Here is a 56,478-nt window from a genome sequence, read left to right as displayed (position 1 = left end):
GGCAACTCGCGCGCTGGATCATAAATGGTCACCGGCAACGAGAAGGTGGTGGTGATGCTCCCCCACCCCTTGAAACCATCCTCCGCGGGCAGACCATCGTCCTTGACCTGGTACTGGGCCACATAGCTGCCCGGCACTTGGGTATTGACCGTGCTTTTCTGGCTGATACGAGCCGTGAGATCGCCATCCTCGGCATCCCAGGCCGTCAGCAGGGGGGAAAAGGTCGCCCCCAGTGGCAGCATCTGGGCAAAATTGTTGACCAGCCCCTCCTGGCTGTAGATCTGGGGCGCGCTGTTGTCCTTGCGAAATGCCCCCGTGGTACTGCTCTGCTGGGCCATCGCCAGCGGCGCAAGCAGCACCCAGCCGAGCAGGGGAACACTCGCCCGCAACAGGGTGTGATGATTCTTCATGGGGTCTGTCCTTCATAGGGAATAAATGCTGAGGCATTCTTGTTGCGATGGCAGGGCCGTTGGCCCTGTCAGTGAAAAAGGGTGAGAAGGGATGGGGCCAGGCCCCATCCCGGATGGCTTGTCAGTTACAGCTGGCCACCCCCTGATCCACCCAGACCGCGGCCTTGCCGGGTTCATCGCCCTTGGTCCAGTACTGGGCCTTCCACTTGCGCCCGTTGTGGTTGGTGAGGTCACCGGCGTTGTAGGCCACACCCGCGTTCCAGCCGAGCTGCACCGGGCTTATCAGCTTCCACTGATCCGCCGTCTGGCTTGGCTCGTTGCCCTGGGTCCAGTACTTGGCCTGCCACACCAGCTGGTTGTGGCTCACCTTGGTCTCGGCGTTGTAGACGGTGCTGGCGTTCCAGGCCGGCCAGTTGGCCGCCTCCGGATCGCTTGCCTCACAACCGCCACCGGTGCTGACCGGCTTGACGGTGAGGCGGGTAGCGGCACTGGCGTCAAGGGAACCGTCTGTGACCACCAGGGTCAGGTCATAAGCGGTGTCGCTGGTGACGCTCGGACCCGTGACCACCAGGGTGGCACTGTCCTGGCCGGTGGCGGTAAGACCCGCTGGCAGGCTCCACTGATAGCTCAGGGTGTCACCGTTCGGATCGGATGCCGTGGCCTGGATGGTCACCTGCTTGCCGGACTCGACGCTGGCACTGGCCGGGACGCTGACCACGGGCGGCAGGTTGGGCTGCGGCGCCTTGTTGGTCACCACCACCTGATCCTTGGCGGTGAGGCCCTGATCGTCGGTGACGGTCAGCTCGAACACCAGGTTGACGTCGGCACTGACGGCGTCCAGCACCACGCGGGCCTTGGCCTGGGTGGCATCGAGCAGGCTGGCCTGGGGGCCAGAGACCTGCTTCCAGCTGTGGGTCAGCACCCCGTTTTCAGGATCATGGGAGGCGGAGCCGTTGAGAGTCACCTCGGTCGGGCCGGTGACACTCAGATCGCTGCCGGCATTGGCCAGTGGCGGCTTGTTCGCCGGTGGCAGGGTGCCCTCGCCATGGCCCAATCCCTCGTGCATGGCGTTGAGGATGTCGCCGTTGTCCGCATCTATCTCCCAGGCAAACAGGCCGCCGAGCTGGTTCGCCAGCACGTACTGCCCCTTGGCCTTGACCGAGCGATCGTTGTCGAAACTGATGAGATCGCCGCTGCTGGCCTTGAAGACATAGGGGGCCTCGGCCACCTCGTCATAGCCCTGCTCCCAGCCAGCGCCCATGCGGTTGTTGACGATGTCGCGGTAATCCACCACGCCGTTCTCCCAGGTGCCGGTTACCGGCCCGGTGGCGGTGCCGGTGAAGGGGTTGCCAGCCTGATAGCCGTTCACCCCGGTCCAGCCACGACCATACATGGCGGCGCCCACCACTATCTTGCCCGGCGTAACACCCTGATCCAGCAGTGCCCTGACGCCCTTGTCGGTGGTGTACTTGGTGGCCGGATCCCAGCTGGAGGCAAAGAGGTTGGTCTGGTGGGCCAGGTTGTTCAGGTCGAAGGCGCCACTGAAGTCGTAGCTCATCAGGAAGATGTGGTCCATGTACTGTTGGGCCGCCTGATAATCCACCTTGGCAATCTTGTCACCGCCGGCGCTGATGGCCGAAGTGAGCTCATACTGACGTCCGGTCTCGGCCTCCAGTTCGTCGAGCATGGCGCGCAGTTCCTGCATCAGCACCACATAGGTGGCGCCATCGCTCGGACCGCCCAGGCTGGGGTTGGCGCCCTGGCCGCCCGGGAACTCCCAGTCGATGTCCACGCCGTCGAAGAACTTCCAGGTCTGCAGGAACTCCTTGACCGAGGTGACGAAGGTGTCGCGCTTGGTCTTGTCCCCCAGGAAGTAGAAGGGATCGGAGAGGGTCCAACCCCCGACCGAGGGCAGGATCTTGAGGTCAGGACGGGCCTGCTTGAGCGCCATCAGGTTGCCGAAGTTGCCCTTGTAGGGCTCATCCCAGGCGCTGAGGTTGCCTTGGGACATCTGGATCGCCGCCCAGGGATCGTGGATGGAGACCTTGAAGTCCTCGCGACCGGCACAGGAGCGCTGCAGCGCCTCGAAGCTACCAGAGATCTCTTTGAGGCTGTCGTTGATGCCGTTGCCGCCGCAGATGGGGGTGAAGCCGTAGAGGATGTGAGTCAGGTTCTGGGCCGGGATCTTGTCCACGGTGAACTTGCGACCGTAGACGCCCCACTCCACGTAGTAGGCCCCCACCACCTTGCCGGACTTGTTGGCGTAGGGCTTGTTGTGCTCCTTGAGGGACGCATTGAGCGGCGCCAGGTGGCTGCCGTCGGTGTCGGCCACCACTATCTCTTTCTTGTCGGAGAGGGTGCAGCCGTCGGCGTTGCACAGAGCCACCTGCATCTGATAGCGGCCGCCCTTGGTCACCTTGAAGTTGGCGGTACCCGCGGCGGACGCCGGGCCGGACCACACCTCATTGCCATCGAGCAGCACCTTGGCGGTCTGACCCACGTCGCCGGACCAGAGGTTCCAGGTCACGCTGACCGGGGCACCATCCTTGTGGACGGTCACCAGCTGGTTGTAGGCCGAGGCGGATTGATTGACTTCGACGATGGCGAACTTGGTGGGGCCCGAGCCTATGGTGGGTTTGCCCGGGGCAGCGGCGAAGGCGGAGGTAGCACAGAGCCCCCCGACAAGGAGCGCCAGCAGGGAAAGTCTTGGACTTAACATATTTGAACTTCCTTATTTCGTTATTGGAATTAACAACGAAAAAGGCAACGCAACCTGACAGGTAACGCAGACATCATCGCAACCATGGCTTGGCCCATGGACGATACAACCTGTGGTGGCCCCGCTATCCTAGGCACTTTGACCCTTAGACCGGAGGCTTTGCGTCCCGGACTTTCATCCGGTTTGCCTTTTTGCACAACTTGATTTGCGACAAAAATAATCGCCGAATGACTATAGGTGGGAGCAGGAAGGGATGCTACCTAGTAAAAATGACAGCAAACAGGACTCACTTTTCGCAATTGTTCGCGAACATGCCGGCAAGCTGGCGCCAACATCGGTGATGCTGGCGCCTGATGATCATTCATGAACGAACCTATCAATGATTGATTGTGTGAAGCCTGTCACTGTATTGGCAACAGCAGGCTGTTCATCAATGCCCGCAGCTTGAGCGGCTTGACCGGTTTGCTGACGTAGCCAAAGCCGTGCTCGCGGATCTGCGTCTGCAGCTCGCTCTTGCGATCCGCACTGATGATGATGCCGCCGATGCCATTGCCGTGGGCCAGCCGGATCATGTGCAGCGCCTGCAGTCCCGTCTTGCCATCGTCCAGGTGATAATCCGACAGCACCAGTTGCGGCAGGAAGCCGTCGCCGATGAGGGATAGCGCCTGCTCCTGGTTCTGGGCGCAGCGCACCTCGCAACCCCAGCGCCCCAGCAGGGAGGCCATGGCGATGAGGATCTCCTCCTCGTTGTCGATGCAGAGCACCCGGATCCCCTCCAGCTGGCTGTCCCGCACCACGGGGGCCGCCACCTGGCTCGGCATCACGGGCCGGGTCGCGAGGTTGAGGGTGATGGCAAACACCGAGCCCGCCCCCGGCCAGCTGCGCAGGGAGAGCTGGTGGCCCAGCACCTGGGAGATGCCGCGGGCGATGGCGAGCCCGAGGCCGAGCCCCTGCTCCCTCGCGGTGCGGGAGTGATCGAGGCGGGAGAATTCGTCAAAGATAGCCTCCTGCTTGTCCAGCGGGATGCCGGGGCCGTTGTCCCACACCTCGATGCGCACCTTGTCCCCCAGTCGACGGCAACCGAGCAGCACCCGGCCACCGGGGTTGTAGCGAAACGCATTGGTGAGGAAGTTCTGCAGCACCCTCCGCAGCAGGCGCACGTCGCTGTAGACGGCGAGGCGACTCTCCACCACGGAGAACTGGATCTCTCCCGCCTGGGCCAGCACCCCAAACTCGGCCTTGAGGTTGTCGAACATGTCGCGCAGGGCGAAATCGAGCTTCTTCGCCTTGAACTTGCCCGCCTCCAACCGTGAGATATCCAGCAGATCCGTGATGAGATCTTCGGTCGCCCCCAGGGCATCGTCGATGTGGCGGGCAATGCGGGCCGGCTCGTCTTCCGGCGGCAGCATCTCCAGCAGGGAGGAGGTAAACAGCTTAGCCGCGTTCAGCGGCTGGGTCAGATCGTGGCTCACCGCCGCCAGGAAACGGCTCTTGGAGTGGTTCGCCCGCTCCACCTGCTGGTTCACCAGCAGCAGTTGGCGGTTGAGCTCGGAGAGTTCATGGGTACGCTCGGCCACCCTGGCTTCCAGATGCTCATTGGCTTCGCGCAGCACCCGCTCCGCCGCCCGGAAGGGGGTGATGTCGGTGAAGGTCATCACGAAGCCCCCCGCCGGCATGGGATTGCCCTGCATCTCGATCACCCGGCCATCCGGCCGCTCCCGCGCCGAGACATGGGGGCTGCCCCGCTTCATGAAGGCGACCCGCCGCGCCACCTGGGCCTCGATGTCTCCCGGGCCGCACAGCCCCTGCTGCGCGTTGTAGCGGATGATCTCCTCGATGGCGCGCCCCACCTGGATGAGCCCGTGCGGATAGTGGAACAGCTCGATGTAGCGCCGGTTCCAGGCCACCAGCCTGAGTTCCCGGTCCACCACCGAGATCCCCTGCCCCATGTGCTCTATGGCCCCCTGCAGCAGGCCACGGTTGAAGCGAAACACGTCGGAGGCCTCGTCCACTATGGTGGCGATCTCCTCGAGCTGCATGTTGCGCCCCTGCAGGGCAGAGGCCAGCACCAACCGGGCGGACGAGGTGCCAAACACCCCGGCCAGCAGCCGCTCTGTGTGGGCGATCAGATCGGCCGACGCCTGCATCTGGGGTGCCAGGGTGCCGCCCCGCTCGCCCGCGAAGCGGCCGAAGGCGCGCTTGACCCGGCTCGAGCCGACGAAGCGGGCCGCCAGCATCTCCAGCTCCTTGACCGAGACCCGCGCCTGATAGAGCGCCGTGGTATCGCGGCTCGGCTTGCCGACGAAGTTGGCGGCCTGCAACCGCTCGCTCACCGCCGCCCGCGACAGCAGCGAACCCGCCACGTAACCTGCGAGGTTGAGCGAGAGGCTCAGGAAGATGCACCAGGCCCCCAGGCTCAGATCGCGAAAGGCAGGCCAGTCGGGGGGGGCCAACAGTGCCTCCAGCGGCGAGCCCGCCAGCAGGCCGCTCTCGGCCAGCAGGGTCACGAACCAGAGGCTGACCCCGAGGGAGAGCCCGAGGTAGACCCCCTTGCGATTGCCGTGCCGCCAGTAGAGGCCGAGCAGCAGGGCCGGGGCGAACTGGGCCACGGCGCCGAACGACAGGTAGCCGATGCGCGACAGGCTGGTGAGATCCCCGAGCCAGAGATAGAGCACCCAGGCCGCCAGCAGGATTAGCAGTATGGCGCCCCGGCGCACCTGCAGCAGCAGCCGCATCAGCCGTTCATCCCGCCCCTGCTGCCAGAAGCGGCGCAGCAGCACCGGCAGCACCAGATCGTTGCTGACCATGATGGCCAGGGCGATGGTGCAGACGATCACCATGCCGGTGGCCGCCGAGGTGCCGCCGAGAAACGCCAGCATCGCCATGCCGTCGAAGCCCAGCGACATGGGCAGGCTTATCACATAGGTGTCCGAGGCCATGTCGGCCCCGACCCACTGCTTGCCCGCCAGTGCCAGCGGCCAGATGAAGAGCCCCATCAGGAACAGGTAGAGCGGGAACAACCAGCGCGCCCAGTGAAGATCCTGACCCTGGTTGTTCTCCACCACAGTCACGTGGAACTGGCGTGGCAGGCAGATGACGGCGCACATGGCCACCAGGGTATAGATGGCGAGCTCCAGCAGGCTGCCCGGCGACACCGCCACCACCGCATCGAGAAAGTCCCCAGCTACCAGGGTGCGGGCCTCGCTCGGCCTGGCAATGATGAGCCAGAGCGCGAAGCCCCCCACCGCCATGAAGGCGAGCAGCTTGACCACGGACTCGAAGGCGATGGCTACCACCATGCCGCGATGGTGCTCGGTGGCGTCCAGGTTGCGGGTGCCGAACAGGATGCTGAACAGCGCCAGCAACAGGGCGACGCCGAGGGCCAGCTCGGCCGTGTTGCCCGTGGGCCCCGCCGGTACAGAGTTGGCCATCAACAGATCCAGCCCTGTGACTATGGCCTTGAGCTGCAGCACCAGGTAGGGAAGTATCCCCATGACGGCGATCAGGGTGATCACCATGGCCAGGCGCTGGGACTTGCCATAGCGGGCGGCGATGAAGTCGGCGATGGAGGTGATGTGCTCGCGCTTGGCCACCAGGATGAGGCGGGCCAGCAGGCGCCAGCCAAACAGGAACACCAGCATGGGCCCCAGGTAGATGGGCACCGGCGACCAGGGGGATTCGCTGGCCTGGCCCACTGTGCCGAAGAAGGTCCAGGAGGTGCAATAGACCGCGAGCGACAGGCTGTAGAGCAGGGGCTGGCCCTTGAGCCGACGGCGCTTGCTCTTGTCCGCCACATAAGCGATGAGGAACAGCAAGCCCAGATAGGCGAGCGACAACCCGATCAGCAGCCATCCTTGGTGCATCTACATTCTTCCCTTGTTCAGATGTGTTGAGCGCCGCGCCGGCTCAGCGTGCCGGCGGGCAACCGTCATTGAGTGTGCCCGCTCAGGCGGCGGCGCCCTCATGCTCCCCGCGCAGCCGCAGGACGAAGACCGGCAGCACCACCAGCACCATGATGAAGAAGATTCCCCCACCGAGCGGCTCGAAAAGCACACCGCAGATCGCCATCAGGGCTGCCACCGTCATGCCGAGGCCGAGCGCCGCATAGAGCGCCTGGGTGGGGATCTGCTGCTCGGCGGGCAGCTGGCGGGTCATGAAGCGCACGGCGCCGAGGTGGCTGATGCAGAAGGTGACCCCGTGCAGCAGCTGACCCAGCACCAGCACCGCCAGCTCGGTAGAGGCGCCGAGCAACACCCAGCGCACCACGCAGCCGACGGCCCCCACCAGAAACAGGGTCTGGGCCCCGAAGCGGTGGAAGAAGCGCTTATCCGCGGCAAACATGGCGATCTCCGCCACCACCCCCAGGGCCCACAGGTAGCCGATCAGGGTGCCGCTGTAGCCCGCCCCCTTCCAGTACATGGCGCTGAAGCCGTAGTAGGCGGCATGGCTGCCCTGCAGCAGGGCGGTGATGAGCAGGAAGCGGCGTACCGGGGCCGACTTGAGGGTGACGAGCAGGGAGGCTCGGGCCCGCTCCCCCTTGAGCTCCTGGGGTGCCGGTCGCAGCGGCAGCGCACTCAGCGCCAGCATGGCCAGCAGTCCCGCCACCATGGTATGCAGCACCCAGTCGCTGCCGAAGTTGCTCACCAGGGCGCCCACCAGGGTGGAGGCGACGATAAAGGCGAAGGAGCCGCACAGCCGCACCTTGCCATAGTCGAGGTGCGTCTGCACCACCATGCGGGTGGCGAGCGCCTCCCCCATGGGCATCAGGGTCGGGTAGATGAAGTTCGCTACCAGGGTCAGCACCACCAGCCACCAGAGGCTGTGGCTGAGGTAGAAGCCCAGAAACGCCAGCAGGCTCAGCAGGCAGAGCAGCCGGGTGACGGGCAGCAACTGACCTGCCCCCTTGACCCGCCCCATCACCATCAGGTTGCCGGCAAAACGGATGGCCATGCCGACCCCCAGCAACAAGCCTATCTGCTCGGCGCTCACCCCTATGCCCTCGAGCCACAGGGACCAGAACGGCAGATAGGCGCCGTAGACGAAGTAGAAGGCGCCAAAGAACAGGGCTAACCAGGAGAAGGCGGGCATAGGGGCTCGGCAGCGTGACAAGGGGCACAAATGATAACCGATTTTGGCGCAGGGATCCCCAGGGGCAAGGGCAGATAAAAACGATGAATATCAATAAAGTTGAACCTTTGTCACATCCCTCTGTCTATCTGGATAACACCGCTTCCTGATGAGTGTTGCAATCCTTCTACCCGCCCCTGGCGGGTTTCTTTTTGGGGCCAACTCAGGCCGGCCCGCCAGAAACAGAGAAGGGGCCCTGGGGCCCCTTCATCATCGTCATGGACGAATATCAGAACACGTACTTGACCCTTGCACTCAGGTTGCGGCCCGGCTCGGTCTGGTTGCTGGTGTCCGCGCTGGCGGCAAGGCCCGTGATGCTCTCGTAGCTGACGTACTCCTTGTCGAACAGGTTGAAGACGCCGACGTTGAGCTGCAGATCCTGCATCGGCTTGAACTGGGCGTAGATATCCACCACGCCCCAGCCGGCGCTCTTGATGTTGTCGTTGCCTCTGACATCCTTGCCCACCTTGTCCATGTCGTCGGCGAAGCGCAGGGCGGTGTTGATGTTCCAGTTAGGCTGCTCCAGACGCACCCCAAGGCTGCCATTGAACGGGCTCAGGCTGTTGATGTAGTTGCCGTCGCCGTCCTTGCCCTCGATGTAGGCCAGGTTGCCCCAGACGTTGACCAGCTCGTTCAGCCAGTAGTCCGCCTTAACCTCGGCCCCCTTGGTGGTCGCCCTGTCCAGGTTCTGGTACTGATAGATGGCGGTGCGCCCTTCGGTGCCCACGGCGGTCAGCTCGATGAAGTCGTCAAACTGGTTGTAGAAGGTCGCCACCTCGTAGCTGAAGCCGCCGCTGCTGCCGCGCACCCCGAGATCGATGCCGTCGCTGCTCTCGGGCTTGAGGTTAGGGTTCGGCTCGATGCGATAGCCGTAGGCCTGGTGGTTCAGGGTGGAGAAGGCGTTGTCATACATGGGCGCCTTGAAGCCGTGGCTGTACTGGGCGAACAGGTTGGCCGCCTCGTGCGCCTTGAACACCAGCCCCAGCTTGGGGGAAAACTCCCCTTCGGAGATCTTCTGCATGTTCTCGCCGGTGTAGGCGGGATCCTCGTCCGGGGTCATCTTGTAGTAGTCGTAACGGGCGCCCGGAGTCAGCACCCAGCGCTCGCCAAACTTGATCTCGTCGAAGGCCCAGAGCGCGCTGCGTTCGCTGGTGGTGGACGGGAAGCTCAGCTCGTTGTAGCCGACGAAGTCACCGGGGACGGTCGGCCCCTTGAAGCGGGTACGCTCGTTGTCGGTGTGCTCATACTCGACACCCCAGGCCAGACGCTGGTTGACGAGCGCCTTGCTGAACTTCACCTGAGCCCCCAGGCTCTCCTGCTCGAAGCCGTTGTGATCCAGGGAGTTCTTGGTCACATAGGGATTGCCCGGGTTGACCGGATACTTGGAGGAGGCGTACTGATCCAGGGTCTGCTTGGTGCGGGTGTAGTAAATCTTGCTGTCCATCCGATCCGCCCAGGGGGCGTTCAGGGCCAGGCCGTGATCCAGCACCAGGGAGAGGTTGTCGGTGTCTTTATCAGTGATCGGCTGGTTGAAGACGGAGCCCGCCTTGGTCAGATCGATGGCATCCGGATCCTGCCCCTCGGTGAAGTAGTCGACCGTCAGCTTCAGGAACTGATCATCGGAGAGGTTCCACTTGCTCTTGAGCAGCACCGCCTGGCTGACGATGTCGAACTCGTCCTTGTCGCCGTCATGGTTCTGGGTCACCCCGCCGTCGCGCCAGGTGTAGCGCAACAGGTTCTCGAACTCACCGCTGCGCAGCGCCCCCGTGATGCCAGCCATCTTCTGGTGGCTACTGGAGGCATAGCCGGTGGTCGCGTCCAGGTAGCTCTCCTTCCCCTTGAGGAAGTCGCCGGCATCCTTGGTGGTGATGGCGATGACGCCCCCCAGGGCATCGGAGCCGTAGGCCGCGGACGCCGGCCCCTTGGCCACTTCCACCTGCTTGATCATGTCGGTGTCGAAGTAGGTCTGGCCCACACCGCCATTCTTGTAGGCGTCGTTCTGGCGCACCCCGTCCTGCACCACCTTGACCCGGTTCTCGCTCATGCCGCGAATGGTGAAGGTCTGGGCATCCCCCGCCCCGCCCTGCACGCTCACGCCCGGCTCATAACGGAACAGATCGGCGACATTGCTGACGACCTGCTCTTCGATCTGCTCCGAGGTGATGACGGCGATGGGGCCGGAGACGTCTTCCAGCTTCTGCTCCATGCGAGAGCCGCTGACGACCATGACTTCATCCGTTTTCTTGTCTGCGGCGAAAGCAGGGGATACCAGCCCGGCCGCCACGGCGAGGGCAATCAGAGAGGGGGTGTTGTTGTGCGCCACTGCAAAGTCCTTATTGAGAATTATTATCAACCGAACGGCATCTTACCCAGACAGCCACAAAGATCAATAATAAAGTTAATCATTCTCATTTCCCTTTATTTCTAACCGGTTTTACACTAGCGCCTCTTTTTTCCTGCTCGCCATGCTGCCATCGTATGGTGCTGTACCTTTGCCAATCTCTGCCTTTGTGAGTGAGATGCCATGACTCGACGACTCCCCCTGCTCGCCCTGCCCCTGCTGCTGACCGCCTGTGCCACCCCGCCGCAGAGCGAGGTGCCCCGGACCCTCTATCACTACCAGCTTGGCGAGGGGATGGACGACAGGCCCCTCAGCTTCGCCCAGGCGGTGGACAGGGTCAGGGATGCCGACATAGTGCTGGTGGGCGAGCTCCACAGCCACCCGGCCGTGCACCTGTTGCAGGCAAACCTGCTGGCGGAGCTTGCAGGCATGTCGCGCGTCGATGGCCGGGCCCTCGTGCTCTCCATGGAGCAGTTCACCCGCGCCGAGCAACCCGTGCTGGATGCCTACCTGGCCGGGCGCATCGGCGAATCCACGCTGATCCGGGACGGCCATGCCTGGCCGAACTACCCGAGCGACTACCGCCCCCTGGTGGAATTTGCCAAGGCGCAGCAGCTGACGGTGATCGCCGCCAATGCTCCCAAGCCGCTGGTAAGCTGTGTCGGTCAGGAAGGCCCGGAGTGGCTCGACAAGCTGCCTGCCAGCCGCCGCAGCCAGCTCGCCCGCGAGCTCACCCTGGGGGATGACGGCTACCGCCAGAAGTTCATGGCCTCCATGCATCATGGGGATGCGGACGGCAATGCCCGCCGCTTCGCCGCCCAGACCAGCTGGGACGACACCATGGCCGAGAGCATGGTCGATTATCTCGAGCAGCATCCCGGCCGGCGCATCATGCACATCGCTGGCAACTTCCACGTGGAGGGGGGACTGGGTATCGCGAGCCGCATCGCCAGCCGCAATCCGGCGCTGAGAGTCGCCCTGGTGGTGCCTGAAACTGGCTCCCAAGATGGCAAGGCCGTCCCCGGACGGAGTGCCGACGTGCGGGTGCACATAGCCCCCCTGCCGGAACGCTGGCTAAATGCAGCGGAAATGAAGCAAGATATGGGCGCGCTGCATCAATCCCGCAGCCGTGACTGCAGCCAGTGGCTGCAACCCTAATCTTCCAGGATACGGCGGGTAAAATATGGACGTGTTACTGATCATCGATGTGCAGCAAGGGGTCATGAAAGCGACCCATCACCAACAGCCACAGGTACTGGCCAACATCAACCGGGCCGCTGCCCACGTCAGACAGCAACATGGCCGGGTCATCTACATCCAGCATGACGACTTGCCAGGGGGCGAGCTGGAGCCCGGTACCCCGGGCTGGCAACTGCACCCGGCCCTACAACCCGCCAAGGGGGATAGCCGGGTACGCAAGACGGCGTGCGACAGCTTCCTCGAGACCGAGCTGGCCTTCCTGTTGGCCGAGCAGTCCGTCGACAGGCTGATCCTCTGTGGCAGCAACACCGATTTTTGCGTCGATACCACGGTACGCAGCGCCGCGGCCCATGGCTTTGAGGTGCTGGTGTTGCAGGATGGTCACACCACAGCCGATCGTCCCCACCTGAGCGCCGAGAAGATCATCGAGCACCACAACTGGATGTGGCGGCATCTGGACCTGCCCGAAGGCAGAAGCATAACCCTGCTCACCACGGATCAGCTGCTCGAAGCGGCTCAACCCGCGCTGGCGTGCTAATCTGCCCGCCTTGAAGTGATCACCTGATTGGAGTCTTGCGTGCGTCTATTCTCTGCCGTTGCCCTTGTGCTGTTGTTACCGGCGATCACGGCCTGCTCCGGAATGCCGGGCACCACGCCCGACGGCCCGGCCCCCCTGTTTCATACCAACATCAACGAAGAGGGGAGCAAGCGCTTCACCTTCGAAGCCGCTCCCCTCGACGTCCTGCCGAGTCGGTTGCAGGAGGATGACAGCCAGCTGAGCCGCAACAGCAAGAGCCTGCTGGAGCGCCGCGAGGCCCTGCAGGATGAGCAACTGACCGAGACGCTGGCGGCGCGCAACTATTGCCGCACCGGCTACATAGTCCTCAGCCAGACCTCCTGGAAGATCCGGGGGGAGTGCAACGAGACCGCCACCCAGGCCGATCGCGACGCCTTCCCCAACAAGGCCTCCTGGCAGGAGTGATCCCGATTGGGGGACAGGTAACAAAACGGGCAGCCCAGGCTGCCCGTTTTTCATCTCATGACCCCGCACCTCAGACGGGTGCGTCCGTCTCGCTGGTCAACTCGGCGCCGTTGTCGACGCGCTTGTGCCCTTCCACCAGATGGACGAAGTCCACCAGCTCGTCACCGGAAACCCGGAACGCCTGGCCGAAGCCCTTGACGAACAGACCCTGCTCGGGCTTGAGACGAAACAGCACGAAGTCCTTGAGGTTGGAGAGCCCTTTGACGATGTCGCCGAAACGCCCCTCCAGCGCCGCTATCGCCTTGCCCCAGCGCTCGTCATCCCGCGCCACTACCTCGGCCACGGCGTCAAAGGTGAGTCGCTTGCGGGCGAACAGTTCGCGGGCGCCGGTCTCGTCCTCGATCAGCATCAGGGAGACCTTGGGCACCTGTTGCAGGTTGCGGGCATGGCGGGCTATCTCGGAGATCAGCACATAGTAGCCATCTTCCTGCAGCACGAAGGGGGCGTAGCTGGCATTGGGGTTGCCTTCGCCATCCACGGTCGCGAGCTGCAGGGTACGGCAACCGTCACGAAATTCGCGGATCTCCGGTTGCAGACGGTTCTGCAGACGCTCCTGACGTTCACTCATGCTTTCACTTCCTCTTGATACTGGTGGCGCAGGGCCTTGAAACGCTCCACCTGGTCAGGCAGCAGCTGACGCTGCTCGTCACGGCCCAGGTAGATCTTGAAAATGCAGCGACCGCTGTGGCCGAAGAACTGGAAGGAGTGCCCCTCCTTGCCCATGAACAGCTTGCTGACCAGGGCAATGCCGACCACGTTGTCGAGCTTGAGGTGGCCGTGCATCTCGCCGTCCCGACCCATCAGGTTGTAGTAGCCACGGGCCGTCTTGCCCTTGGGGAAGGGGGCCTTCACCTCGAAGATGGAGCCGTCAGACTCCACAATGGTGGTCACCTGACCCCAACTGGCCAGATCCGCCAGCAGGGCTTCGGCCTGATCGCTCGGCACCAGCGTCATCAGCTCGGCGGGCAGGTGGCGCACCACCTCCCACTCGCTGACGGCCAGCTCGGTGGCGATGCTGGAAGGATGGGCGCTGGGATCTTGTTCCAGCAGCGCATGAATGCGTTGTGCAATGCTCATCGGTTCTCCCTGGATGATCTGGCGATGGTACTCGGTCTCGCGGCGGATACTGTAATAAAGCGGCCCCCTTAACGCAATTGATAATCGCTTTCATTATCAGTGCATTTTTTTCACGAGCTTGATATTCTCGGCGGCAATCCCACTCTCATACACCCTTCGGAGGTTCGCATGGGCCGTCGTTTTGCCCTCGCACTCAGCCTGCTCGGCTGTTCAGCCCTTTCCCTGCCTGCTGCCGCGCAGGAACGTATCGTCAGCATAGGCCCGGCCACCACAGAGCTCATTATGGCCCTGGGGGGCGAGCAGAGCCTGGTCGCCACCGACGTCAGCAGCCCTGAACCCAAGGGGCTGCCGAGAGTCGGCTACTACCGCGCCCTGGCTGCCGAAGGGATACTGAGCCTGGCCCCGACCCGACTGGTCGGCAGCGACGAGATGGGGCCGCCACCGGCCCTGGAACAGCTGCGCCGGGCCGGCGTCGAGGTGACAGTGCTGCCGACGGCACCCACCCTGGCCAACCTCAACGAGCGGATCGACGCCCTGGCCGGCTTGCTGGGCAATCAGGCCGCCAGCACCAGGCTGAAGGCCGAGATCGCCGTCCAGAGCGACAAACTGGCGGCCCAGGCGAAACAGAACAAGCCCCTCAGGGTCGCCTTCCTGCTGCTGCACAAGGGCCAACCCACCAGCATAGCCGGCGGCAATACCACCGCCAGCGCCCTGGTGACCCTGGCCGGCGGCGTCAACCCGGTCGCCCGCTTGCACGACTACAAGCCAGTCTCCACCGAATCCCTGATCGAACTGCAACCGGATCTGGTGCTGGTGAGCGGTCGTGACTGGCAGCAATACCAGAGCGTCGACAGCGTGTTGGCACAGGTGCCGGCCCTGGCCGCCACACCGGCAGGCAAGAACAGGGCTATCCACGCCATCGACGGTCACGCCCTGCAAGGGGGGCTCAGCCTGAGATCCTTGCAGCAGGCCAATCAGATAGCCCAGTGGATCAAGCAGGGTTCATGATGCGTCTGCCGCTGCCCTGGCTGCTCGCACTCACCGGCTGCACGCTCGCCCTGCTGCTGGTCGGCTCCCTTGCCACCGGCCCCATGTCGCTATCCTTCGCCGAGAGTCTGCAGGCCCTGTTCGCCGGCAAAGAGAGCGGGATAGAGGCACACAAGCTGTTGATAGTGCAGGAGATCCGCCTGCCACGCACCCTGCTGTGCATCGCCGTGGGGGGCATTCTCGGCCTCTGCGGCGCCGTGATGCAGGGGCTATTTCGCAACCCCCTGGCCGACCCCGGCATCATAGGGGTCTCCGGTGGTGCGGCGCTCGGGGCCGCCCTGGCCATCGTGCTGCTGGCCCCCCTCGGCCAGCAGTTGCAGAGCCTGCTCGGCCTCGGTCTGCTGCCCCTGCTCGCCTTCCTCGGCGGGGCGCTCACCACCACCCTTGTCTATTTGCTGGGCACCCGTGAGGGGGGCACCTCGGTCACCGTTATGCTGCTGGCGGGCGTTGCCATCACGGCGCTGTCAGGGGCCGTGATCGGGCTCCTCACCTACCTCGCTGACGATCAGATGCTGCGCAACCTGAGCCTGTGGCAGATGGGCTCCCTGGCCGCCGGCAAGCCGGTGGACGTGGGGCTGGCGCTGCTGACCCTGGTCGCCCTGCTGTGGCTTTTCATGCGCGATGCCAACCCCCTCAACGCCCTGCTGCTGGGCGAAGGTGAGGCCCGTCATCTGGGGGTCAATGTGCAATGCCTCAAGCGGCGTCTCATCCTGCTCACTGCCGCCGGGGTCGGCGTGGCGGTGGCGGTGGCCGGCATGATCGGCTTCGTCGGCCTGGTGGTGCCCCACCTGGTGAGGCTGCTGGCCGGACCCAATCATGTCAGGCTGCTGCCGCTCAGTGCCCTGCTCGGCGCAGCCCTGCTGCTTGGGGCCGACATGCTGGCCCGCACCCTGCTGGCACCGGCCGAGATGCCGGTGGGCATCATCACCGCCCTGTTGGGTGCCCCCTTCTTCATCTGGCTCTTGGTCAAGAGTCGCCGGACGCTGTAACAGGAGAACGCCACCTTGCCCGGATCCTTCCTGCTCGCTTGCCGCGGGCTCAACCTCACCCGGGGCAATCGCCTCATCCTGGACAACCTGGATCTCGATCTGCATGGGGGCAGCCTGACCGCTCTGCTCGGCCCGAACGGAGCGGGCAAGAGCTCGCTGATCAAGTGCCTGACCGGCGAACTGGCCTATGACGGCAGCATCTCCCTGTTCGGTCGCAAGCGGCAAGAGTGGGCCGGCGATGTCCTGGCCCACAGAGTCGGGGTGTTGCCCCAGAGCTCGTCCCTGAGTTTCCCTTTCCTGTGCGAGGAAGTGGTGGCCATGGGGCGGCTGCCCCACAGCGAACCCGTCAGCCGCCGCAACCAGATAGTGCGGGCCGCCATGACCCACGCCGGGGTCGAGCACCTGGCTGGCCGCCTCTACCCCGGCCTCTCCGGTGGGGAGCGCCAGCGGGTGCAGTTCGCCCGGGTGCTGGCCCAGATCTGGCAGGAGCCGTCACCGGAACGGCTACCCGATCCCGAGCAACCGCGACTGCTGCTGCTCGACGAGCCCACCTCGGCACTCGATCTCAAGTACCAGCATCAGTTGCTCACCATGGCCCGCGCCCTGGCCGCCCGCAATACCGCCGTACTGGTGGTGCTGCACGACCTCAACCTGGCGGCGCGCTACGCCGACCGGCTGGTGATGCTGGAGCAGGGCAGGTTGATGGCGGACGGATCCCCGGCAGAGGTGCTCACCCCGGCGCTCATCGCCCGCCTCTACGATTACCCCGCCCAGGTGATCCACCACCCCGAGACGGGGCAGCCCATGGTCGTGTAATAACGAGCGCATCGCCCTCCCTTTCCACGATTACCCCGCCCAGGTGATCCATCACCCCGAGACGGGGCAGCCTATGGTCGTGTGATAACGAGCGCATCGCCCTCCCTTTCCACACGATTACCCCGCCCAGGTGATCCATCACCCCGAGACGGGGCAACCCATGGTCGTGTGATAACGAGCACATCGCCCTCCCTTTCCGCGACTATCCCGTCCGGCTCCACCCACCACCCCGAGACGGGACAACCCATGGTGGTGTGAATCAAGCCAGGATCTCGAATAGCAAAAGAGCGCCATCAGGCGCTCTTTTGTATGCAACGTGAAGGGTGACTCAGGCGATCTGGTAGCGGCCCGGTTTGTGATTGAGTGTCAACACCAGGTTACAGATGATGGCCGCGACCACTGAGAGCGCCAGCAGCCAGGGGGAGACCACGAAGAAGGAGGCGATGACGATGGCGCAATCAAGCCCCATTTGCAGCTTGCCGGCACGGACGCCGAACTTGTCCTGAATAAACAGCGCCAGAATATTGAAGCCGCCCAGGCTCGCCTTGTGGCGGAACATGATGAGCAGCCCCATGCCGATCAGGGTACCGCCGATCAGGGCCGCATAGACGGGCTCTATCTTGCCTATCTGCAGCACGGCGTTGAGGTGATCCGTCATGAAGGAGACGGTGGCCACGGCGGCGAAGGTGTTGAGGGTGAAGCGCGACCCCATCCTGAGCCAGGCCAGGGCGTAGAACGGCAGGTTCATGGTGAAGAACAGCAGGCCGAAGCTCAGGCCTGTGACCTGCTGCAACAGCAGCGCCAATCCGGCGGTGCCGCCGGTGAGCAGACCGACCTGATGAAACAGGAAGATGCCGAGGGAAACGAAGCCTGCCGCGGTCAGCAGGGCGAGCACATCCTCATAGAGCGGATGGGCCAAACGGGGGGTGTTGTCCATAACCTTATGTCCAGTAGCGAAGTGAAAAGAGTGTCTGAGGCCCGATGACGGGCGCGAGCCCCGTGAGTCGGGACTTCGTTATGGTCACAGTGTCCATTTTGAGTGACCCGGATCACAAGTACGGGACCGAATGCGCCGAAATGGTGCGCGTCAGCGCCGCGTTACAACCCTTGCACCAAAATATGTCATGCCCTCTCCCCTCCCAGCCTGAAGATAACCTGAAAAACCCAGGGTATCTCGCTGTCAGCGAGTCAGAATCGTTCTAAAATGACCCCCTTGCCACTGGCTGCAGAGCGACAGCAGATGAGAGTCAGCGTATTCGGAATAGGTTATGTGGGACTGGTTCAGGCCGCCGTACTGGCCGAGATGGGCCACAGGGTGACCTGTGTGGATGTGGACGCAGCCAAAGTCGAGCGCCTGAGAGAGGGTATCATCCCCATCTTCGAGCCCTGCCTCGCCCCCCTGGTACAGACCAACCACCAGGCAGGCCGTCTGCTGTTCACCACGGATGTGGCCGAGGGGGTGGGTTTTGCCGAACTCATCTTCATCGCGGTCGGCACCCCGCCGGATGAAGATGGCTCGGCCGATCTCAAGCACGTGCTGGCGGTGGCCGGCACCATAGGCCGGCTGATGCAGGGCGGCAAGGTGGTGATCAACAAGAGCACAGTGCCGGTCGGCACCGCCAACCGGGTGCACCAGCATATCGCCGCCATCCTTGCAGAGCGCGGAGTCGACCTCCCCCTCGAGGTGGTCTCCAACCCGGAATTTCTCAAGGAGGGGGCCGCAGTGGCCGACTGCCTGCGGCCGGATCGCATCATCATCGGCACCGGCTCGGCACACGCCATGTCTCTGCTTGAGGAGCTCTATGCCCCCTTCAACCGCAATCGGGATCGCATCATCCAGATGGACGCCCGCAGCGCCGAGCTGACCAAGTATGCCGCCAACGCCATGCTGGCCACCAAGATCTCCTTCATGAACGAGATGGCCACCCTGGCGGAGAAGCTCGGCGCCGACATCGAAGAAGTACGCAAGGGCATAGGCGCCGACCCGCGCATCGGCCACCACTTCATCTATCCCGGCTGCGGCTATGGCGGCTCCTGCTTCCCCAAGGACGTCAAGGCGCTGATCCACACTGCCAGCGAGGCAGGCTGCGATGCCCCCCTGCTGCATGCGGTGGAACGGGTCAACGACGGCCAGAAGCACAAGCTCATGGCCCGCCTGCAGCAGCACTTCGGCAGCGATCTGACGGGACGGACCTTCGCCCTCTGGGGCCTGGCCTTCAAGCCCAACACCGACGACATGCGCGAGGCACCGAGCCGGGTGCTGATGGAGGCGATCTGGGCCGCTGGCGGCAAGGTGCAGGCGTTCGATCCCGAGGCAATGACCGAGGCCCAGCGTCTCTATGGCCTGCGGGACGATCTGACTCTGTGCGGTACTCAGGAAGCGGCCCTCAAGGGAGCCGACGCCCTGCTCATCTGCACCGAATGGCAGCAGTTCCGCGCCCCGGACTTCGAGCTGATACAGCGTACCTTGAAACAGGCCGTCATCATCGACGGTCGCAACCTCTATGATCCGGCCCGCCTGCACCAGCGCGGCTTTACCTACTACGCCATCGGCCGGGGCGACAGTCTGGCCACCGGACTGCACAAGGAGCAACGGCAATGAAATATCTGGTCACCGGTGCCGCCGGATTCATCGGCTTCCATGTGGCGCAGAGGCTCTGCCACGACGGTCATCAGGTGGTCGGCATCGACAATCTCAACGACTACTACGAGGTGAGCCTGAAGGAGGCACGCCTCGCACGGCTCAGCCCCCTGCCCGGCTTTCGCTTCGAGCGCTTGGATCTCGCCGATCGGGTCGCCATGGCCGAGCTGTTCGCGCGCGAGCGGTTCGAGCGGGTGATCCACCTGGGTGCTCAGGCCGGGGTGCGCTATTCCCTCGACAACCCCTTCGCCTACGCCGACAGCAACCTCACCGGCACTCTCACTGTGTTGGAGGGATGCCACCATCACGGGGTCAAGCATCTGGTCTACGCCTCCTCGAGCTCGGTGTACGGCCTGAACGAGCAGATGCCGTTCAAGACCTCGGACGGGGTGGATCACCCTGTCTCCCTCTACGCGGCGAGCAAGAAGGCTAACGAGCTGATGGCCCACTCCTACTCCCACCTCTACGGCCTGCCCACCACGGGTCTGCGCTTCTTCACCGTCTACGGCCCCTGGGGTCGGCCCGACATGGCGCTGTTCAAGTTCGTGCGCGCCATCCTCAAGGGGGAGCCCATCGATATCTACAATCAGGGCCAGCTCAGTCGGGACTTCACCCATATCGACGACATAGTGGAGGGCATAGTGCGCATCGCGGACCGGCCGCCGGTCGGCGACCCGAACTGGCAGGGGCAGACCGATACCAGCCCGGCCCCCTACCGCCTCTTCAACATCGGCAACGGCAGCCCGGTGCGGCTGCTGGACTTCGTGGAGGCCATCGAGACTGCGCTCGGCAAGCCGGCGATCCGCAACCTGCTGCCCATGCAGCCCGGCGACGTGCTCGCCACCTGGGCCGACACCGAGGCGCTGTTCGAGGCGACCGGTTATAAACCCAAGATGGCGCTGCAAGAAGGGGTAGAGAGCTTCGTCGCTTGGTACAAGGCGTATTACCAAGTCTGACCGCGCCGAGAGATCTGACGATGAAGAGGGGCTGCCAATGGCAGCCCCTCTGTTTATCCGACTTATCCGTCTGCTGTCCGGGCTCAGGGCCCGGGGGTATAGCTGAAGGGCTCTATCTGTGGACTGAGACCGCGGCACTCCGGCTTGAGGGCATCCGCGCCAGCCAGCAGCCAGTCGGTGCGATGACGGTTGCCGAGGTTCGTCATCCGCACCGCATCGAAACACACCGTCATGATGTCGGCCGAGCCCAGCACATGGCGCCTGGGCCCGGCCGCCACCCAGGCCGCCGCCTCCCGGGCCTGCTCCCCGTCCCCCAGCAGGTAAGGATAATGGCGCACGGGTTGTAGAGCGAACAGCAGGTGCTGCTCCTTGAAGCCGGCCAGCAACAGCTCGTCGCCCACAGGCACCTGCTGCGCCGCCAGCGCCATCACCCCCTCCGGGGTGCGCATGTCGTTGAGCTTCACGCAGATCCAGCTGGAGTAGATCAGCCAGCCCACCGCCAGCGAGCAGAAGATGGCTGTGAGCGGTGCCCGGCGCAGCAAGGCGTTGAGCAGCAGCAACGCCGCCCCCATCGCCAGCAGGGGCAGCCAGGGCGCCGGGCCCAGATCCCCCAGCTTGCTCGCCAGCTTGGCGCTGAATGCCAGCGCCCCCGCCCCGCCCAAACAGATGATCCCCAGCAGCCAGCCGAGCCCGCCCAGCAGGCGCGCGGGCCAGACCCGCGCCAGCAGCTCGGCGACGAAGGGAGCCGTCAGCAGGGCCAGCGCCGGCGTGCCCGGCGTGACATAGACGCCGCGCTTGCCCGGCGACACCGAGAAGAAGACGATCACCAGCACCAGGTAGCCGAGCAGCAGGATGATGCGCTTGTCCTGCCCCAGGATGGCCTTGCGCCACGCCACCACCAGCCAGGGCAGCAGCAGGGAGACCGGCAGCCAGAACGGCGGGATCACCGAGGTGAGGTAGTACCAGAACGGTTTGACGTGATGCCAGGCGTTGGCATAGCGGGTCACCGTCTGGCGCAGCAGTATGTTGTCCCGGTAGGCCTGCAGCACGGGATCGCCGCTCTGGGCCACGGCGAGCAACATGGGCACCAGCCACAGGCCGATGGCCAGCAGCATGAACAGCAGCCCCGCCAGCCCCTTGAGCCAGTCGCTCCTGGAGGCGGCACGGATCTTCTCGCGGTGGGTCCAGATCGCAGGGATCAGGATTAGCAAGGCCAGCAGCCCCACCCCCTTGGTGATGATGCCAAGCCCGGCGGCGAACCAGCCGAGCCAGTACCAGCGCCAGCCGCCACCGCAGAGCAGGAAGCGGACGAAGCCGTAGACGCCGAGGGTGATGAAGAAGGTGACCAGCGCATCGATCTGCGCCGTCTTGGCCTGCAGGGTGAACTGGAGGGTAAACAGCAGCAACAGCCCTGCCAGGAAGCCCACCGAGGGGTTCCACAGGCGGCGGCCCATGTCCCACACCAGCGTGATGGTCAGCAGACCCGCCAGCAGGGAGGGCAGCAGAAACGCCACCTTGATGGAACCGGTCAGCAGATACCCCAGTGCTATCCCCCACATAAACATGGGGGGTTTGTCCGGGTAGATCTCGCCACCGCGCATGGGGAAGAGCCATTGCCCGCTCTCCACCATCTCCTTGGCGATCAGGGCGAAGCGCGGCTCGTCGGCGGGCCAGGGATCCCGCAGCCCGAGGCCGGCCCCCAGCACCACCAACGCGATCAGCAGCAGCCAGCCGAGAGATCTTTGATTGAGCAGGAAACGGTCATTTACCATGACGAGCCTCATAGTCGTTGACGACCTTGTCCCGCTTCCAGCCTCTGTGCTGGATATCCAGATAGAGGCTGTAGAGCGCGGTAAAGGTGGGGAAGAGGTTCTGCAACACGCCGACCGAGTCCTGTTTGGGCGAGAAGACGAAGTAGCTCAGGGTCATCAGGCTGCCGAGCACGCTCATGTACCAGAACAGGCGCGGGATCACCGGCTTGCCGGCGCGCTTGGAGGCGACGAACTGCACCAGCCAGCGGCCGCCGAACATCAGCGCCCCTGTGTAGCCGATGATCTTCCAGCCCGTCACATGCAGGCCAGTCCAGTCGAACCAGGTCAGCTCCATGGAGAGCAGGGCATCGATCATCGCCATCCTCCCAGGTGCAACCCGCCGACATGCAGGGCAAGCTCATCCCGGTCCAGCCAGATCGACGGCATCGAAAGCAGGGCATCGATCACTCCAATGTCTCCCTGATCTCGACCACCTTGGAGCGGCGCTGCAACCACCAGACGCCGACCACGTCCACCAACCCGACCCAGAGCCGGTTCCAGACGCCATATTTGGAGACACCCGCCTGCCTGGGTCTGTGGTTGACCGGCCAGGGGGACATGCGGCCACCCTGGGCCTGGATCAGGGCCGGGATGTAGCGGTGCATATGGTTGAAGCCGGGCAGGCGCAGATACCAGTCACGGCGCACCACCTTGAGGCCGCAGCCGGTATCCGGGATGCCATCCCGCAGCAGCAGATCGCGAAAACCGTTCGCGAGTTTGGACGAGAGGCGCTTCACCCAGTCATCGCGCCGATTGACGCGATGGCCGATGAGCCCGACCTGGTGCTTGTCCGAGGCGAAGCGACGCCTGGCCTCCTCCAGCATGGCGGGAATGTCGGCCGGATCGTTCTGACCATCGCCATCCAGCACCACCAGCCAGTCACCGCGGCCGTGGCGCACGCCACTCAGTACCGCCATGCTCTGGCCGACGGCCCTCGCATGACGCACCACCTGCAGCGCGGGGAATTGCGCCTTCAGACCGCAGAGCAGGGCGTAGCTGTCATCCTCGCTGCCATCGTCCACATAGATCAGCTCGTAGCTGTATTTCCCCGCCAACGCGGCATCGATCTCGCCGATGAGGGGGGCCAGATTGTCCCGCTCATCCTTGGCGGGCACCACGACAGAGACCTCGATTGAATCAACCATATGCGCTTCCCAATCATGACGAAGGATGCAATCGGTTCGACTGCGCCCCCCATTTCTATTTTATCGACAAGCTGACTAACATCATGCAAATACAAGGCGTTAGGCAGCAAGATCGGCAGTCTATTGCCACAAAAATAATAAATCTATCAATTTGAATTGTGCCATGGAGAAGAGGATCGCGAAGTGCAGCCACCTGGCGTTCGTCGCCAGAGTCTTTTCCTTCTCTGCCAAAAGTTCCATACCGTTTTCATCTCTGATGGCCGAACACATAACCAGATGTTCCATCTCCTGGCTGGCAACCCCCCCATATCGCACCTATATCTTGCGGATACGAAAGACGAGGTATCCATCATGCAGAGACTCTGCACCTGGAGCTGGGGACTCCTGCTACTGCTTGTCACACCATCCTCCCATGCCGATGCCTTTCGCCAGGCCCCGAAGGCGATGAGCGCCCTGCGTCAGGGCGCCGCCATGGAACAAGGCAACCCGAGGCAGGCCATCGCCCACTACTGCACCGCAGCCAACCTTGGTAACCCGGAGGCCTATTATCGCATCGGCCGCCTGCTGGCTCGCGGGCCTCAGGGGATCCGCAGCGCCCGCCACGCCAACGCCTACCTCGCCATGGCCATGCGCCTCGGCAATCAGCAAGCGGCTCGCTACTACAACGAGCGGGTAGGCAATGCCCCCCTTGGCACTTGCGGTATCGGCGGGGGTGGAGGAGGCACCCCCTGGGTGCGCCCCAGCACGCCCTTCGATCAGGATAGCTATCTGGCCCGGCAATCCCGTACCAAGCAGAAGCTGGCCGTCATGATCCGCCAGGCTGCCCACCGTCACAAGGTCGACCCCCAGCTGGCGCTCGCCATCGCCATCGCCGAGTCGAATCTCAACAGCACCGCCGTCTCCCCCAAGCAGGCGCAAGGGGTCATGCAGCTGATTCCCGAAACCCAGGTACGCTTCGGCGTGACCCGCCCCTTCGATGCACAGCAGAACATCCGCGGTGCCATGATCTACCTGAAGTGGCTGGAGAAACAGTTTGGCACTGACTGGGTCAGGATCAGTGCCGCCTACAACGCCGGTGAGCAGGCCGTGATCCGTTATGGCGGCGTACCGCCCTACCAGGAGACCCAGGAGTATGTACAACGGGTGCTCTACTACTCGGGGCAGGACCCGACCAAGGCGATCAAACGGCCACGCTGACGGCTGGCATAAGCAGAACCCATGGCGCCTCACGGTAACGTGATGAATCCTATCGAGCCAGGCTTAAGGAAGTCTTAAGCCCGCACACCGCGGAATCTGGCCAACCGTTTGTCCTGTGGCGCTCCCTCTTATCTCCCCTCTTCTTTCCCCTCTGCCGAAAGGACTCTCCGCACAACATGCCCCCGGTTGTCTACTTTGCCGCCCCCTTCCCATTGGTTTACAATCGACGGGTTTTTTGGAACCGGGTCGGCCCCTGCCGACCAGGCCCCACCACGACGTCAGTTTGTTAATGTAAAAACATTAAACTACTGAAAAGGAAGAGAATTAGCCAATGGCTCAATTTATTTACACGATGAACCATTGAGGCAAGCTGAAAGCCAGCTAGAGCTAACAAGAGCCGCATAAAGCTGGCAAATTCAGAACCTTACAATCAATATCCGACAGCTAACCTCGGCTTTCCATAGCTCTTTTCGTGGCCCCATTTTGGCCCCAAACCCATCAGTTCTGTATTTTTTGGCCCCAGGATGGCCCCAATTTTGGGAGCCTTTTTGCTGGCGATAGTGGCTCCAATCACCAATAGATAAAGCGCTGTCAGATCTGACAGTTGCCAAGATGGAAAGGGGGGCAATGAGAGAATGGCTCGTTGATTTACCTGAAGCAGTAATGGCCACATTGCGTGGCCATTGTCATATCAGCGGGTGAGGTCTTCTATCTGGGTCACCTTGCCATTGATGATGGTCACGGCCTGAGGAATGTCGCTTTCGCGGGCCTGATATGTCCAGCGCTCCCCGATCTTTGGGGCATCCAGAAGACGCTCGTCAATGATGTCCTCCTTCATCTGCGGTTGACCGCACTTCTTCTGCACGTTGAAAGATGAGTCTCCTTCGCTGATCAATGCGCTCTTACATCGCATGGCTCCGGCCTGGGATGTCAGGGGTACAAGAGCGATCAAACACAGTAGCATCCATTTGTTCATAGCTGATCCTTGTCAGAGGTTTAGTGGTCGATTACAGGCACTTATTGTAGTTCGACCTCACCGATATGGACTCAAACTTCTATCTCATAGGTTGGCAGATCCGGAGCTTCACCCTCCAGCTCTCCCCCACGGTAGAACGCCTTCTGGCCGATGGCCACCCCTCCCCCTCGCACGATCACCACGCCCCCGCCCGGTGTTTCCAGCGTGGTACTGGTGTCCGTCGTTGCGCTGACGGTACCGACCAGCAGCGGGTCAGCACCGGGGATCAGCTCCTGGAACTGCTTGAACAGGTTCATACAAATCGCTCCACACTCAGTTGCTGGCGTACCGTCATGGCCCGGCCCTGCAATTCAACCGCGACCCTGACGCCTCTGTTAAAGCCCTTCCAGCCATCCACCGCGAGCAATGCCCCGGGCAGGATGAGACCCGTATCGGCAGACAACGGCAGCTGTATGGTCTGGGTGCGCCTCGGTATGGTCTTGGCCAACCCCACCACCCCCTGGGCGCGTGCTGCCACCACATCGCACACTAGCGGGTGGGTGATGGCCGGTGCTTGTCGCTCCCCTGCTGTGCCTTGGCGCAGCACCCGGGCACTGATGCCCTGATGACCACCGCTGACATAGATGCCGTTCGCCGCCTGCCCCGGCTGGAAGTCGCTGCCCAGCGTCGTGATGATGGCGCGGGGGATGGCCACGTCGGCCAGCGCCCCGTCGAGCTGCCAGGGCACGGTCGGATAGCGAGGCTTGATGACCAGGTGCCGATCGCGCTGGTGCGGCAGCACGAACCCACCCGCCGCCTCGGCCAGGTACTTGATCGCCTCGATGGGAGTCTGATTGTCCAGGCTGAAGAAACCGCCAGGTACCAGCCAATCCGGCGCCTGCCAGTCCAGGGTCCAGCCGAACGGCAGCAGGGCCTCCGCCAACTGAGCCATGGTGGCCGCAGCGCTCTCGCTCACCGATTGCGCCAATACATGGGTCGGCGACAGGTAGGCGGTGCGAGAGCGCCCGGTGAGGGTGGCCGACTCGCGGGCAAAGCTCTGGCTCGACTGCCAGCCATCACACACGCAGTCCCACTGCTGGCCGTTGACATGGATGCTTACCTCCTCCTCGTCCGTCATTTCGGCCGCCGCGATGCGCGGGATCTGGGCCGTGAACTGCCAGGCCCAGGAGTCGGTATCGAGTTCGATGCTCAGCGAGGTGGCGGGAATGTCGAGCCCGTCCCTGACTCGTACTATCTGTGCTGCGTTGCTCACCAGGTAAACCCTCCGAGTTGGAATAACGATGTGGGCCTGCCCAAACCAGACAAACTCCAGGGAGGCGTCACCCCGGGGGCGGCCGAACGCCAGCGCCTTGGTGCGCTTGTCCGGCCGCTCCGGCTTGATGGGCGGCTTGGGGGGCGGGCTGGTCCCCCAAGGGGGCTGCATCGCCTCCTCCCAGCGCGACAGCCAGCCCTTGTGCAGCTGCAGGCCAAGCTGCCAGCGCTGATCCCCCAGGGTGACGCCGAGCGGGGTGGCCTCCTGCCAGCGGTCGGCTTGCCACACCTTGTCCTGACGCGGGGGGTTGCGAAACCCGCTCACCTGCCAGCGCCCCACCGGCGCCCCCTCTACCCAGAGCGAGCGGGTCACGGCATGGCCGGGTGGCAAGCTGTCGAAGCCATGGCCGTTGCTTGCGCCGAGGGCCTGCCCCTCGTCGAACGGCACCAGCACCGCGCCATCCTCCCGGGGCAGCTGCTCGGTCAGGCCGGTCCACTCGGCCTGCAGGGGGCTGGCCTCCTGCCAGGTGCTGGGGCGGGTCGCCGGGACCAGCTCAGGCCGCTGCCAGTCGCTTTGCACTGCCCGGGTCACCAGAGCTGCCCGCTCGAAATGATCGGTGCTGGTGTGGCTCGGCCCCCGGAACACGTTGATGTCGTGGCCGGCCTCGATGGCAGGCAGCAGGGGGCGGGCCGTGCTGGCCAGGGTCGCCTCGATCACCACGGCGGCGCCTATCTCGACCGCCGGCAGCGGCGCCGTGGCAAGCAGGTCGGCGGGGTAAACCGGCGTCATAACCAGGGTGGCCTGGGGCGCTGGCACGGTCCCCTGCAGTACGCTGGGCAACACCAGCCCAGGCGAACAGGCCAGGCTGGGCGGCAGGCTGGTGCCCTGCAACACGGCCTCATAGCGCACCACCAGGAGCGGATTCAGCTCCAGGGCGGCGGTGGCCTTGCGGGCCTTGCGCAGTTCAAGCCGGGCGTCTGTTCTGGCCATGCTGACCTCGGGGCTCAGGAGGAGCGGTTAGGGTTCTGTGATAATGGCGCTGTTGATGCGCACCATGGCGCCGGTGAACAGCTCGGTGGCGGGGATCTCGATGTCGGCACCGAGGCCGGGCGGCCCCACCTCCAGATCCGCCACAAAGTCGCCGTCCCGGTTGGCGATGCGCCCCCAGGCATGGATACCGCTGGCAGTTGCCATCTGCTCGGCCAGGGGCTTGAGGGTCAGCACCCCGCCCGTCACGCTCTGGGTGCAGGGGTGGGGGAACTGCAGCGCCACCAACAGCACCTGGGTGGTGATGGCCGCCCCGGGGGCGGGTCTGGGGCCGGTGTAGATCTTGAGGGTCGCGACACCCGCGCTGCCCTCGTCGATGGCGGCTGCCAGCAGCTGGGCGCGGCTGGTGCGTAGGGCATCAGAGAAAACGAGCATATCAACCTCCGCAGATAGTGCTGCAGGTAGTGCGTCCCGGTCAGACCAGGCCGACCCCCTCACCGGGGGCGTAAGGGGTGGGGAGCTGGTAGTCGGCCGCCACGGCGTTGTAATCGGCGGGCCCGAAGGCGGGATCGTCCTGGGCGACCAGCATGTAACGGCGGTTGAGCCAGAGCAGATCGAACCGGTATTTGCCGTCACCGGCCCGGCTGTAGGTCTCCCCGATGAGGTTGCCCGCTTGGTCAAAGCAGAGCACCCGCCGCCGGACCCCCTCCCCGTCGATGGTGACCGTGCTCTCGATATAGCCCTGCAACGCGTTTTGGTTGCCATCCCTGACCCAGGCCAGATCCTGGCCTTTGCAGAGCGGGTCTGCCGTCACTGCAGCCGCCAACATGGGGCCAGCGAACAGCGGCGGTCTGCCGCGCCAAGCCACATCCTGCGGCTGGAACTGGCTGCGGGGCTCTTGGTTGGCAGCCACTGCCGTCATGCTGACCGGCATGAACATGGGTGGGGAAATTTTAAACGATGCTCTTGCATCAATTTCTGATTTGGTTAATGGCCGGTTATATGTTGCCACATCGGCCACACAAGATACTCCTGATGTATTTTGTGTGTGATACCTCATTCCTAATACTAGATATGAGTTAGCCACTGGTATGAGTAGGTTGCCAGGTAAAAAAAGTTGAGTTTTAACACCATCAATATAAACAACCGTTTCATTGGTGCCTTGCTCATACTGTATGACCAAGTGCATACCATCACGCAATAGCTCACTTAGAGGAAAAGGCATGTCGGCACTAATAAAACTACCCTGACCATTTTCACAATGTAATCTCAACAACCCTGGGATGGTGTGATTTGAATATACAAACAACCTTCCTAGCGAGCCGCCTATAGTGGCATTAAAGCAAAATGGGCATATATCAAAAAGGGTTTCGCTATATTCACTTGGCCCGGCAAAATACAGCTCCATCGAAACCATTCCTGGCAGCGATGCCATCAGGACTCTGCCATGAATGGACGTATTGACAGCATTGACTCCTGGGTTCGCTGACTGAAAGGTTGGCATCATGTCATTTGACAATATTTTCCCTTGATTAAATCCACCAACAATAGATAGATGTTTACCATTACCACTGTGGTCAACCCCGTCATTCCATAGTGGCCAATACGCCAACAGGCCAGCCGTGTTTTTAATGGTTTGATATAACGTTGCCATCGCTTACCTCCATGGGCCGGTAAGGTCAAAGCCCATCAGGCAAGTCTGCCCAGCGGTATTGTTATCTTCCTGAAACCCCACCCTGACAAACCGCAACAACTTGCCAGGCATGGCAGGCAGGTCTTTGAAGTTCTTCCTGTCCCATGTCCCTATGCTGGCAAACGGGCACACCAAACCGGGCAAATAGCCACGCAGGTGGTTGCCACTCTCGATCACCATGGTGGGATCCTGGGTTACATAAAAGCCATTGTCCGGGCCGTTGGGGATGTTCAAGCCGCTGCCGAATCGACCAAACAGCCCTTTCAAAAACCAGTTGGTGGCACCGAATAGCTGGTGATAAGGCCGGGCAATTACCCGGTGGGTGGCGTTGTCAAAATTGGGGTACAGGTTGCCCCACGCTGAATAGCCACTTGATCCCTGTTGCCAGTTACGCCCCAGCTCATTGGCATTGGTGGTCGGATAGTGGTTAATCACGGCATGATAGCGGTCTCCTGGCCGAACCGAGCGGATATAGCCAAAGCTATACATAAACTGGTAGTTCCCTGCCGCATAAGCAGGCATGAAGTAAAACAGCTGGCTATCGCCCACCAGATCCCAGCGCCGGTTGGAAAAGCGCCCGGTACAAGGCCAGCGCCACTCCCCAATAGTGGTGTAACTGTTGATATCCACCACATCCTCAACCATCGCCACCTTGGCCAGATAGTTGAAATAGGTTGCCCCCATCCACCCCGTAAACGCCGAATTGTCAATGCGCAAGCTGACATTGCCCGATTCGCTGACGTTGGTGGGGCGTACAATAAACACCTTACCGTCACCACTCTCATGGGTGATCGTCCAGCCAAGCGGCGCCACCTTCATCGTCATTGCCGCGCCGGAACCCGCCGCGCCAGGGTTGCCGCCGTCAATCTCGAACCACACCTGGGTGCTGCTGACCTGCATCACCCGATGCTCGCCGTTATAGGCGGCAGGGGATACCCCATCGACCTGGATAACTGAGTCTTGCTGATAGGCATGGCCGCCGCTAAAGGTGGCCACCGCCCACCCCTTGGCAGCATCAAACGACAGGGCATTAATCGTCAGGGTGCCAAAGCCGGTGACCAGTACCGCCTTGAGCAGCGCAGCCAGGGCGCCGTCTGCGGTATCGCCCAGGCTCGGGGCACCTTGCATTTCGCTTGCAAACCATTTGACTTTGTATTCAGCCATGTTGCCGTTCTCCATTGCGGGGCATTTTGCCCCACAGAAAAATAAAGGGCGGGGCACGGTGCCCCACCCGGTTAGCGGTTGACGTTGCCGCGCAGCTGCAGCTCGAACTTGTCGGTCTCTTGCGCCGCCACCGACTGCAGGATGGTGCGAATCACCCAGAGCGGATAGGCGGCCGCCTGGGTGGTGAAGCGCAGCACGTTGCCGCTCGACCAGCCCGCCCCCCAGCCCCGGTGATCCAGCCTGAAATAGGGCTGGCCGTTGTTGGGGTTGATGGGGGCCAAGTCGGTGTTCACGTCCCCCACCGCTATCTGGCCCACATGCTCCCCGACCAGCACAAAGCTGGTGCTGGAGTTGAAGATGATGGCCCAGCGCTCCTGCAGGGTGGCGCGGTTGGTGACCTGGATCGGGTAGTCGGTGTCGTTGTACTGCGCCGTGGACTGGTCGCCGATGAGGTAATCAGACCAGACATTGGTCCAACTCTTCTGATCGAACAGCCCGGTATAGCGCGCCCACAAGTCGCCGATGATGAGCGCGCTGGACACCAGGGTGTCGGCGGCGTCATAGGCGTGAGACAGCGGTCTGGCCAGGGTGAGCCTGCCCGAGATCTCCACGTCGCTGACCAGGCTCATGTCCTCGATGCGGTGCACCACGTAGAGGGGTTCGACGTAACCGGTCAGGTTCAAGGGGCTGGCCAAGGTGACCACACCGCTGTCCAGGTTGACGCTGTAGAGCGCCTGGGCGAGCTGCTTGCCGTCCTTGTCCTCCACATGGGCATGAGCCAGCCGTTCGCGGCCGGTGTTGAGCTGCTGCCCGGCACTGACCCCCAGGGGGAAGGCTGACTTGCGGGTGCTGTGCACCACCACGATGTTGCCGGTGCGGATGAACGGCACCCGGCCATCGGACGGCAGCCGCACCGGATCCAGCCCTATGATGTCGGCATCGAGCGGCAGATAGCTGAACACCACGCAGTTAAACCGGATGGTGTCGGCCACCACGCTGAGCGGGCGCCAGATCTTGCCATCCTCCCCCACTGCCTCGGCGTCATACCAGGGTTGGGCCTCGTTGCCGGCGGCCGTGACCTTGCGGCCAAAGCGCACCCACACCACCCCGGTCTGGTAGTTCACCCGCCCGTCCATGTCGGTGGTGGTGAAATAGCCGTCGCCGTCCGCCGTCGCCTCGATGCGGCGCCCGCTCGCGGTGTTGGCCGCGAGATAGAGGCTGCCAGGGGCCACCGGGGCGCCCGGGGTGCGGAAGGTCACCGCATCCACCGACTGGGCGCTGAACGAGGTGGCCAGGGACTGCAGCGCCGGCTGGGCAGCCTGTCCCGCTGCCCAGTCGGCCAGCACCGCCAGCCCGTTGCTGTAGTCGATGGTGCCCGCCTGAATGCCGGCGCCGGTCTCCGGGTCCGGGTTGCGGTAGAGCAGCCCTTGGCGGTCCACGTAGGTGCTGCCCCCCAGGGTGAAGCGCATTGAGCCCTCCAGGATCGCCTCGGCAAAGCCGGGGGTCACGTCGATACGCAGCGCCTGGGCGGTCAGGGTCGCGTTTTGCGCCTGGGCCGAGTTGTTGTTGCGGTAGGTCACATCGACCCAGCCCCCCTCGCCATCGGGGAAGGTGTAGGCGGTGTTGTGGTACTGGATCCCGGTCATGGTCCAGCGCTGCACCGCGATCTGGTTGTTGCCCTCCCAGCGGGTGCCCACGGTCACCCAGGCATAGGTCGGCTTGGGCAAGGGCGCGCTGCCGTCCGGCATGAAGTGCAGGGTGCCGGCGCTGTAGTTGATGGCCCCCAGCACGTTACCGCTGGCGTCGATAAGCTGGCCCTGACCGTCATCGCGCAGAGTGATGATGGGGTCGCGGGTCTCGATCACCAGCTGTTGATCGTCCACATCAAACTTGTGATAGAGCGCGTTGAACTTGACGTGCACCGAGCCCGGGGTGAGGTTGGTGGCCCCTCCTCCCGCGCCGTCCAGGGTGATGGAAAGGTGCCCCACCTGGCCTGGGGTGGAAAGGCGCCCCGGCTCAACGTGGCGCTCGGTCACCGGCTCCCCATATTGGTACTGGGCCACGTACTCCTGGCCCAGCGCCGGCAGGGTGATGTGCTCCAGGTCGATGATGCCCTCGGCGTAATTGATGGTGCCGGTGATGTCGCCCCGGATCCGCCCATCCCCCACCGCATCGTTGGCGGTCAGGCCCGCGCCCCAGGTCAGGATCAGGCTCTTGGGGGTGATGCCGGTGTGGGGCAGCTGCCAGGCGCTCTTGCTGATGCTGATGGGCTGGTTGCTGCGGTTGGTGTAGTTGACCGGGGTGGCCCAGCTGAACAGGATGGAGGTATCCACATCCGGCAGCGCCCCCAGGGTCAGCATGACCGAGCCGGTCGCCAGATTGACCACACCGGACCCATAGGATCTGTCCGCCCCGAACAACTCGCCCTTGCCGTTGTCCTTCAAGTCGTACCATTTCCCTTGCGCCATGAACGACACCGTCAGGGTGCCCGGCGCCGGGGTCGGCATCAGGGTGATGGTGTAGGCATAGCCCCGGTTGTTGGCCTTGATCTCGATCTGGGCCGTGTCGGCGATGCGCGACGGGCGGGCCGCCGGCCAGAAACTGACGCTCTTGCTGGCGCCGCCGTAGTTCGGGCACTGGGCGTTGAACTCCAGCTGGCCACGGCCATAGTCGATGGAGCCGATGACAGATCCCGCCACCACCAACTCGCCCCCCTTGTCGGTGATGGTGGCGGCGCCGATGGTGATGGTCAGGCTGCCCGGCTTGGCGCCGCTGCCGAGGAACAGGCCCCGGCTAGGGGCTATGCTGGCCACGGTCGAGAAGCTGACCAGACCCTGGCCGGAATCCACCAGGCTGGCCAGCTCGCCGGCTGCCGTCAGATCCACCGCCGGGGTCTCGCTCCTGGCCGCCGGCACCAGCTGGGTGAAGATGGTCTTGGCCTTCACCTGCATGGCGCCGAACGCCGCATCTTCCGCCAGCTTGGTGGTGGCGAAGTAGTTGGCGGCATCGGCCACCACCGTCTCGCGCAGGGCGGTCTTGGCGTTGGTCACCACGTCATAGGGGGTCGGCTGCTCCCCCTCGAAGGTGTAGCGCAAGGGGTCGGCCAGCTTGCAGGTCACCACGTTGCGGGTGAACTCGGCCACCCCGGGGATCTGGAACTTGGCCAGTTGATAGGTCACTTCCAGCACCCGCACATACTGCTCGAACTCGCCGGCCTTGCCCTCGTTGCCGACCAGCACCAGGGTCTCCCCTACCTCCGGCAGGCGCACCTCGACCCGCTGGAAGAAGCGGATCGCCCGCTGCCCTTCCAGCTGGGTGTCGTACAGAAAGCCGCGCCACTTGGGCCCACGGGCCAGGTAGCGCTCCAGCACATCGCGGGCAGCGTCCCGGGTGTCGTGGTGGTCTTTGGTGGTCATCAGGCACAGGCCCACGTTGGGGTCGCTCGGCGGCAGCAGCACGGTGGTGTTGGCACCGTAATAGGTGTCGGTGTCGTCGGTCTGCACCGCCAGAAACGCCTTGCGCAGGTTGACCACCCCATAGGCGCGGTCGAGATCGCTGACATCGGGAAACAGGCTGTTGTGCTCGCCGCTGACGATTTCGTGGCCGGTGACCCGGCCGCCGCCATCGGGGGTATCCGTCAGCCGTTGGCTGGCCAGCAGCTTGATGTCGCCGGAAAGAATGGTCATGGGGTTACCTCAAGAAGGCGAAGGGTTATTTCATAAGGGGTCTGGGCGTCCGGATCCGCGATCCGGTAGAGTTGCTTTGCCTCCAGCCCGCCGCCACTTTCTCGCCGCCATATGACAGTGAAGATGCGTCCGTTGAGGTGGAGCTGCATTCGAGCAGACGGCACTGCGGCCAGCGCCTGCAACTCCAAGACGGTTGAACGTTTTACCCAGGCCTCACCATCTGATCGAAGAGTGATAGGCCGGCCCTCGGACTGGACGGACTCTTCGACGATAATGGCGCCGGAAAGCGTTGGGGTAATTACCTGCCCGACAGGCTCCCACCCGAACTCATCTTCCCAGTCCAGGTCATCTGGCAACTCGATGCCGGCTAGTGTGATCATCAGCTTCTGAGTCCTTGCTGTTTCAACACGCGCAACAATGCATCCAGATTTTCCTCATCGGACTGGACTACTGCGGTGTCAGTGGCGGATTTGAGATAGATGGTGACCGTTTTATTGCTGCCTGATGGCGTCGGTGCACTCTGCTGTTGTTGGGGCGGTGTGGGCCCTGCAGTTGGCTGAGTCGTCGCTTTCTCTGCTTCCTTCTGCTGCGCCTTATTCAACTCCTTCTGGAGCTGGGCACGCATGGCCTCCATCTCCTTCTGGAACTTCTCTGCGTAATATTTCGACCACTCGTTATAGGCGGGGATGTCCCTGACCTTCTGGCTGTAGCGGGCCAGCTCTTCCTCCACCCCGGCTAGCGTGTTGGCTAGGGCATCGGCGTTGCCACGCAGGTTATTGATATCCACTGTTTTGTAGAAGAAGGAACCGGCGCCAACCGTGCGCGTCACTTCCCCCCGACCAGTGCCTGACAATGCCGAAGCGCTACCACTCGTGCTGCTGATGGCGTCTTCCACATCGGCTTTGGTCTTTTTGGCCTCGTCCTGCACCCCTTTGAGGTTGTCCCTCATGGTGTCGGTCGCCTTCTTCGACTTATCCGCCGCGGTGTTGAATCCATCACCAATCTCTGCCGCTTTCGCTTTGGTCTGGCGGATATGGTCATCCAGGTAGGTGAGCCCGCGTCCTTGCTCCTGCGCTGATACCTTTCCTGCCTGTCCCACTGATAACCAGATCCGGCGTAGTTCCTCCAGCTCTTGCGCCGTGTCAGCCTTGTTGACGGCCGCCTTCATGGCGGCAGCAATGTCTTGCGAGGTGGCATTCACATCGGTGGCTACTGCGCGGAAGGTGTCGATGGTCTGGCGGCCCACGGCATCAATGCCGGTATGGAGCGCTTGATAATCAACGCCGAGGCGGCGCAGTTTTTCAGACAGCACTGACTCGGTGATCTGGGCCGTGCTGATGGCACCATTTTTCATGGTGTCAAAGGCCGCCATTGACTGGACCTTCAACACCTCGAGATCCTGCAGGCTCATGTCCTGCAGGCTCTTGCGCAGGCCAGCATCTATCTCGGTCTGGGTGACCTTGCCCTGTTCGCGCAGAGTACCGAGTGCCAAGGTGATGTTCTGCAGGGAAGTCGGGTCCCCCATCTGCAGCCCATTGAACATCTCGTTGATCCCGGTGGCCGTTTCCTTCCCTTTTGCCTTGAGCAAGTCGAAGTCGGCCACCAGCTTCAGCACGGCAGGACGAGTCTTGGCATCAATGACCTGGCCTGCCATGTCGGCTCCAGCCGCCAGATCGAGAAATCCTTGTCGCATGCTGGCCAGTGCTGCATCGGCCTGATATTGCATGGCCTCGGCTTTGAGCCCGGACGCTTCAAGCGCCTTCTGCACCTGCAACTGACCCGTCAGATACTCGCGATGGCCCTTGAGCCGCTGCTCGTAGGCTGCCCGCTCGACGGCGGAGAGGTTGGCCACCTCTTGCGCAGTGAGGATCTGCACATTCTTGAACTCGTCAAACTGCGCCATGGTGGTCATACCCTGGCGCTGCAGTTGGGCGAAGAAGGCGCGAGACTGCTCGGCCACCCGTTGCTCAATCTCCCCTGCCTCCCCCATCCTGGCCGCCCAGATCCCGGTGTCCTCCGCCAGTTTGGCCAGCCCCTTGCCACCCTCGTAGGCCAACGTGGCCAGGGCAGCATAGGCGGCAGCAGTGCCAAGCCCGATCCGGCTTAACATACCGCCGGCTTTGTTCCCCTTCTTGGCCATCTCCTCCATGGACTCGCCCGCTTTCTTGGTATCCGGGGTCACGCGGGTTTTCAGAATGTCGGCGAACTTGAGCAGATCGGTGCTCCACTGCACCACCTTCATGGTTGCCCAGGCTTTAACAGCCAGCGCAATCGCACCGCGCCACTCAACCAGTCCCTCCACAAATTCGCGCAGGCCTACCACGGCCACCTTCAGGCCATCCGATACTTGGCGGGCCCAGGCGGCCAGACTACCGTCGGCGGCGGCGGCCTTGATCTGGCTGGTGACGCTCTGCAGCTCACCCTTGATGAAGTCGAAAATGCCCGCATCTGCCACCGCCAGTTCGACCCGATTCAGCTCCTCAAGAAAGTTCGACCAGATCCCGCTGAAGGTTTTGGACATGGCCTCAGAGGCACCGGCCGCATCCTGTCCCATCGCCTTGATCAGCAACTCGATCTCGGCACGGCCCAGCTTGCCTGCCGTGGCCATGGCGATGATCTCGTCAGTGGTCTTGCCCATGGCTTTCGCCAACAGTTGGGCCGCTGGTACCGAGCGCTCGTTGAGCTGGTTCATCTCCTCGGCTTGCAGCTTGCCCTTGGTATAGGCCTGACCGAGGGCGGTGATGACCCCTTCCAGATCCTGATAAGTGCCTGCCGTCTTGGCGGTGTAATCGGCGGCCGCCTGCAACACACCGTTATAGGGATCCAGCCCGAAGTTCTTGGCCTTGATAAAGGCGGTGGTGATCTCGTTGAGTTGGAACGGGGTCTTCTCGTTGAACTCCCGCAACCAGGCCAACGCCTTTTCACCGCCGGCGGCGCTCCCCTCCACGCTCTTGAGCGAAACGCCCAGCCGCTCCATCTCATCGGCGGTGCGGATCATGCCGGTGGTGCGGGCAATCAGCTGATCAAAGCTGAGGTAGGCCGCTGCCGCGCCAGTGATGCGGCCGATAAAGTCCCGCCAACTCCCACTCCCGCTCTGCACGCTCTGGTGCAGGCTGTCGGTATTCTGCTCGGCCTGCTTGGCCTTCTTGCTGTATGCCTCCATCCCGGCGGTAGACGAGCGCAATTGCGTGGCCTGCCCGGCAAGCTGGCTCTTCAGGTATGCCACCTGGGCCCCAGCCTGTTGGCTGGCCGTTTCAATCCGCTTCTGCTCGCTGGCCAGCTTGCGGGTGTCGACCCCAGCCTCGGTCAGGGCGCGGCGCAGCCCATTGAGCGTGGTGTTCTGCCGCTGATACTGGCTATCGAGGGACTGCACTTCCCGGCGTGCAGAGTTGAACTCCCGGGCTTGCTGGCGCAGCGCCTTCTCACTGGCATCCAGTCCGTTCTTGAGGGCATTGGTTTGCCCCGCGCTCTCTTTGTACTGGTCCCCCAGTAGGCGAACCTGATCCCGCGCATCCTTGAGCGCCTGGCGCTGTTCCTTGGTGACGCTGGTCGCCTCGCTATTGGCCTGGCGCAACAGGTCCACCTTGGCCTTGGCTTCCGCATGAGCGCTCGCCAGCCGCTCGGTCTCCTGCCGATTGGCACTGTAGGCAGCATTGGACGCCGTCAGCTCTTTCTTGGCATCTGCCAGTGCCTTGCCCATGCCGGTAGCACGGGTGCGGGCAGCCTCGAGCCCGTCCCCCAGTTCGGCGGTGCTGCGCTTGAGGTTGGCAAACTGGGTCAGGGTCGCGTTTTGCTCACCGAGGCGCTGCAGCTCATCCCCCAGGGAGCCGACCTGCTCGCTGCTCGATTCGGTCTCACCACCCAGGGTATCCACCTCGGCGATTAGCTTGCTGATCTCGGCCAGCCCCTCAACGGCGGCGCGGATCCGCAGCTGGATATCGGTATCGTTGCTGGCCATCAGGTTCCCCTATTAATAAAAAAACCCGGCTCATGGCCGGGTTTGGAGGCTTCTGTTTATCAGTTGAGGATTTCCATCCGATACGGCTCGGACTTGCCGGGCTGAGTCACCAGCGAGCCTTCCAGCTCCCCTTCCATAAACTCGCCACTCATCAGCGCCAGTGCGCCCTGGGCGGCCAGCATGGCCTGATCGATGGTGACGCGCACCCGCTGGCCGGGGTTGGCCAGGTTCTCGCCGTCGATCAGGAAGTAGCGAGGCTTGAGAGTCTCGGTGGTGCCGGTGTAGGTGGTGCCGGTCACGGCCGCCTTGGTGTAGCTCACCTTGCAGGCCACGGCGGCGCGGTCGCTCACCGCCATCACCATATTGCCGTTCACCAGATAGTCGGTGTCGATATCCAGGGTGGTGCTACCGCTGGACAACTTCACCACCACGGTGCCCGCTTTGATAAAGGCAGTGGCAAGCTCGACCCATCCCCCTTTACTGAGGGTCACAGGTTCATCCACCACCGGGGCCTCGGCCTGGGTGAACGCCACCTGTTTACCGGCGATGGCATCGGCCAGCAACTGCTTGGTCATGGAGTCCCATTTCAGGGAGAGCTTGGCTGGGTCTTTCGGCAGTTGGACCGAGTCCAGCGCCTGGCCGAAGGTGCTGCGCTTCTTGGAGATGCGCGACTTCTCCTCGGTGGTCGGTGGGGTGATGGTGATCTCGTTGACGTTGATGGGGCCAATCAGGGGCCCTTTCACGCCGTTGTTGATTTCGGCGATGTAGACATCACCGGCCAGCAGCAGGCCTTTGTCGATAAATGACATGCTTGGATGCTCCTATGGTATCCAGATGGTGGTGCCGGCCTAGAGGCTGGCGGTATAGGTGAGGCTGAATTGGATGGAGGTCAGCAAGGTATCGCTGCCGATTTCTTCGGGTTCCAGATTGATGGTGCCCACCGAGATAGTGAGCAGCGTCGTGCCCGGCAGGGGGATCCCCGCCGTCGAGGGCACCAGGGCGGCCAAGACGTCAGAGAGCAGCTGGTCACGCCCTGCCCGCCCGTCACTCACCGGTTGGTAGAGGTCCACCTGAATGTTGCGGGTGCGCTTCCACTCCCGCCCCCGCCGCTCCGGTTTGCCCTCGGTCAGCTCCCGAAAATGGGCCAGCGGCAGTGGGGTATGCTGGTCGATCTGCGGGTCGCTATCGCACACCCGGTCTTCTGGAGACAGTGCTGGCACACTGCGCAACTTGGCCAGCAGCGCATCGATGATGACGGTCGCTTCGGTCATGTCACTCTCCTGCTGAAGGTGCTGGCAAGGTTGGCCTGCAGTTCATCGAGGAACTGCTCGGTGATGATGTCGTTCCACCAGCCCCGCAGGCCCACACCACCCGCCATCACCAGCCGCGGCTTACCGGCTTTCGCATAGCGGATCATCGGGCGACGCTTCTTGCCGTAGGGGTTGATAAAGCCGTAGACCTGCACGCGCTTGCCGCCCCGCAGCACCCAGACGCTGGCCCGGGTGCCGGTGCCATCGGTACGCTGACTGGCAAACTTGACTCGGCTGAACGGGATCTTCTTCAGGTCCAGGCTGATGGTGGCAACGTCGTTGCTGGCGTTCGCCTTGTCGAGCCGGATCCGCGCCCTGACCGAGGCTGTATTGAAACCATCCGCTGAGATCCGGTTCACGATGTCACCCCGGGTGGCGGTGGCCACTTCATTGACCACGGCCACCAGTTGCTTGCGGATCGTGGCAGGGAGCGCCTTGAATGCATCGACGCTATCGCTCAGGCCGGTGACGTTGATCGCCCTGGCCCTGCGCTTGCGGCTAAGTCCGCCCGGCATCAGACCACCATCACTCGCAGCGTGGTGCCGTTGTCACTGCCCTCAATCAGCCCATCGATACGGTATTGCCGGCCACGTAAGGTGACCTGGTCACCCTGGCGTGCAAAGGGGGGGACGAGCTCAGGCAAGATCAGGTCTATCTGGTGTCGCGGTTCGCTGCGGGCCCCCACCATCACGTTCTCAGCTGCCAAGAAGGCGGTGACCGGATAAGGTTCGCCCTGCTTCGGGGTGTAGGTCGCTGGCTCACCGGAGAGTTTGCGGGCGGAGATCTGCAAGGCGCCAGGCTCGCTGGCGGTATCTTCGATCAAGTACCAGCAGGCATTCCCCTTCAGCAACTGCCCGGGCAGGATATCGCCCCGAACCCGCACCGTGATTAGGGTCGAGCCGGTCGCATAGATACTGGCTTGGGCCTCGCGCCCTGCCGCTTTGGGGTCAATGATTTTTGCCCACAGTTTGCCAAGCTGCGGCCATTCTGGGGGGGTGCCGGTTGCGGCGCCAAAGCGCGTCAGCCGGGTGTCGAGTTCGCCACTTTTAAGCATGCAGCCCCCTAGCCCACCACGATGTCACGATAGGGATGGATCAGCGAGTCATACGCCAGCGGCAGAGTCGTGGCGATGGTGCCCGTCACCACGGCCTCCCGGTTGGTGTACCAATGGCCGATCAGCAGCAAGGCCGCCAGCTTGAGCGCAGGGGTGAGAGGCTGCCCCTCCTCCCCTGTCGCCACCAGCGGCTTGTTGATGTCGGACTGGATGTGGCTGATCGCCGCTTCAATCAAACCGGTCAGCAGCGCATCTTCGTCGGTCATCTCCGGTTCGATTCGGCACTGAGCCTTGGCTTCAACCACGGTGATCAGCAACATACTTACTCCTCACCCTCGGCTGCGGTGTAGGCCTCAGCCACGCCACCGTCGATCAGGGCCTGTGCCTTGGCTGCGTCAAATCCGGTGATGTCGCCGGGGCTGTAGTTCTTGAAGGGGCGGATGACCTTGATAAGCGTCACGACGGGATCGCTCCCCACCTTGTCTGGTTTGGCCATGATGGCTCTCCTGAACGGTCTTGATAGTGAAATGGAAGGGGCCACGAAGTAGCCCCATGGCGGGGTTTACCAGGTAACGGCGGTCCCCAGTACCAGCCCTTCAGGATGGCGGAAGCCCACATCGTGGTTGCCGACCAGCCGGATCAGGGATTGGTTGCGGGCATAGGCGCTGACCAGCTCGCCAGCGGCATCCACATAGGTGGCCTCGCGACTGAAGTCGATGGTCATGTTGTCCTGCTCGCCGATCACCACATCGTTCCAGTCGGCGAAGTAGATCTCGGTCTGATTGGTACCCGCGCCGAGGTTCACCGGGATGGTGTTGGTATGGGCAATCGGGTAGCCCTTGAGCAGGCCTTGGGCCATCTCCGGATAGAGCTTGTTGCCGTTGCCATCGCGCAGACCAAACAGCTTCATCCAGGAACGCGGGCTCATGCCCCAGCCCGGATTGATCATCATGGAGTCGGAGCTCATCAGCTTCAGGATGAGCGAGTCGAGGTAGGCATCAATGGTGGCCAGATCCGCCGTGCCAGTCCAGGCGATGGTGCGGCCCGCATCGGTGGCCACCTTCTTGAAACCGGTCGGGGTGTTGTTGGAACCGTCGTCGCGCAGAAACGCCTTGTCCTCGCGGCTACCCATGGCCGCGATCATGTCACCCAGCACCAGTTGCTCCACGTTGTACCCGGCGCTCCCGATCAACTGATTGCTCATCGGGACCAGGGTGATGATGGTCTTGGCCGAGAGCTTCACGTCATCGAAGCTGCCGCCGGTGGCCTTGGCATCAATCCCTTCCCCTACGTAGCTGGAGGTCGCGCCGCCGGACATGCGCGGCATAGAGAGGTTGCCGTTGGGCAGCGGCACCGGGCGAGCGCCGAGCTTGCGCACGATGGTGCGCGGGCGCAGCAGCTCGATCAGCTCGGAGTGCAGGTTCTCGGGGATGAGTGCGCCACCGGAGCCGGCCGCGGTGCCGATCACCATGGCGATCCCGGCATCGCCGATCTCTTTGGCGGCAAACTGCTCGGCCAACTGCATATCCCCCTTGCCAGCGGCAACCGCCATGGCGAGGCGAGCCATGCCGGCACCGGGGTACTGCTTGAGTTCTTGTTTCACATGTACTGCCGGTGGGGCCTGAGAACCGTTGGCATTCACCGGCACAGCCTGCTGAGCCATCAGTCGCTCGGTGCTCTCTTGGCGAGCAATGGCGGCACTGATCTGGTTCGCTTGCGCCTCCAGATTGGCAAACTGGGCCAGTTGCTCGTCACTCAAGGCAGTGCCGCTCGCTTCCAGGTCGGCAAGGGCTTTGATCTGGGCGACGATTTCGCCACGCTCGCGGCGGAGGGTTTCGATAGTTTTCATCGAGTGGTTTCCTTTGGGTATAAAAAAAGCCCCGAAAGGGGCTTATTGGGATGGGCTCCGCCGCAGGGCTAGAGCTGGTTCTGCAATTCGATGGCCCTGGCCCGCAGGCCGACGGACTGTTGAGGTTTACCCTGGTTGGCCACGCTGGCGGCAAGGGCGTTGAGATAATCCTGGGGATTGGCCAGCTCGTCGGCCAGGCCGTTGGCCACGGCTTCACTGCCGCTGAAGAGGGCAGCTTCAGTGGCCTGCACTTGCTCTGCTGACAAGCTGCGATATCGAGCGACGGAGCTCACGAATAGCTCGTATGCCTGATCCATCCGGTGGTCGATGGCGGCCATCGCCCCTTCGGAGAGGGGTTCGTGCGGGGTGCCATCCTTCTTGCGCTCGCCGCGGTAGAAGGTGGTGAAGGTGAGGCCCACCTCCTGCTCCCACTTGCTAACCTCCATGTGCTCCATGATGACGCCCACCGAGCCACAGCCGCCGGTCTCACTCACCACCACCTTGGTGCAAGCGGCAGCGATGAAGTAGGCGGCCGAGTAGGCGGCGAAGTTGACCAACGCGGTGATCGGTTTGACGCTGCGCTTGGAATAGATGTATTCCGCCAACTCCTTGCAGCCCACCGCCATGCCACCGCCGGAGTTGATGTCGAGCACGATCTCCTTGACCCGTTCGTCAGCCAGCGCGGTGGCGATCTGCATCCTTACCCACTCGTAGCTGGTCAGCTCGGTGCAGGTAGCATCGATGTGACCACGCCGCGCCATCAGGATGCCGTGTACAGGGATCACAGCCAGCCCGCCGATGCGGTTCTTGAACTCGCCATTGGCCTCCAGCGGAGCAGGCTCGAACCCGTCCGGCAACTCGTCGGCAGCCATGATGTCTCGCTGGTTGCCCAGCATGCGTGGTAGCAGCAGGCTCTTTACCCCAGCCAGTACATCTTGGGTGGCATAGAGGGGTTGGCCAAACGCCATGCTGGCCAGATGAGGGTAATTGATCAGCTTCGGCATAGGATGGCCTCGATCTCGTTGAGTTGTTCGGCGCTGGCTTTAGTGATGCCGGGCGGAAGAGAGCCGGTGCTCACCATGTTGAGCGGGGTCAGGTAGATATCTCCACCTGCTACCGGCGGTAGGTTCTCCAGCCGGCGGATATCGTTGACACTCATCCAGCCCCACTGGCGACCGAGGGCATAGGCCTCGTAGCGGGACTTCTGATCTGCCCGTAGCAACCCGGAGACGTTGAACTCGATGTAGAGGTTCTTGCGCTCCGCTGGCAACAGCAGGTCTCGCATCATGGCGCCTTCGATCCGCTTGACCCAGGCCAGCAGGGTGTAGATGACAAACTGCAGCCCCTGGTGCTCGATGTTGTTATTGGTCGCCCGCTCCAGTTCGCCGATCATGTGCGGCGGCACCTTGTAGAGCCGGCAGATCTCGTTGGCGCCATACTTGCGGGACTCCAGCAACTGCGCCTGCTCGTTGTTCATGGCGAGCTGCTTGTACTGCATGCCCTCTTGCAGCATGGCGACCGAAAAGGCGTTGCGCAGCCCTGAGTGCCGATCGACAAACTTGTTGAGAATGGCGTCGAGTTTCTCTTGCGATTCGATCGCCTTGGCGGTCGCTGGCCTTTCGATCACTCCGGAGAGCGTGGTGCCGTTGGCAAACACCCGTCCCGCATGCTCATCCACCGCCATGGCGAGCCCGATGGTGTCCGGGTTGGTCTGGATCGGTGACAGCCCCAGGTAGCCATCAAGACTGAACCCCTTGACGTGGTGCACCATCCGCATCGGCAAGATCTGGTTGCTGCCATCCAGCAACTGGTAATAGGGCAACCCATCCGGCCCCTTGAGCACCGCCACCTTATCGGGGTTGATGGGAATGAGCTCGGTGATAAAGCCCCGCCCATCCCGGTCGATCAAGCTGTAACTGTTGCCACGCAGGCCCAGGTGACCCATGCGCTGCTCATTGAATTCAAACGCTGTGTCTTTCTGGTTTGGCTGGTTGTGGATGAGGTCGTACAGCGGGTGGTCAGTTGCACGCAGCCGCTGGTCATCATCTCGACGGTAGAGCTCACAGGGGAGCTGCGCCACGGACTCGGCCAGTAGGGTGACACAGGCACGCACAACCCCTTGCGCCAGGGCCGTCTCCGGCGTGACCAGCACCCCGGCCTTGGCCGTCTTACCTGTCATGCTGCTGATCCACTGACTGAAGTTGCCGCCCTTGCGCCCGCTGCCGAACATCATTGGCAGGAACATTAGCTATCCCCCTTGTGGCGTTTGGCGAACTCGGCGGCAGCCACTGCTCGACTCATCATTAATGACCAGATCAGGCAGAGCAGACCGCCCACTATCCAGCCGAGCGGCGGGGCGTAGAGGCTGGCGCCATAGGCCAGCGCCGCAGCCCCCAGCAGGCCCACGATGAAAATGAAAAGTTGTGTCAGCATAAAACGTCCGAGGTTTCGTAGATGGAGCGGTCATCGCCGCGATCCGGCACCATGGCGCGGGCGATGGTCATGATCAGCGCCACCGCGCCGTCTATCTTCTGATCCGCGCTCTCCTTGATCGGGCGCACCATGTCATCGTTTCCGGGCAGGTATTTGCCGATCACATTGCCGATACACCAGGTCATCAGGCTGTTGCCGTCGTGGTGGAAGCGGCCGGCCTGGATCGAAGCCTCCAGCTCCTTCATCCCGGCGGACATGTTCTGATAGTTCTGGGTGATGGTGATGGGGGTCATCCCCTCATCTGCCAGCGAGTGAGACAGGGCAATTGCCCCTGCCGGATCGAGTGGAGTCTCCAGCACCTTGTTGGCCAGGTTGGCCTCTTTGGCCTCTTCGAAGATCTCGCGATAGTCTATCTCTGCCCCATCGGTGGTGCTGAGTTCGCCCAAGTTGACCCACTTCTGGTATCGCTCCGCCAGACGCCGGTTATCGTTATCGAACACGGTATCTTCCGGCACCCAGAATCGGGGGGCGACCGAGTAGTAGTGGCGCTTGCCGTCGATATCGCGCCAGAACAACCGCGCCATGGAGTTCATGTCGAGCTTACGGGCCAAGTCGAAACCGAGGATGCACTCGTCACCGTCGAACTGCTCCAGGGTGAGGCTCTTGTCCTCGCAGGCCGCCCAACGCTGCATGTTGTAGAATGCTGTCTTGGCCGAGACCCAGACGTTGAGGTGTTTGGTCTTGAAGATGTTGGCAAAGCGGGCCGACTTGATGGCCTTAGCCTGCTGCGCCAGCAGATGCTCGGAGTAAACCGAGACGCCCATGTTCGGATTAGCCTTAGCCAACACCTTGGGATCCGCCCAGTCATCCCCCTCGTCGATGGTGTAAATGATGCCGAACAACTCATCGTCCGGCACCGTGCCAGCCAGCATCTCGATTACTTCCCGCCGCTTGTCGTAGCAGGGGCCGTCGATGTTGTAACCGGCAGTGGTGATGACCCACATCAGCGGTTGGCGGCGGGCGCCCATACCAGTGATCATGGTGGTGTAGAGGTCGTCGCTGTCATGCTCGTGGTATTCGTCCACGATGGCGCATGATGGCGACTGACCGTCACCCGGGTTGCCAATCAGCGGCTCAAAGCGAGCGCCGTCAGCAGGGATATTCAGGTTGCTGGCGTTGACTTCAACCCCGTAATTGTCGAGGAAGTCTTGGGTGCGCTTGGCCATCAAGCGGGCGGGGCGGAATACCTCCCACGCCTGTTTTTCAGTGGTGGCGCCTGAGTAGACCTCGGCACCGAATTCGTTATCTGCCGCGAAGCAGTAGAGGCCAACCGGAGCGGAGAGCGCCGACTTGCCATTCTTGCGGGGGATCTCGTTGTAGACCTCGCGAAAGCGACGCAGCCCGCTGCCCTTGCGCACCCAGCCAAACACGCAGCAGATGATGAACATCTGCCACGGCTCAAGGTTCAGGGTCTGGCGCTTGAAGGCCCACTCCCCCTTGGTGTGGGGCATGAGCTGAACGAACTTGGCAGCCCGCTCGGCTTTGTCCTTGTCGAAACGAAACCGGAACTTGGCCGACTTCTCTTTGGCCAGATCATCGAGATGACGCTGGCAGGCCTGGATCACGTAGCGGCAGGCTGGGATGTTGCCACGCACCACATCGCGGGCGTAGCCATTGGCCACGTTGACATAGGGATAGCTTTTGCGTGCGGCCATAGTCCATCCCTACAAAGCAGCGAACGGGTTGCCTCCTCCCTTCTTCTTGTTGCCGCCGATCAGGCGCGAGCGGCTGGAAGGGTCCAGCCCGAGCAGGGCCCCGTATGTGGTCATTTGCTTGAGTGATTCGTTGGCGACGGTACAGGCCGGGTTCTTGACTGGACCACCAGTGGCACCTTCAACCACCAGGCCGTGCTTGGTGATCTCGATCTCGGCTCTGCGCCAGCGGGAGTAAGCGGCGCAGAATGCCTCCAGGTTGTGCAGATCGGTGATGCACAGTACCTCGGCGGCGCACAGCTCTTTGATCACCATGTCCCACAACGTGGGGGCCCACTGGTCTTCTGCTAGCCACTCTGGGCAAGCGACCCCGATCAAAGGGGTGAAGGTGGGTTCGTTTTTGTTCAGCGCCCGCTTGCCGGCATTGCCCCCCAAGCGCTTCAAGGCCGTCGGCTTGGGCTTCCTACCGCGCCCGGGCACGGTAGCTGCACCGCCCATCGCACCCTCCATTTAAATTTTTAATTTCGCGGGTATAAAAATTTCGCGGGGCGGAGCAGTGGTGAGGTCGAAAAGCTGGGAGGATTTGATCCCCCCTACCCCCTCCCCAGCCCCGCCCGGCGGGCTGCCAGCGCCTCTGCCCGCGTCTTGGTGCCGTGGCAAGGGTCGCAGATGCTCTGCAAGTTATCGTCATCATCGGTGCCGCCAGCTTCCTTGTTGACGATGTGATCGACCTGAGTCGCTGGTGTCACGATGCCCAAGGCAAGGCACACCTGGCACAGGTACTTGTCCCTCTCCAGTATCCGCTTGCGTCGCTTGCGCCACGCCCAGTCATAGCCGCGATCATCGGCGCTGACCTTGGCCACCGTCTTCCACCCATCGAGCAGATGTATATGGGCTGGGCAGTAGCCATGCCGCTCGGTGGTCAACTGATGACAGGTGCGCTCTCTGCACACCTTGGGAACTCGTAGAGGCATGGCTGCTACCTGGTGGGTGCCGCACCGGCACACATTAACGCGGGACGACCCGCCAGATGGTAGAGTGACTCGGTGCGGCGATTCGGTTACTGCAGGGAAATCAGGGAGCGGTAGGCTCTTTCACAGGCCAGACCGGATGCTCGAGCTCGGTCATACGCTCTTGCCAACTCTCCCGCTCGCGCATCAGCCCGGCTGAGCAGGTCGGCGAGCACCACGGCGGGCTGTCTGGCTGTTTCGCCTGGCTGGGCAGCGCCGGTATGGCTGGCGCACTGATTTGCTCGTGCTGCCAAGCGGCGGGCTTGCTCGTGCAACCCAGCAGCAACAGCACTGGCAGCAGCAGCGTCACTCTCAGCCCGGGCAATCTCTTGTTCTGCATCCTGTCTCACCTTCTCTATGTCCGCTTGGCGACGCTGCTCAACCTCTCGCGCAGCGGTTACCGCATCAGCTCGTGCAGTGGCCAGTTCGGCCGCCTGTTTGTTCCACTTCACTGACCACTCAAGCCCCTTGTCATGAGCTCCGGAGCTGTAGCCTGAGTGGTGAATCCACCACACCAGCAGCGCTACCGCGGTCAGGCGAGCGAAGAACCACACCACGGGATGCGCATCGAGGAACTGCCTGACGGGGTTCATGCTGCAGCCACCCCATTTTTGATGGCCGTAGCAGCATCCATGCCCCTGAACAGACATTCCTCTGCGACACGCCGGCGGGTCAGCCCGCGCATCACCTTGCCATCGTTCTTGTTCCACTTCCGAAACTCACGGGCGGCACCATCGTAATCACCGGTGTTCAGCTTGCGCAGCAGTGTCGAGTCCCCCAAGCCCTCCGGGATGGTGTCGGCATCGATATCAGAACCAACGTTGTAGGCAAACGACACCAGCGCATCGAACTGGCCCTGAGTCAGTGGCACCTTGACCAGCGACAGCACATCACGCTCAAAGCGGCGGAGATCATCAACAAACACGCTGTCAGCCTGTTGCTGCGTCCACTCCAGCCCGGGCCTCACCTTTGGCCCGGTGTGCCCCCACCCGATAGTCCACGGCTCACCATTTTTACTGCCAGGGTCTGGGTAGGCCCTCAACTTGCAGGCCTCGAAGTAGTGCATGAGGCTGATGCCGTTCGGTGATGTGCGCTCAACTCGGACCATTGCCAAACCTCCTATCCAGCACGCGACCGGCAAACTCACGGATCTTCTCGACCCCGAGGAATCCGATCGAACCGCCGACAAACCCGGATGCGGTGGCCGCAATCCCGAACAGCTCCATCCCAGACATCACCGAGAGGGAAATGGCGCCGCACAGCAACGACTCGAGTAGCCGCTGTCGAACGCCGCCGCCGGAATAAGTTACCCGCAGCCAGGAGATCACCACAGACAGAATGAAGCCATACAGCGCGGGCCAGTGAGTGTCGGCCCACGCCAGCAGCCAGGCCAACAGACCAAGGTCTTTATCAGGCATCTGCATACCCACCACCCCCGCAGGGACTCAGAAATGAAAAAACCCCGGCAAGGCCGAGGTTTGGAAGGGGAAATAAAAAAAAGGACTGAACCCTTTCGGGTGCAGTCCTCCATCATTGGAAGTCAGCCTACACAAAATTGCAGCGCGAGTAAATAGCCTTTCAGTTCTGAATCAATAACCGCCTGTGCATCTCACCAATGTGCCCTAGTGACTGGCAGTCGAGCCCCCACAAGTGGCCAAAAAATTGATTCAGGCTGTGAACATAAGAAGTTCAGAACTGTGAAACCAAGACAACTTGATTTTCATCATCACCAGCCTTTGTCTGAACATCTTTCCAGCGAACAGTCACCGTCATTCCTGATGAGCAATCAATTTGCATTTTGTATTGTGCGCTCGCCTGTACAGCTGCATCTAGCTGCGTTTCAGACAATGCCGTGCAACCCATGGCGCGAGCCCTCTCGATCTCATTCGTCGCAATCAGCGTTGCCTCGGCTCTCTGTCTAGACAATTGAGATGCAATCGACATGTTAAGTTGCATTTTCGTCGCAGCAAGAATCCCAAAGCCAAGTATGACGATAGCAATGATTGCTTCAATAATGGAAAACCCTGCTTGATGTCTCATTAACAGATGCCCCTAGTTCAACATATCTGACCAGCTATTCTGAGCTACAGCCAATGTCGGTGGTTTCGGCGTAAATCCGGTTCCCCCACCTTGACCGAAGATCTGATTGGTCACGACAGTTGAGTTTTGCAGATATGTGGCATTCCCCGTGACGTTGATATTGCCAGAGGAAATCACAGATCCCTGGAAAGTAGCGTTACCAGACCCCCCCGCATTCCAATCACCAAGCACTTCGACTTCTACCGGTACGTCACTCGTACCAGAGACCGCCGGCACAGAGTAAGAACAGATCGATTGGTCTCCAACTGCGGTTGTGGGCAATAGTGTATTCGGTGGCGTGCACTTACTTGATGAAGCTGAGCATGCAGCGACAGTACACGCAGCGGGTTGGCTGGCGTTGAGACCGTAGACAATACTGCTCCATGTAGCCGCCGATGTGTAAGTGCCCTGCTGTACCGTCATTTGCTGATACCCCGTGATCTTTTGCTGGTAAGTCACGGTGTAACGACCATTTTTCGGAATTGTATGACCTTGAGAGTCAGTGCATCCACCGTTCGTATTGCACTTGATCCCCCCCGTTGACACCGCGGTGAAGATGGGTTTGCTCTTGTCGTCACCGTAGATTGGCTTGGTAGTATCGTCGACCTGCACATAACGAGGCGAACTTGTCACTGCAGTAACTGTATCTTGAGCATTGCAGCTACAGCCAATATTTAGTCTGGTATCTGCAATATCAACATAAAGCACACCAAATATCGTCGAGTTAGCATTTATTTTAACTCCATTAGAACCACTTGCCATTCCCATAACAAAAATCAAAACTGGGTCTACCTCAGTCCCCATATCATATTTATGATCAATTCCACCACTTGAGAGCCAAAATATACGCTTGCCAGCATCATAAGCCGTCTTTATCTTATCGTCCTCTGTCTTCGAACCACAATTACTTGCACAGATATATCCCTTAGGATTTGCCGCAACTGACGCTTTAGCTTCTGGCTTACAATCTACTGCCCTGGAGATGTCGGTGGCGTATGCGGCCTTGGCAACCGGACAAAATCCACCAAAGTAATATATAAAATATTCATCTGTTGTCATGCCTCTTGTTACCGGATTCCCTGCCGAATCTCTCAGTACATTCCCTGCATGATCAAGCAATTGGACTTTGAATTCGTTGCTGTTCGAGGTGGCTGTGGATGGCGAACCACTGGTACCGACATTTCCGACAATGGTTCCACCAGCAGTTGCGCTTGAAGCAGTAGTGCTGCCGCCCAAAGTAATGTTGCCAAGGGATACCAGCGCGGCTGGACCAATCCCACTTCCTGCCGTAAAGGTGAGACGTTGCGAAACCTTGCGGGTTGTCCCGCCAATACTGGTGCCAGTACTGGTTAAAGTCGCTGTCACATTATCGGCTGCGATTTGATACGCAACGGTAAATTTTCCACCGGCGGCATTGTTGGTCGTTTGCTGAGCTGATGACAATGCTGCATCAAACTCAGTTGTAGGGTTGGCCGTCAGGTAGTTGTTCATATTAGAGAAAAAGAGTACCCGCCCTTGCTCCGCATTTTGAAATGCAACTTGGGTCAAATAGCTATTATTCGCTGACTGTTGTTCAATAATAGAACCTCTTGCGCCCCAGAAAACCAGCAGAGTAATAAGGATTATGAGTATGAGTGAGGACAGCAGTGTCACCATCCCTTTTTGTTTTTTCATGACACCCTCCTTAATTTCTCAACGTAACTGCGGCTACGACATCACGGCTTACATAATTACCACTTTGAGTTTTCAGATTTGATGATTTCAGAGTAAAGTGAATCCATTTAAGCTTGTCGAAGCCAGCATCAGCTTGAAAGACCGAAGTTGCTGATGTACCTGCTGACGACGATGGAGGTGCAGCTGTGGGAGACTCGACTGTCAATAGTACAGGGTCAGTTACTGAGGTGGGATTCCATGCCGGATCAGACAGCGAACAGGATGATGGAGGCGCGGTCAAAACGCTTTTGAGCACATAAATCGCCTTGGTATTTGGGTCACGTAGATAACCCCGATAAGCCTCACTGTTGTCCGGATTTCGATAGGTCAACAACAGGCAATTATCACTAGCATAAAATGATCCAACATTAATGCCACCAACCGTCAGTGTAGGTACCGCCTGCCCCAGTGGGGTGTAACCTGCCCGTCTAATATCTGCGGTAATCGTACCGACGAGAGCATGCAAAGTTTGCTCGAACTTCTGCTGCTTTACCGACTCGGCATTTGCCCGAAGAATGGATGAATAAAAATTAAGCGCACCAGCCATAATAATGAGTCCAATTGTAAGACCCACCATAAGCTCTACTAGGGTAAAACCATTTTGTTTATTCAAAGTCATCCCCCCGATATTTTAACCAGGCCAAGCATATTGATCGACACCGTGCTTGTTGTGCCACCACCAACAATGGTGTAGTCAGCCCCGGTAGAAGGAGGGAGTCCTCTGATATTGTCAAAACGTAACGATGCCACTGAAGGAGTGATGGTAACACTGCTCGCTACACTGTCAGTACGAATATCCCCAGTACAAGGGGTCGTGGTACCAAGGCAAAATGAGTTTCCTGACACATCAAGATAAACATTTGTATTGCGTCGTAAGGCTTCTGAGCGAGCCGTGTTCATCAGTTGTTCCAGGAATTCTGCAGCTTTCTGGACACGTATATTGTCAAAGGTGGAAATAAAGCTGGGTACACCAACAGTAACTAGAACTACTAGAATTAATATGACTACGATCAGCTCTATGAGAGTAAATCCCCTATTACTCATTACAACCCCCAACACGCAGTTGGATTAGAGGTCTTAGTACTATCTGTCGAAAAACCCGCCTGTGTGACAGTGAGTGTCTGGCAATCCGTATCAGCGGCCTGCTGGCCGGTCGCCGTTGCATTCGCTTCATACACTGACGTGGCTGCACTCTGGATAGCAATGTCGTAATAGCCCTCCGGTGAGGTGTCCGTCATACCTAGATCAGACAGGGTCGTCGCATAAGCGAGATTGTTTCCTCGGTATTTTTCTTGTGCCATTTGAAGTGCTGCAAGCGCAACCTTGGCATCATCGCGATGACTCTTGAGGATGAAAGAATGATATGAGGGAACCGCAATCGCAGCCAGAATCGCGACGACGACCATCACGATCAGCACTTCGACCAACGTAAAACCACCCACAGGTACGGAACATCTAAAGGCTTTTGATGCCCCCCCTACTTTCGATGCAGATCCGTATCCTGTCCTTGTATCTTTCTGAACATTAAGCATGGCCCTCCCTTCCTCCCCCTAACAATCCTTTGTTATGAAACCAGCAGTTTAGCGATACCTATCCATCTGCGTATGAACCCCTATGTAGAACACACAGTATAGAGCTTGCCGTTCTCAGCGGTTTGATGAATTTCGACTGATCTACACCCATAGTCACTCTGAGCAATTTATCCTGAGCTTAAATCTCTGTCACCTCCCCTATTAACTGCTCCGCATGCTGCTGCACCAGGTAGGTTCGCGCCAGTTCAGGGTCCTTGCACCCCAGCCAGGTGTCGTAGTCATCCGGCGACACGATGACCAGGCTCCGCTTCTCGTCTCATGGCTTGTGCATTCGCCGCAGTAGCGGGTGCGTGTCGGCATTAATGGTGAGCTGAGAGAAGCTGAAGGTGTAGCCCTGCTCCTCCTGCCATGCCCGCCAGATGCCGGCCACCGCGAAGGGCATGCCGTCGGCCATGCTGATCCGCCAGCGCTAGGCCTTGCCGCTCTCGTAACAGGGTTCGAAGAAACCGGTCATAGGCACCAGGCAGAGATGCCCTTGCTGCCAGGCGTGGCGGTACGTCGGCTTTTCACCCACCGTCTCGGCCCTGGCGTTCATCGTGGTGTAGTGCTTGTTGCCAGGCTGCACCTTTCTCTTCGGCACCATCCCATAGCTGGCGATCAGCGCCTGCCGCCGTCCGTCTCGCTGGATTAGGATCGGGGCCTGGTAGTCCTGCCACACCTCCTCCTTCCAGTCGTACCCGGGGTCATCAACCCCGAAGTATTCCACCAGCACCGCCTTGGTGGTCGGGATGTAGTTGATGCACATGCGCAGCCCCTCCGTCGGATGAGAACCCAGACTCACCGAGCCGGTTTCTGCCAAGCATAATTCGCCGCGGCACAGCCCGCACTGCCAAGACCCGATTGCCGACCAGTGATCTTTCCGGATCCCTCGGATAAAATAACTGTATGTTCATACAGTGATGATTGCCATGATCCCCCACGCTACCGATGCACCTATCATAGAGCTCCCTTTATTCCTCACCCCTGCCGCCTGCGGATTCCCCTCCCCGGCTCAGGACTATGTGGAACAGTCCATCGACCTCAATCAACACTGTGTCCCCCACCCGGCGGCCACCTTCTATGTGCGGGCCAGCGGACACAGCATGGTCGGGGAAGGCATCAATGACGGCGATATGCTGATCATCGATCGCGCCATCACAGCTCGCCACGGCGACATTGTGCTCGCCTGCCTGGATGGCGAGTTCACCGTCAAGATCTTGCAGTCCGACCCACCGGCGCTACTACCGGCCAACCCGAACTTCTCACCCATCATTCTGCAAGAAGGGCAGGAACTGGATATCTTCGGCGTCGTCACCTTCGTTCTGCACAAAACCCGGCGAGGGTAGCCATGCCAACCGCCATTGCCCTGGTCGACGTGAACAACTTCTACGCCTCTTGCGAGCGGCTGTTTCGCCCCGACCTCAAGGGGGTGCCGATCGTGGTGCTCTCCAACAACGATGGCTGTGTCGTGGCCAGATCGGCAGAGGCCAAGCGGTTGGGAGTCAAGATGGGGGTGCCCTACTTCCAGATCCGCGAGCTCTATGAAGAGCAGGGCGGCATCTGGTTCAGCTCCAACTACGCCCTCTATGGCGACATGTCGAACCGGGTAATGACCACCCTGGAGAGCATGGCCCCAACCGTCGAGGTCTACAGCATTGATGAAGCCTTCGTCGAGCTCAGCGAAAGTTGGGCTGGCGACCTGCTGGCCTATGGCCGCCAGATCCGCGAGCGGGTGCAGCAGTGGACCGGCCTAACCGTCGGGGTGGGCATTGCACCGACCAAGACCCTGGCCAAGCTGGCGAACTACGCCGCCAAGAAGTGGCCGGCCACCGGCGGTGTGGTGGATCTGCGCGATGAGGGGCGCCGCGCCAAGCTGATGACCATCACCCCGGTTGAGGAAGTCTGGGGGATAGGGCGCAAACTGACCGCCAAGCTCAACAAACAGGGCATCAACACCGTGGCGGATCTGGTGGCGGCCGACCCCAAGAGCATGCGCCGACAGTATGGCGTCGTCGTCGAGCGAACAGTGCAGGAGCTGAGGGGGATCCCCTGTGCCGAGCTGGAGCCGATGGCCCAGGCCAAGCAACAGATCATCTGCAGCCGGAGCTTTGGCGAGCGCATCACCGAACTGGGCCCTATGCAGCAGGCGCTGGCCGGCTACATGGAGCGGGCAGCCGAGAAGCTGCGTGCAGAGGGGCAACGGTGCCGTCACGTCACCCTCTTTATAAGGAGCAGCCCCTTCTCGGAGCGAGAGACCTACTACAGCAACCAGATCGCCACCCGGTTGCTGATGCCCACCGCCGATACCCGCGAACTGCTCGCCCAGGTCGAACCGCTACTGCGCCGTATCTGGCGCGATGATGTCCGCTATATGAAGGGGGGCGTCATGCTGGCCGACTTCACCCCCATGAGCATGCAGCAGGGAGACCTATTCGCCGCAGAGCAGCAATCCCCCCGCAGCGAGGCACTGATGACAGTGATTGACCAGATCAATCAGGGAAGGTTGGGGAAGGTCTACTTCGCAGCTCGTGGCCGGAACACCAAAGAATGGATGATGAAACGTGAGCAGCTCAGCCCCCGCTACACCACCTGCATCAACGAGCTCCCCGCGGTGAAGGCATGACCTTCGATAGCTGAACCAACTTAGAGCGCAGGACGTTTAGTTTGGCAGGGGGGCTTTACTGGGGGGTTCTGGATGGATGCAGAGCACCTTGATGAAAATCCGCTTGTGGGCTCTCCCCTCCTCTTTAATCCCTACACGAACCTCGGCCACTAGCTCCACACATTGCAGCGTGCGCATGAAAAACATTAATTTGCCTGCGAGAGCATAGGGAATATCAAGCACCTCGGTGGCAAGTAGTTAGATATCTCGACTGGAGAACTCAGGTGGTGGTTTCGTGCCGACTGTAATCTCCAGCTGGTCGCCCATAAGACCCTGTTGGTCGGATTCGACAAGAGGTAGACCTGCCGCGTGAAAAGCCCGCAGCAGGGTCTGACGCTCCTTTTGAGTGCCACCCTTTACAGAAAGACCAACGGCCCTAGCGTAGCCACTAAAATACTTTGTCTTAATACCAGCAGCAGCAAGAGCGGCCTCCAAGTCGCCACGAAACACTGTAGCCTCTGGATCATCCCCCACCCAGGCTAACCACAGCTCAATTGACGAGCCTGCAAGTGCGATTGCCAATTGTTGGGCTTGGCTCGGCGACACGCGCCGCCAAGACAAGAGGGATTTTAGGCGAACTTGTTCAAGCATGGCCTGCGCGGTCTCAGCCTTTGCTTTTGCTGTCTCTGCCTCATTTGCAGAAATGCGCTCATCAGCAAATTTCTCGCGCACTCCACCGCTCCAAAACACACCAGCGGTACCTATCAGCGCCAGAGTGGCACCGCATACAAGGAGCACGTTTGTAGTGGTCTAATCATCCCGGACACCATTTTAGGTGGTACAGTCGCCACCATGACTTGAGGTGTTCAATGACAAGATTACGTCGCTCATTTACTGCTGAATTCAAACTC

At 61.5% G+C, this 56,478-nt stretch carries 55 protein-coding genes and 1 riboswitch (1 of these 56 only partly in view); of the genes, 11 read left to right on the top strand and 44 right to left on the bottom strand.

Features of this window, described 5'->3' with window-relative positions; translation table 11 throughout:
- The 5 genes from ACB039_RS11295 to ACB039_RS11275 form a co-directional block, all read right to left on the bottom strand.
- Window positions 1-410, bottom strand: the beginning of a protein-coding gene (locus ACB039_RS11295) for an immunoglobulin-like domain-containing protein (RefSeq protein ID WP_371165704.1). The gene continues 1,387 nt to the left of window position 1, outside the view; only the first 410 of its 1,797 coding nucleotides appear in the window; the start codon lies at window positions 408-410; the stop codon falls past the left edge of the window.
- A gap of 121 nt (window positions 411-531) precedes the next feature.
- The gene (locus ACB039_RS11290; RefSeq protein ID WP_371165703.1) at window positions 532-3,129 is read right to left on the bottom strand and encodes a glycosyl hydrolase family 18 protein; all 2,598 of its coding nucleotides are present in this window, start codon (window positions 3,127-3,129) and stop codon (window positions 532-534) included.
- 111 nt (window positions 3,130-3,240) lie between these two features.
- Window positions 3,241-3,327, bottom strand: a riboswitch (cyclic di-GMP riboswitch).
- A gap of 203 nt (window positions 3,328-3,530) precedes the next feature.
- Window positions 3,531-6,992, bottom strand: a complete 3,462-nt coding sequence (locus ACB039_RS11285; protein ID WP_371165702.1) for a NahK/ErcS family hybrid sensor histidine kinase/response regulator — start codon at window positions 6,990-6,992, stop codon at window positions 3,531-3,533.
- Between the two features lie 82 nt (window positions 6,993-7,074).
- Complete coding sequence (locus ACB039_RS11280) at window positions 7,075-8,217, bottom strand: 3-phenylpropionate MFS transporter (RefSeq protein WP_371165701.1); 1,143 nt, start codon at window positions 8,215-8,217, stop codon at window positions 7,075-7,077.
- A gap of 268 nt (window positions 8,218-8,485) precedes the next feature.
- Window positions 8,486-10,579: a TonB-dependent hemoglobin/transferrin/lactoferrin family receptor gene (locus ACB039_RS11275; RefSeq protein WP_371165700.1), complete on the bottom strand. Its 2,094-nt coding sequence runs from the start codon at window positions 10,577-10,579 to the stop codon at window positions 8,486-8,488.
- Between the two features lie 201 nt (window positions 10,580-10,780).
- On the opposite strand from ACB039_RS11275, the gene ACB039_RS11270 reads away from it, so the two are divergent.
- From ACB039_RS11270 to ACB039_RS11260, 3 genes are read left to right on the top strand one after another with little or no spacing between them, the layout of a single operon-like run.
- Entirely contained in the window at window positions 10,781-11,755 is a 975-nt protein-coding gene (locus ACB039_RS11270) for a ChaN family lipoprotein (RefSeq protein WP_317841360.1), read from the top strand.
- Window positions 11,756-11,780: 25 nt separating this feature from the next.
- Window positions 11,781-12,335: a cysteine hydrolase family protein gene (locus ACB039_RS11265; RefSeq protein ID WP_182786230.1), complete on the top strand. Its 555-nt coding sequence runs from the start codon at window positions 11,781-11,783 to the stop codon at window positions 12,333-12,335.
- Between the two features lie 39 nt (window positions 12,336-12,374).
- Window positions 12,375-12,779: a hypothetical protein gene (locus tag ACB039_RS11260; RefSeq protein WP_371165699.1), complete on the top strand. Its 405-nt coding sequence runs from the start codon at window positions 12,375-12,377 to the stop codon at window positions 12,777-12,779.
- Between the two features lie 70 nt (window positions 12,780-12,849).
- Here the strand turns inward: ACB039_RS11260 and hutZ are convergent, their stop codons facing one another.
- Together hutZ and hutX are read right to left on the bottom strand one after the other, a co-directional pair.
- A complete protein-coding gene (gene hutZ / locus ACB039_RS11255; RefSeq protein ID WP_005329149.1) occupies window positions 12,850-13,407 on the bottom strand; it encodes a heme utilization protein HutZ in 558 nt (185 codons plus the stop codon).
- On the bottom strand, window positions 13,404-13,916 hold the full coding sequence (gene hutX, locus ACB039_RS11250; RefSeq protein ID WP_005329147.1) for a heme utilization cystosolic carrier protein HutX: 513 nt from the start codon (window positions 13,914-13,916) through the stop codon (window positions 13,404-13,406). The genes hutZ and hutX overlap by 4 nt, the downstream gene beginning before the upstream one ends.
- A 168-nt stretch (window positions 13,917-14,084) precedes the next feature.
- On the opposite strand from hutX, the gene ACB039_RS11245 reads away from it, so the two are divergent.
- The 3 genes from ACB039_RS11245 to ACB039_RS11235 are packed head-to-tail and all read left to right on the top strand — an operon-like array spanning window position 14,085 to window position 16,768.
- A complete protein-coding gene (locus tag ACB039_RS11245) occupies window positions 14,085-14,924 on the top strand; it encodes a hemin ABC transporter substrate-binding protein (protein WP_371165698.1) in 840 nt (279 codons plus the stop codon).
- On the top strand, window positions 14,921-15,952 hold the full coding sequence (locus ACB039_RS11240) for an iron ABC transporter permease (protein ID WP_043130417.1): 1,032 nt from the start codon (window positions 14,921-14,923) through the stop codon (window positions 15,950-15,952). Before ACB039_RS11245 ends, ACB039_RS11240 begins: the two co-directional genes overlap by 4 nt.
- A 15-nt stretch (window positions 15,953-15,967) precedes the next feature.
- Complete coding sequence (locus ACB039_RS11235) at window positions 15,968-16,768, top strand: heme ABC transporter ATP-binding protein (RefSeq protein WP_371165697.1); 801 nt, start codon at window positions 15,968-15,970, stop codon at window positions 16,766-16,768.
- A 328-nt stretch (window positions 16,769-17,096) separates the two neighbouring features.
- Here ACB039_RS11235 and ACB039_RS11230 read toward each other — a convergent pair whose 3' ends face one another.
- Complete coding sequence (locus ACB039_RS11230; protein WP_371165696.1) at window positions 17,097-17,705, bottom strand: YitT family protein; 609 nt, start codon at window positions 17,703-17,705, stop codon at window positions 17,097-17,099.
- Window positions 17,706-18,008: 303 nt separating this feature from the next.
- Between ACB039_RS11230 and ACB039_RS11225 the strand changes: the two genes are divergently transcribed.
- Both ACB039_RS11225 and ACB039_RS11220 read left to right on the top strand, forming a co-directional pair.
- Window positions 18,009-19,370: a UDP-glucose/GDP-mannose dehydrogenase family protein gene (locus tag ACB039_RS11225; RefSeq protein WP_371165695.1), complete on the top strand. Its 1,362-nt coding sequence runs from the start codon at window positions 18,009-18,011 to the stop codon at window positions 19,368-19,370.
- Window positions 19,367-20,365 (top strand): NAD-dependent epimerase, encoded by a 999-nt coding sequence (locus ACB039_RS11220; protein ID WP_005329119.1) that lies wholly within the window; start codon window positions 19,367-19,369, stop codon window positions 20,363-20,365. Before ACB039_RS11225 ends, ACB039_RS11220 begins: the two co-directional genes overlap by 4 nt.
- A gap of 83 nt (window positions 20,366-20,448) precedes the next feature.
- On the opposite strand, the gene ACB039_RS11215 is transcribed toward ACB039_RS11220, so the two are convergent.
- The 3 genes from ACB039_RS11215 to ACB039_RS11205 form a co-directional block, all read right to left on the bottom strand.
- Window positions 20,449-22,137, bottom strand: coding sequence for an ArnT family glycosyltransferase (locus tag ACB039_RS11215; RefSeq protein WP_371165694.1), 1,689 nt, complete (start codon window positions 22,135-22,137; stop codon window positions 20,449-20,451).
- Entirely contained in the window at window positions 22,127-22,492 is a 366-nt protein-coding gene (locus tag ACB039_RS11210) for a lipid-A-disaccharide synthase N-terminal domain-containing protein (protein WP_041206328.1), read from the bottom strand. Before ACB039_RS11210 ends, ACB039_RS11215 begins: the two co-directional genes overlap by 11 nt.
- Before the next feature lie 88 nt (window positions 22,493-22,580).
- The gene (locus tag ACB039_RS11205) at window positions 22,581-23,321 is read right to left on the bottom strand and encodes a glycosyltransferase family 2 protein (protein WP_005329116.1); all 741 of its coding nucleotides are present in this window, start codon (window positions 23,319-23,321) and stop codon (window positions 22,581-22,583) included.
- 351 nt (window positions 23,322-23,672) lie between these two features.
- Between ACB039_RS11205 and ACB039_RS11200 the strand changes: the two genes are divergently transcribed.
- Window positions 23,673-24,518, top strand: coding sequence for a lytic transglycosylase domain-containing protein (locus tag ACB039_RS11200; RefSeq protein WP_041206330.1), 846 nt, complete (start codon window positions 23,673-23,675; stop codon window positions 24,516-24,518).
- Window positions 24,519-25,209: 691 nt separating this feature from the next.
- Here ACB039_RS11200 and ACB039_RS11195 read toward each other — a convergent pair.
- The 32 genes from ACB039_RS11195 to ACB039_RS11040 form a co-directional block, all read right to left on the bottom strand.
- The gene (locus ACB039_RS11195) at window positions 25,210-25,494 is read right to left on the bottom strand and encodes a DUF2845 domain-containing protein (protein WP_280094160.1); all 285 of its coding nucleotides are present in this window, start codon (window positions 25,492-25,494) and stop codon (window positions 25,210-25,212) included.
- Between the two features lie 71 nt (window positions 25,495-25,565).
- Window positions 25,566-25,790 carry a hypothetical protein gene (locus ACB039_RS11190; RefSeq protein WP_371165693.1) on the bottom strand — a complete coding sequence of 75 codons (225 nt, stop codon included), beginning with the start codon at window positions 25,788-25,790 and terminating at the stop codon, window positions 25,566-25,568.
- Window positions 25,787-27,736 carry a hypothetical protein gene (locus ACB039_RS11185; protein WP_371165692.1) on the bottom strand — a complete coding sequence of 650 codons (1,950 nt, stop codon included), beginning with the start codon at window positions 27,734-27,736 and terminating at the stop codon, window positions 25,787-25,789. The genes ACB039_RS11190 and ACB039_RS11185 overlap by 4 nt, the downstream gene beginning before the upstream one ends.
- 27 nt (window positions 27,737-27,763) lie before the next feature.
- Window positions 27,764-28,168 carry a hypothetical protein gene (locus ACB039_RS11180; RefSeq protein WP_371165691.1) on the bottom strand — a complete coding sequence of 135 codons (405 nt, stop codon included), beginning with the start codon at window positions 28,166-28,168 and terminating at the stop codon, window positions 27,764-27,766.
- Window positions 28,169-28,208: 40 nt separating this feature from the next.
- The gene (locus ACB039_RS11175; RefSeq protein ID WP_371165690.1) at window positions 28,209-29,387 is read right to left on the bottom strand and encodes a hypothetical protein; all 1,179 of its coding nucleotides are present in this window, start codon (window positions 29,385-29,387) and stop codon (window positions 28,209-28,211) included.
- Window positions 29,388-29,390: 3 nt separating this feature from the next.
- Window positions 29,391-30,590, bottom strand: a complete 1,200-nt coding sequence (locus tag ACB039_RS11170) for a hypothetical protein (RefSeq protein WP_371165689.1) — start codon at window positions 30,588-30,590, stop codon at window positions 29,391-29,393.
- Window positions 30,591-30,661: 71 nt separating this feature from the next.
- Window positions 30,662-34,276 (bottom strand): curculin (mannose-binding) lectin protein, encoded by a 3,615-nt coding sequence (locus ACB039_RS11165; protein ID WP_371165688.1) that lies wholly within the window; start codon window positions 34,274-34,276, stop codon window positions 30,662-30,664.
- Window positions 34,273-34,656 carry a hypothetical protein gene (locus ACB039_RS11160; protein WP_371165687.1) on the bottom strand — a complete coding sequence of 128 codons (384 nt, stop codon included), beginning with the start codon at window positions 34,654-34,656 and terminating at the stop codon, window positions 34,273-34,275. Before ACB039_RS11160 ends, ACB039_RS11165 begins: the two co-directional genes overlap by 4 nt.
- Window positions 34,656-38,234, bottom strand: coding sequence for a tape measure protein (locus ACB039_RS11155; protein WP_371165686.1), 3,579 nt, complete (start codon window positions 38,232-38,234; stop codon window positions 34,656-34,658). Before ACB039_RS11155 ends, ACB039_RS11160 begins: the two co-directional genes overlap by 1 nt.
- A 59-nt stretch (window positions 38,235-38,293) precedes the next feature.
- Window positions 38,294-39,043, bottom strand: a complete 750-nt coding sequence (locus ACB039_RS11150) for a hypothetical protein (protein ID WP_371165685.1) — start codon at window positions 39,041-39,043, stop codon at window positions 38,294-38,296.
- Window positions 39,044-39,082: 39 nt separating this feature from the next.
- Window positions 39,083-39,505 (bottom strand): hypothetical protein, encoded by a 423-nt coding sequence (locus ACB039_RS11145; protein ID WP_371165684.1) that lies wholly within the window; start codon window positions 39,503-39,505, stop codon window positions 39,083-39,085.
- Complete coding sequence (locus ACB039_RS11140) at window positions 39,502-40,059, bottom strand: hypothetical protein (protein ID WP_371165683.1); 558 nt, start codon at window positions 40,057-40,059, stop codon at window positions 39,502-39,504. The genes ACB039_RS11145 and ACB039_RS11140 overlap by 4 nt, the downstream gene beginning before the upstream one ends.
- On the bottom strand, window positions 40,059-40,598 hold the full coding sequence (locus ACB039_RS11135; protein ID WP_371165682.1) for a hypothetical protein: 540 nt from the start codon (window positions 40,596-40,598) through the stop codon (window positions 40,059-40,061). Before ACB039_RS11135 ends, ACB039_RS11140 begins: the two co-directional genes overlap by 1 nt.
- A gap of 8 nt (window positions 40,599-40,606) precedes the next feature.
- On the bottom strand, window positions 40,607-40,918 hold the full coding sequence (locus ACB039_RS11130) for a head-tail connector protein (RefSeq protein WP_371165681.1): 312 nt from the start codon (window positions 40,916-40,918) through the stop codon (window positions 40,607-40,609).
- 2 nt (window positions 40,919-40,920) lie between these two features.
- Entirely contained in the window at window positions 40,921-41,094 is a 174-nt protein-coding gene (locus ACB039_RS11125; RefSeq protein WP_371165680.1) for a hypothetical protein, read from the bottom strand.
- Window positions 41,095-41,160: 66 nt separating this feature from the next.
- Window positions 41,161-42,447 (bottom strand): phage major capsid protein, encoded by a 1,287-nt coding sequence (locus tag ACB039_RS11120; protein ID WP_371165679.1) that lies wholly within the window; start codon window positions 42,445-42,447, stop codon window positions 41,161-41,163.
- Window positions 42,448-42,515: 68 nt separating this feature from the next.
- On the bottom strand, window positions 42,516-43,451 hold the full coding sequence (locus tag ACB039_RS11115; protein WP_371165678.1) for a S49 family peptidase: 936 nt from the start codon (window positions 43,449-43,451) through the stop codon (window positions 42,516-42,518).
- Entirely contained in the window at window positions 43,439-44,692 is a 1,254-nt protein-coding gene (locus ACB039_RS11110; RefSeq protein ID WP_371165677.1) for a phage portal protein, read from the bottom strand. The genes ACB039_RS11115 and ACB039_RS11110 overlap by 13 nt, the downstream gene beginning before the upstream one ends.
- Window positions 44,692-44,880 (bottom strand): hypothetical protein, encoded by a 189-nt coding sequence (locus ACB039_RS11105; RefSeq protein ID WP_033130572.1) that lies wholly within the window; start codon window positions 44,878-44,880, stop codon window positions 44,692-44,694. Before ACB039_RS11105 ends, ACB039_RS11110 begins: the two co-directional genes overlap by 1 nt.
- On the bottom strand, window positions 44,874-46,595 hold the full coding sequence (locus ACB039_RS11100; RefSeq protein ID WP_371165676.1) for a terminase large subunit: 1,722 nt from the start codon (window positions 46,593-46,595) through the stop codon (window positions 44,874-44,876). Before ACB039_RS11100 ends, ACB039_RS11105 begins: the two co-directional genes overlap by 7 nt.
- Before the next feature lie 9 nt (window positions 46,596-46,604).
- Window positions 46,605-47,090: a phage terminase small subunit P27 family gene (locus ACB039_RS11095; RefSeq protein ID WP_139390349.1), complete on the bottom strand. Its 486-nt coding sequence runs from the start codon at window positions 47,088-47,090 to the stop codon at window positions 46,605-46,607.
- A gap of 95 nt (window positions 47,091-47,185) precedes the next feature.
- Window positions 47,186-47,566, bottom strand: a complete 381-nt coding sequence (locus tag ACB039_RS11090; RefSeq protein WP_371165675.1) for an HNH endonuclease — start codon at window positions 47,564-47,566, stop codon at window positions 47,186-47,188.
- An 86-nt stretch (window positions 47,567-47,652) separates the two neighbouring features.
- Entirely contained in the window at window positions 47,653-48,195 is a 543-nt protein-coding gene (locus ACB039_RS11085; RefSeq protein ID WP_371165674.1) for a DUF2514 domain-containing protein, read from the bottom strand.
- Complete coding sequence (locus ACB039_RS11080) at window positions 48,192-48,710, bottom strand: lysozyme (protein ID WP_371165673.1); 519 nt, start codon at window positions 48,708-48,710, stop codon at window positions 48,192-48,194. Before ACB039_RS11080 ends, ACB039_RS11085 begins: the two co-directional genes overlap by 4 nt.
- Window positions 48,697-49,026, bottom strand: coding sequence for a phage holin, lambda family (locus ACB039_RS11075; RefSeq protein ID WP_371165672.1), 330 nt, complete (start codon window positions 49,024-49,026; stop codon window positions 48,697-48,699). The genes ACB039_RS11080 and ACB039_RS11075 overlap by 14 nt, the downstream gene beginning before the upstream one ends.
- A gap of 265 nt (window positions 49,027-49,291) precedes the next feature.
- Window positions 49,292-49,642: a prepilin-type N-terminal cleavage/methylation domain-containing protein gene (locus ACB039_RS11070; protein WP_371165671.1), complete on the bottom strand. Its 351-nt coding sequence runs from the start codon at window positions 49,640-49,642 to the stop codon at window positions 49,292-49,294.
- 12 nt (window positions 49,643-49,654) lie between these two features.
- The gene (locus ACB039_RS11065) at window positions 49,655-51,355 is read right to left on the bottom strand and encodes a hypothetical protein (RefSeq protein ID WP_371165670.1); all 1,701 of its coding nucleotides are present in this window, start codon (window positions 51,353-51,355) and stop codon (window positions 49,655-49,657) included.
- Between the two features lie 10 nt (window positions 51,356-51,365).
- Window positions 51,366-52,007, bottom strand: coding sequence for a type II secretion system protein J (locus ACB039_RS11060; protein ID WP_180911212.1), 642 nt, complete (start codon window positions 52,005-52,007; stop codon window positions 51,366-51,368).
- Window positions 52,008-52,009: 2 nt separating this feature from the next.
- On the bottom strand, window positions 52,010-52,438 hold the full coding sequence (locus ACB039_RS11055; RefSeq protein ID WP_371165669.1) for a GspH/FimT family pseudopilin: 429 nt from the start codon (window positions 52,436-52,438) through the stop codon (window positions 52,010-52,012).
- Complete coding sequence (locus ACB039_RS11050) at window positions 52,438-52,926, bottom strand: type IV pilin protein (protein WP_180911215.1); 489 nt, start codon at window positions 52,924-52,926, stop codon at window positions 52,438-52,440. Before ACB039_RS11050 ends, ACB039_RS11055 begins: the two co-directional genes overlap by 1 nt.
- 316 nt (window positions 52,927-53,242) lie before the next feature.
- Entirely contained in the window at window positions 53,243-53,380 is a 138-nt protein-coding gene (locus tag ACB039_RS11045) for a hypothetical protein (protein WP_371165668.1), read from the bottom strand.
- Window positions 53,381-53,395: 15 nt separating this feature from the next.
- The gene (locus ACB039_RS11040; RefSeq protein WP_371165667.1) at window positions 53,396-53,767 is read right to left on the bottom strand and encodes an SOS response-associated peptidase family protein; all 372 of its coding nucleotides are present in this window, start codon (window positions 53,765-53,767) and stop codon (window positions 53,396-53,398) included.
- Between the two features lie 127 nt (window positions 53,768-53,894).
- Between ACB039_RS11040 and umuD the strand changes: the two genes are divergently transcribed.
- Window positions 53,895-54,311, top strand: coding sequence for a translesion error-prone DNA polymerase V autoproteolytic subunit (gene umuD / locus ACB039_RS11035; protein ID WP_266140356.1), 417 nt, complete (start codon window positions 53,895-53,897; stop codon window positions 54,309-54,311).
- Window positions 54,312-54,313: 2 nt separating this feature from the next.
- The gene (gene umuC / locus ACB039_RS11030) at window positions 54,314-55,588 is read left to right on the top strand and encodes a translesion error-prone DNA polymerase V subunit UmuC (RefSeq protein WP_371165666.1); all 1,275 of its coding nucleotides are present in this window, start codon (window positions 54,314-54,316) and stop codon (window positions 55,586-55,588) included.
- A gap of 237 nt (window positions 55,589-55,825) precedes the next feature.
- On the opposite strand, the gene ACB039_RS11025 is transcribed toward umuC, so the two are convergent.
- On the bottom strand, window positions 55,826-56,299 hold the full coding sequence (locus tag ACB039_RS11025; RefSeq protein WP_371165665.1) for a hypothetical protein: 474 nt from the start codon (window positions 56,297-56,299) through the stop codon (window positions 55,826-55,828).
- Window positions 56,300-56,478 lie beyond the last annotated feature (179 nt).

Source organism: Aeromonas sp. S2(2024), assembly GCF_041402505.1.
In the GTDB taxonomy this organism is placed as follows: Bacteria; Pseudomonadota; Gammaproteobacteria; order Enterobacterales; family Aeromonadaceae; genus Aeromonas; species Aeromonas media.
This window is presented reverse-complemented; position numbering and strand designations above follow the sequence as displayed.

Excerpts from the sequence above, each read along its gene's own strand:
- ACB039_RS11155 (WP_371165686.1), bottom strand. The coding sequence starts at position 38,234 with ATGGCCAGCAACGATACCGATATCCAGCTGCGGATCCGCGCCGCCGTT.
- ACB039_RS11175 (WP_371165690.1), bottom strand. The coding sequence starts at position 29,387 with ATGGCAACGTTATATCAAACCATTAAAAACACGGCTGGCCTGTTGGCG.
- ACB039_RS11140 (WP_371165683.1), bottom strand. The coding sequence starts at position 40,059 with ATGCCGGGCGGACTTAGCCGCAAGCGCAGGGCCAGGGCGATCAACGTC.
- ACB039_RS11165 (WP_371165688.1), bottom strand. The coding sequence starts at position 34,276 with ATGACCATTCTTTCCGGCGACATCAAGCTGCTGGCCAGCCAACGGCTG.
- ACB039_RS11215 (WP_371165694.1), bottom strand. The coding sequence starts at position 22,137 with ATGGTAAATGACCGTTTCCTGCTCAATCAAAGATCTCTCGGCTGGCTG.
- hutX (WP_005329147.1), bottom strand. The coding sequence starts at position 13,916 with ATGAGCATTGCACAACGCATTCATGCGCTGCTGGAACAAGATCCCAGC.
- ACB039_RS11105 (WP_033130572.1), bottom strand. The coding sequence starts at position 44,880 with ATGCTGACACAACTTTTCATTTTCATCGTGGGCCTGCTGGGGGCTGCG.
- ACB039_RS11280 (WP_371165701.1), bottom strand. The coding sequence starts at position 8,217 with ATGCCCGCCTTCTCCTGGTTAGCCCTGTTCTTTGGCGCCTTCTACTTC.
- ACB039_RS11290 (WP_371165703.1), bottom strand. The coding sequence starts at position 3,129 with ATGTTAAGTCCAAGACTTTCCCTGCTGGCGCTCCTTGTCGGGGGGCTC.
- ACB039_RS11080 (WP_371165673.1), bottom strand. The coding sequence starts at position 48,710 with ATGGTCCGAGTTGAGCGCACATCACCGAACGGCATCAGCCTCATGCAC.
- ACB039_RS11115 (WP_371165678.1), bottom strand. The coding sequence starts at position 43,451 with ATGCCGAAGCTGATCAATTACCCTCATCTGGCCAGCATGGCGTTTGGC.
- umuC (WP_371165666.1), top strand. The coding sequence starts at position 54,314 with ATGCCAACCGCCATTGCCCTGGTCGACGTGAACAACTTCTACGCCTCT.
- hutZ (WP_005329149.1), bottom strand. The coding sequence starts at position 13,407 with ATGAGTGAACGTCAGGAGCGTCTGCAGAACCGTCTGCAACCGGAGATC.
- ACB039_RS11145 (WP_371165684.1), bottom strand. The coding sequence starts at position 39,505 with ATGACCGAAGCGACCGTCATCATCGATGCGCTGCTGGCCAAGTTGCGC.
- ACB039_RS11210 (WP_041206328.1), bottom strand. The coding sequence starts at position 22,492 with ATGATCGATGCCCTGCTCTCCATGGAGCTGACCTGGTTCGACTGGACT.
- ACB039_RS11135 (WP_371165682.1), bottom strand. The coding sequence starts at position 40,598 with ATGCTTAAAAGTGGCGAACTCGACACCCGGCTGACGCGCTTTGGCGCC.
- ACB039_RS11160 (WP_371165687.1), bottom strand. The coding sequence starts at position 34,656 with ATGATCACACTAGCCGGCATCGAGTTGCCAGATGACCTGGACTGGGAA.
- ACB039_RS11285 (WP_371165702.1), bottom strand. The coding sequence starts at position 6,992 with ATGCACCAAGGATGGCTGCTGATCGGGTTGTCGCTCGCCTATCTGGGC.
- ACB039_RS11125 (WP_371165680.1), bottom strand. The coding sequence starts at position 41,094 with ATGGCCAAACCAGACAAGGTGGGGAGCGATCCCGTCGTGACGCTTATC.
- ACB039_RS11055 (WP_371165669.1), bottom strand. The coding sequence starts at position 52,438 with ATGAGTAATAGGGGATTTACTCTCATAGAGCTGATCGTAGTCATATTA.
- ACB039_RS11130 (WP_371165681.1), bottom strand. The coding sequence starts at position 40,918 with ATGTTGCTGATCACCGTGGTTGAAGCCAAGGCTCAGTGCCGAATCGAA.
- ACB039_RS11090 (WP_371165675.1), bottom strand. The coding sequence starts at position 47,566 with ATGCCTCTACGAGTTCCCAAGGTGTGCAGAGAGCGCACCTGTCATCAG.
- ACB039_RS11265 (WP_182786230.1), top strand. The coding sequence starts at position 11,781 with ATGGACGTGTTACTGATCATCGATGTGCAGCAAGGGGTCATGAAAGCG.
- ACB039_RS11045 (WP_371165668.1), bottom strand. The coding sequence starts at position 53,380 with ATGGCCGACGGCATGCCCTTCGCGGTGGCCGGCATCTGGCGGGCATGG.
- ACB039_RS11170 (WP_371165689.1), bottom strand. The coding sequence starts at position 30,590 with ATGGCTGAATACAAAGTCAAATGGTTTGCAAGCGAAATGCAAGGTGCC.
- umuD (WP_266140356.1), top strand. The coding sequence starts at position 53,895 with ATGATCCCCCACGCTACCGATGCACCTATCATAGAGCTCCCTTTATTC.
- ACB039_RS11240 (WP_043130417.1), top strand. The coding sequence starts at position 14,921 with ATGATGCGTCTGCCGCTGCCCTGGCTGCTCGCACTCACCGGCTGCACG.
- ACB039_RS11065 (WP_371165670.1), bottom strand. The coding sequence starts at position 51,355 with ATGAAAAAACAAAAAGGGATGGTGACACTGCTGTCCTCACTCATACTC.
- ACB039_RS11220 (WP_005329119.1), top strand. The coding sequence starts at position 19,367 with ATGAAATATCTGGTCACCGGTGCCGCCGGATTCATCGGCTTCCATGTG.
- ACB039_RS11150 (WP_371165685.1), bottom strand. The coding sequence starts at position 39,043 with ATGTCATTTATCGACAAAGGCCTGCTGCTGGCCGGTGATGTCTACATC.
- ACB039_RS11100 (WP_371165676.1), bottom strand. The coding sequence starts at position 46,595 with ATGGCCGCACGCAAAAGCTATCCCTATGTCAACGTGGCCAATGGCTAC.
- ACB039_RS11195 (WP_280094160.1), bottom strand. The coding sequence starts at position 25,494 with ATGAACAAATGGATGCTACTGTGTTTGATCGCTCTTGTACCCCTGACA.
- ACB039_RS11205 (WP_005329116.1), bottom strand. The coding sequence starts at position 23,321 with ATGGTTGATTCAATCGAGGTCTCTGTCGTGGTGCCCGCCAAGGATGAG.
- ACB039_RS11245 (WP_371165698.1), top strand. The coding sequence starts at position 14,085 with ATGGGCCGTCGTTTTGCCCTCGCACTCAGCCTGCTCGGCTGTTCAGCC.
- ACB039_RS11095 (WP_139390349.1), bottom strand. The coding sequence starts at position 47,090 with ATGGGCGGTGCAGCTACCGTGCCCGGGCGCGGTAGGAAGCCCAAGCCG.
- ACB039_RS11185 (WP_371165692.1), bottom strand. The coding sequence starts at position 27,736 with ATGGCCAGAACAGACGCCCGGCTTGAACTGCGCAAGGCCCGCAAGGCC.
- ACB039_RS11180 (WP_371165691.1), bottom strand. The coding sequence starts at position 28,168 with ATGCTCGTTTTCTCTGATGCCCTACGCACCAGCCGCGCCCAGCTGCTG.
- ACB039_RS11120 (WP_371165679.1), bottom strand. The coding sequence starts at position 42,447 with ATGAAAACTATCGAAACCCTCCGCCGCGAGCGTGGCGAAATCGTCGCC.
- ACB039_RS11230 (WP_371165696.1), bottom strand. The coding sequence starts at position 17,705 with ATGGACAACACCCCCCGTTTGGCCCATCCGCTCTATGAGGATGTGCTC.
- ACB039_RS11270 (WP_317841360.1), top strand. The coding sequence starts at position 10,781 with ATGACTCGACGACTCCCCCTGCTCGCCCTGCCCCTGCTGCTGACCGCC.
- ACB039_RS11075 (WP_371165672.1), bottom strand. The coding sequence starts at position 49,026 with ATGCAGATGCCTGATAAAGACCTTGGTCTGTTGGCCTGGCTGCTGGCG.
- ACB039_RS11200 (WP_041206330.1), top strand. The coding sequence starts at position 23,673 with ATGCAGAGACTCTGCACCTGGAGCTGGGGACTCCTGCTACTGCTTGTC.
- ACB039_RS11190 (WP_371165693.1), bottom strand. The coding sequence starts at position 25,790 with ATGAACCTGTTCAAGCAGTTCCAGGAGCTGATCCCCGGTGCTGACCCG.
- ACB039_RS11070 (WP_371165671.1), bottom strand. The coding sequence starts at position 49,642 with ATGAGACATCAAGCAGGGTTTTCCATTATTGAAGCAATCATTGCTATC.
- ACB039_RS11110 (WP_371165677.1), bottom strand. The coding sequence starts at position 44,692 with ATGTTCCTGCCAATGATGTTCGGCAGCGGGCGCAAGGGCGGCAACTTC.
- ACB039_RS11225 (WP_371165695.1), top strand. The coding sequence starts at position 18,009 with ATGAGAGTCAGCGTATTCGGAATAGGTTATGTGGGACTGGTTCAGGCC.
- ACB039_RS11050 (WP_180911215.1), bottom strand. The coding sequence starts at position 52,926 with ATGCTTAATGTTCAGAAAGATACAAGGACAGGATACGGATCTGCATCG.
- ACB039_RS11085 (WP_371165674.1), bottom strand. The coding sequence starts at position 48,195 with ATGAACCCCGTCAGGCAGTTCCTCGATGCGCATCCCGTGGTGTGGTTC.